Here is a 56301-nt window from a genome sequence, read left to right as displayed (position 1 = left end):
TGCAAAGCCAGGCCGAGGTCGATCTCAGCGCCTTCGAGGAACGCTGCCGCGCCTGGCCCTTGGTGCGCGAGTGTCACATGCTGAACGGCGAGGTGGATTTCATCCTGAAATGCGTCGCGCCCGACCTGTCGACCTTCCAGAGCTTTCTGACAGGCGACCTTTTGACCGCGCCGAACGTCGCCAGCGTCAAGACATCGCTGGTGATCCGCAACGCCAAGGACGATCCCGGCGTGCCCTTCGAGGTTCTGGAAGAACGGTTGAGCCGCACCGCCTGAGCGGATGCGGCCCCTTTTCCGAGAGGTCAGGCGGTTGTGCCGCCTCCCGGTCAGACACCGACGAGATTCTCGACCACGTCGCGCGTCGTGCGCGTCATGCTGACCTGCCCGAAATCGTCCAGCGCCGCGATGTTGGGAAACATGGTCATGTAAAGGGCCCGCATGTTCTGTCCCAGTGACTGGCCCGCCGTATTTCCGGGGTGATAGGTTTCCAGTTCGACGCCGCCGATGCGGATGGTCGTGTGGCGCTGCACCATCAGGTGGAACAACTGCACCGTACCCATCGGCGTCACCTCGAGGAAACGGTCGCCATCCGCGTAGTCCTTGACCGGTGCAAGCACGCTGTTCTGGCCCAGCAGATCCTCCAGCCGGGGGTGGCGTATCACCATGCGCGCGGCGGGGCCCAGCAGCAGGTCCATCGGCGGATGCCCCATGCCGAAGGCGTCGGTGGTGATCCGCGTCATGTGTGTCAGCGTGGTCGCCTCGTCCTCGTGGCCGGGGACATAGGTCGTGGATCCGATCCAGGTAACAGGTTCGGATCCGCTGGCAGTCATGATGTAGTCGCCGGGCACGAGGTCCTCGATGGCGACCGGGCCGCGCACCGTCTCGATCAGGGTGCCGCGCGCAAAGGCGGATGCGCATTCCTCGAAAAGCGGGGAGGCGGGGGCGACATGCTGCGTGAAGGAAACGGTAAGGTCGGGAAGCAGGGCGGCGACCTCGTATTTGCGCATGAGAGAGGCTGCGCGGCGAGGTCGCCCGTCCGGAGAGAACTCCCGTTCCGGGGACACCGGAATCGAGTGAGCCGGGTCGGCTGCCGGGGCAACGCCCGAAAGGCCGCGATGGAGGCGGGTCATGTGAACACCCTTTTCGGTTGGTCACATCCGTGTTGGCCCCCACCAACAACGACAGACGGAACTTAATCGTACGGAACTGACTGATGACGATAAGGCCGCAATGTCGCCGGTCTGTCAAAATTGGCGCGTTCATGGGCGGGTGGCGCGCGACAATGCGATGTCGGCGGTGAAATTGTCAGAGTGTCGGGGACATTGGCGCCACATTCCACCTGCCGCGAGGCGAATCGCAGCAGGTCGGATTTGTGGGGAAGGCGCCGCTGCGGGCACCTGGCGCCGGGTGCGAAATCGCCGGGAACGGACCCGTCAGGCGATTGCCGTAAAAGCCGATGTTTTCGACCCGGGGAGGCCGCTGCCGGGATGCGCGGTTCAGGCGCTCTTGGCGCTGGGCTGGCGCGGGGCCTGTGCCTGCTCACGGCGGGCGGTCATGGCCGCACGCGGGGCGCCGCGTTCGAACGGCAGGCGTGGTGCGCCCTTGCGGGCGGTTTCCGTGATCGATGCGATAAAGCGGCGCTGCGGTTTCATGACGGCTCCTCTGCTCTGCCTCTGGTCGTGCCTGTCGCTAGAATTTGCAGCGAATTGCGGCATCATTGGGACAATGGCGGGCCAATTGGCGGATTGTTTCCGGCTGGCGCCGGGGACCGTCGCTAGAGGCGGATGGCAGAGATCAGGCGGCCATAGTCCGCCTCGCCGGCGTGGGTGGCACGGCGGTAGGAGTAGAACCGCTCGGGGTCGGAATAGGTGCAGTGACGGGTCCATTCCGCCTCGACACCGGCCTCGCGCAGGCGGTGCATCCCGTAGGCGGGCAGGTCGAACATCATGCGGTCTCCCGCGCCACCGGCAAAGAACCGGCTGTTGCGCCCGTCTTCGATGATGAAATCCTCGAAGAACTCCGGCCCGACCTCGTAGGCGCGCTGGCTGATCGACGGGCCGATCACGGCGCGGATCCCCTCGCGCGCAGCGCCGAGGGCCAGCATCGCCTCGACGGTGGATTCCAAAACTCCGTCGCGTGCGCCGCGCCAGCCCGCATGGGCCGCGCCGATCACCCCTGCGCTGTGGTCGGCGAACAGCACGGGCTGGCAATCGGCCGTCAGCACCCCCAGCGCAACGCCGGGCGTCGCGGTGACCAGCGCGTCGGCCTTCTGGCCGGAGGCGTCCTGCGGATCGGTGACGGTGACGACATCCGCCGAGTGCACCTGGTGCACGGTCAGCAGGCGGTCGGGCGCGGTTTCCATCGCGCTGGCCACCCGAGACCGGTTGATGGCAACGATTTCCGCCTGGTCGGAGGACCCGGACCCGCAGTTCAGCCCCGAGAAGATTCCCGAGGAGGCACCGCCCCGGCGCGTGAAAAAGCCGTGGCGCAGCGGGGAGAGGCTGAGCGAAGTGATGATCTCGAGCGTCATGGCGTGGCGCGCAGCTCCAGTCCGGGCGGGGGCGGGGAACCCTGTGGCAGCAGGGCGATGGTCTTGAACAGTGATCCCATTTCCGCCGGATGCGTCAACCGGCGATGTGCGGCAACATGGCTGTCCAGCGCCTCCCCGCTGAGTCGCTGCGCCAGCGCCTGGGCCCGCGCGGTGATCCCGAGGCGTTCCAGAAAAACGCCCTGCGGGGTCAACAATGTATGGGTCGCGGGGGCGGCAGCGGAGGCCAGCGCCTCGAAATCGACATGGGTGGTCAGATCCGCCTCGCCGGGGGTCGCCAGCGGCGAGACGGCCTGGTGCCCCTTCAGGGCCTGCAGGGTGTCGCCGAGCGACCGCCAGTCGCCATAATCGACGATCAGCGCCATGCCACCGTGCCGGGCGATTCGGGCGCCTAGGGCGGCGGCGATGGCCTGCGCAGGGGCGCATGTCTCGACGATATCGCCGTCGCGCGTGTCCTCGATCCGATGGGCTAGGCCGGGCTGCGGGGATGGCGCGGCAAGGCCAAGCGCAAGTGCGCCGTCATCGTCCAGACCCACCACACGTTCCTGCCAAGCGTCGCCCGCACGCTGGAACTGGCGCACCGGCAGCGCGTCGAAAAACTCGTTGGCGACCAGGAAGATCGGCCCTTCGGGCAGCGCGTCGACGCTGTCATGCCAGCTTGCCTGCGGCAGTCGGCTGGCCTGTTCGGCGCGCAACTTGGGCGAGGTTTCCACGAGATGCAGGCGGGCCGCGTCGTGAAAGCCGGGCACGCGGGCTGTGGCGCGCAGGATGTCGGCCATCAGGGTGCCGCGTCCGGGGCCAAGCTCTGCCAGGACAAAGGTCGCCGGCGCCCCCTGGTCCATCCAGCTTTGCGCAAGGCACAGGCCGACCAGTTCGCCGAACATCTGGCTGATTTCCGGCGCGGTGGTGAAATCGCCCGCGGCGCCAAGCGGATCGCGCGTGCTGTAATAGCCGTGCTGCGGATGCATCAGGCAGGCGGCCATGTAATCGGCCAAGGTCATCGGCCCATTGGCCATGACCTGCCGGACAAGGATATCGCGCAGAGCAGTCAAGAGGCCGCGTCAGCCCTTGCCCGGCGCCCACGATGCAGGGCGAACCAGATCGTCAAGGCGCCGCCCAGGATCATCGGCAGGGTCAGCAGCTGCCCCATGGTCAGGCCGTAGCCGTCCACCTGCAGGGCAAGGCCCAGCGGATTGCCTTCGGACTGGAACTGCGCGTCGGGCTGGCGAAAGAACTCGACGATGAACCGCCCGATGCCATAGCCCATGAAGAAGGTGCCCGCGACCGCGCCGGGCCGTTTCAGCCAGCCGCGCGAGACCATCCAGATCAGGACGAGCAAGAGCACCAGTCCCTCGAGCGTCGCCTCGTACAACTGCGAGGGGTGGCGCGCGCAGAGTTCCCCCAATGGCTGACCGCAGTCCTGTGCCAGCTGGCCGGGAAAGATCACCGCCCAGGGCGCGTCCGAGGGACGGCCCCAGAGTTCGGCGTTGATGAAGTTCGCCAACCGGCCCAACAGCAGCCCCGGCGGGGTCGCCAGCGCCAGCAGGTCAGAGGCCGAGGCCAGCGGAACCTTGTTGCGCGCGCAGAAGATCCAGACCGCCAGCACCACGCCGATCAGCCCGCCGTGAAAGGCCATGCCGCCCTGCCAGATCATCAGGATTTCCGCCGGATGCGTCAGGTAATAACCCGGCATGTAGAACAGGACGAATCCCAGCCGCCCACCCAGGATGATGCCGAGGATCACCCAGGTCAGCAGGTCCTCGATCTGGCGCGGGGTCATGGGCGGCGTGTCATTGGCCCACAGGTGCGCGCGCCTGACCGCCCAGACGGCCAGCCGCCAGCCGATCAGGATGCCCGCGATATAGGCGAGCGCGTACCAGCGCAGGGCAAATTCGAACCCGAATAGCGCGATGGAAAAGACCTCTGACGAGAGGTCGGGAAAGGGAATGGCGGCCTGCATGCGTCCTGTTGCCTCTTGTCGCGCGGCGAAGTCAACCTTGAGGGTCCCGCCTTGTGGGACCATATAGGAACGGAATGCAACGCCGGAGTGACCCATGCAGACGCGAAACAAGGTTTTCGAGGATATCAGCCAGCTGATGACCAACGCCATGGGCGTGGCCCAGGGGGCGCGGGAAGAGGCGGAAACCGCCATGAAGTCGATGATCGACCGCTGGCTGGCGGATCGCGATTTCGTCACCCGCGAGGAATTCGACGCGGTCCGCGCCATGGCGCAGAAAGCGCGCGAGGAAAACGAGGCACTGAAGGCGCGTATCGAGGCGCTGGAAAAGGGCTGAGGCCCACACGCATCGGGCCGGATTGCGCGGAATTGAGATGAAACCTCTCAATTCCGGGCTGGCCCGGCGCAAGACTCTCATTCCTGCAAGCTTGTGCGGTTTCTGATCCCGGGGGTTTGACAGTCCGCCCCTCCTTGGCTTTCGTTCGCGCAAACGTGAGGAGGCGGGACATGTATCTGGGACTGGATATGGGAACCTCGGGGCTGCGGGCCCTGCTGGTCGATGGCAACGGCGCACCGGTGGGCAGCGCCGTGCGGGCCTATGAGCCGAAACATCCCCATCCCGGCTGGTCCGAGCAGGATCCGGCGGACTGGGTGGCGGCGGTGGATGGCGCTCTGGGCGAACTGAGCGCCGCACATCCGCAAGCCATGTCTGATGTTCGAGGCATGGGCGTGTCGGGCCACATGCATGGCGCCACGCTGCTGGATGACGGCGGCAGGGTGCTGCGCCCCTGTATCCTGTGGAACGACACCCGCAGCGCCGCCGAGGCGGCGGAGATGGACGCGGCCGAGGCCGTGCGCGACCTTTCCGGCAATATCGTCTTTCCGGGGTTCACCGCGCCGAAACTGCTTTGGGTGGCGCGCAATGAACCGGATGTCTTTGCCCGCACCGCCGCGGTGCTGCTGCCCGCCGCCTACATGAACTTTCACCTGACTGGCGAGCGTTTTGCCGACATGTCCGACAGCGCGGGGACGGCCTGGCTGGACGTGGGCGCGCGCGACTGGTCGGCGCGCCTGCTGGAGGTATCGGGGATGCGCCCCGACCAGATGCCGCGCCTTGTCGAGGGCTGCGCAGCAGGGGGCACCCTGCGCCCCGACCTGGCGGATCGCTGGGGCATGTCTGCGGACGTGATCGTGGTCGGCGGCGCGGGCGACAATGCGGCCTCGGCCTGTGGCGTCGGCGCGATGCGCGAGGGAACAGGGTTCGTTTCGCTGGGCACGTCGGGCGTGGTGCTGACCGGGCGCGACGGCTATGCGCCCTTGCCGGAAAGCGCGGTCCACACCTTCTGCCACGCGGTGCCGGGGCAATGGTACCAGATGGGGGTGATCCTGGCGGCGACGGACAGCCTGAACTGGCTGTCGCGGATCACTGGGGCCTCTCCTGCGGACCTGTCGGCGGAGCTGGGCGATACGCTCGACGGGCCAGGGGCGCTGCGCTTCATGCCTTACCTGTCCGGCGAAAGGACTCCGCACAATGACAGCCGCATCCGGGCCGGGTTCCTGAACATCGACGTGGGCACCAGCCGTCGCGACATGACGCGCGCCGTGATGGAGGGGGTTGCCTTTGCCCTGTGTGATTGCGCCGAGGCGCTCAAGGCCTCGGGAGCGCGGCTGGACAGCCTGCTGGCGATCGGCGGCGGGGCGCAGTCTCGCTATTGGGTCGAACTGATCGCGACGGTTCTCGATGTGCCGCTGGCCTTGCCCGACAAGGGCGATTTCGGCGCGGCACTGGGCGCGGCGCGACTGGCGATGGTGGGGGCCGGTGCCGGTACGGTGGAGGACATCATGGCCCCGCCGCCGGTGCGCGAGACCGTAGCGCCCAATGCGGCGCTGACGGGCGCCTACCGCGATGCCTATGCCGCCTGGCGCGAGATCTATCCGGCCGTGAAGGGGCTGACATAGGCACGGGATTTGTCGTCGGGCTGTGACACCATCCGGCAGGAGGGGCCGCATAGGACCAGCGATCTGGCCTCGATCCCGTGCCGGGCGTTGGAGGGGGAAGCCGCTCAGGCCGGCCCGCCGGCCTCGTCCACCTGGTGGATCCAGACCTCGAACCCGGTCAGGTCGTGGCGGCCGAAACTGTGGATCAGTGGCACGTCCGCCGCGTCGCGTCCGCGCGCGATAAGCACACGGCCAAAGCGGGTGTCGTTGTTGCGCGGATCGAACACCCACCATTGCCCGCCAAGGTAGACCTCCATCCAGGCGGCAAAATCCATCGGGCGGATCGGCGCGGACTGGCCGATGTCGCTGACATAGCCGGTGCAATAGCGCGTGGGGATGTTCAGCGCCCGGCACAGCGCCACAGCCAGATGGGTGAAATCGCGGCAGACGCCGACGCCCTCGTTCAGGGCCTCGGCGGCGGTGCGTGTCGGGCGCGAGTGTTCATAGCCGAAGCGGATGTGATTGTGCACGAAGTCGCAGACCGCTTGCACCCGTGGCCAGCCAAGGGGCGTCTCGCCGAACTGAGCCCATGCGAAATCCGACAGCACGTCGCTTTCGCAATACCGGCTGGGCAGCAGGAACCCCAGCGCCTCGACCGGCAGATGTTCCACGGCGTGTTGCTGCGCGTCATGCCCCACGGGATCGGAGAAACCGGCATCGAACAACGTGCCGTCCGTTGTGACGGTCATCCGGCCCTCGGGTGCCACCAGCCGGTTGCACCAGTTGCCGAACCCGTCTCGGTAGGCCTCGACCGGGACGCCGGGATCGGTCAGCAGCAGGTCGGGCCGTTCAAGATCGCTCGCACGGGAATAATGGACGTTCAGCAGGCAGATCATCGGCGTGGGCGCGGCCAGTTCGACGGAAATCCGGCACCCCAAGTTGATACGCATGGTCCCTCGTCCGGTTGCGGCCCGGGCACTTGGCGCCCCGCCAGTGCCCCCTACCCAAGCATCAATGGCCACCGGACGATAGTCATAGCGTCTTGCCGGGATGCTGAAAAAGCGGGCTGTGCCGAAAAAACCGACACTTCCGGTGCCTCAGGCTGCCGCGCGGCGCGCTGGCGGATTTGCCTCGGCCCGGAGGGCTGCCGTCAGCATACGACGCGACGAGATGCGCGGCAGGTTCATTTCCGGGATCAGCCGGTCCGCGCCGAACCGCGTCAGGTAGTCGGCGTAATTGTCGAATCCGTGCCGTGACGCATAGTCGATAAAGCTTTCGGTCGGGGCACCATTGGCGAGCAGCACTTCATGGGCCTCGGTTTCGACATGGTAGACGGTAAAGGGAGAGGGCAAGTCGGAAAGCGGGATATGGGCGATCCCCGGTTGCCCCACCAGCGCACCGGCATTCACCAGCATCCCGTCCAGCACAAGTGCATGATCGGCGGTCACCATCAGGTCGGTCTCGGGCAGGGCCGCACCAAGGGCACCGGCGACGATGCGCACCGGTTCCAGCCCCTCGGGCAGGGCGCCGATGCGCGGGCGCAGGGACTGCTGGCCCAGCCAGAGCAGCGGCACGCTGCGCCCGTCGGCGGTCAGCAGGTGGTCGCCGGGAGCAAGGCTTTCGACCGGGCGGGGACCTTGCGGCGTGGCGATCTGCGTTCCGGCCAGGAAACAGGCGGCGCCGAGGGTGTTGGTGCTGAAGGGGGATGTCACAGAAAAATCCCCTGAGTTATCAACTAGAAAGCTGGGTTCTGGCGTGCGATCGAGAAGCGATTGATAGCTGATGTCGGTGCCAAAGACGGGGCCGTTCACCTTGCCAATTTTGTCGACCCAGTGCACTGTGGGATCGATGAGACCAATCAAAAAGACCGAAGCCGCACCGAAAAAAGCGTCGCTCGGGGACAGATCGAGACCAGAAATGGCGCTGTGCCCGACGGTGTAGAAGCCGCCCGCCGGTATTGTTGCTGTGCCAAGCCCAGGAGCAGTGGTACTTGTGCCGGTGATCAGGTTGAGTGACCAGCCGGTGAGATCGACCGCAGTGGCCCCGTTGTTGTGCAATTCGATCGCAATTTCGCCTGCGGAGGTGATTGCGACTTCGGAAATGATAATGGCCATATGTCCCTCGTTACCAACTCTCCCGGCGATCTGGTTTCGGGTGTAATCATGCCCTGGGTGCCGGAGATCGGGTTCAATAATACATAGATGTGGTTCAATTGAACATTAATACGTCGGGATACGCGGCGCTGGTGGTCAGGCTGGCCTGCGCACCGGGATCACCTGTTGTGCGATGCCAGCGAACAGCAGGTAGACAGAGGTCACGACCAGCCCCCAATGGGCCCAGCTTTGCGGGTCGAAATCGACCCAGGCGGCCCAGCCGGCAAAGATCGTCCAGGCCAGCGCGATGGGCAGCGAGAGCATCCGCCAGCGCGCGGTGCGCACCGGGTGGATGAATTTCAACGGCAGGAACATGGCCAGGGCCAGCGCAGCGACAAGCGCCAGGATCACCCAGAAATCCGGCTTGATGGCAAAGAGGACCAGCACCAGCATGTTCCAGCAGCCGGGAAAGCCCTGAAAGGAATTATCTTCTGTCTTCATCCGGTTGTCGGCGAAATACATGGCGCTGGAAAAGGTTATCAGGATGATCGCCACCCAGCCCGTCCACCCCGGCAGCAGCCCGGACTGGAACAGCGCGAAAGCAGGGATGAAGACATAGGTCAGGTAGTCGATGATCAGGTCCAGCAGCACGCCGTCGAACCGGGGGGCAAAGGTCTTGACGTCGTATTTCCGTGCCAGAGGTCCGTCCACGCCATCGACGGCAAAGGCCACCACCAGCCAGAGGAACATGAGCGACCAGTTTTCCTGTACGGCTGCCAGCATCGCCAGCATGGCAAAGACCGCCCCGGTGGCGGTCAGAAGGTGAACGCAGAGCGCACTGGTCTCGGGTTTCAATCGTGACGTCATGAAACCGTCATGGAGCAAATGCGCCCGGGTTGCAATTGTCCAGGCGCCGATGCCGGGCGCGGGCGCCGCTTGCATCATGCCGGGGCGGGGGACATATGCTAGAGATCCGAGACAGCCGGAGGATTTCATGCTCAGAGCTTTTGTTTGCCTTATTATGCTGGCGGTCCCGGCAGCGGCGCAGGACGTGCGCGTGCCGCAGAGCCCGGGTGAGATAAGCCTCAGTTTCGCGCCCCTCGTGAAAGAGGCAGCCCCGGCGGTGGTCAACATCTATGCCCGCCGCGTCGTCGAACAGCGCAGCCCCTTTGCCGGCGATCCCGTCTTTGGCGACTTCTTTCGCCAGTTCGAACAACGTCCCCGGGTGCAGAACTCGTTGGGCTCGGGCGTGATCCTCTCCGCCGATGGCATCGCGGTGACCAATTACCATGTCGTGGGCCAGGCGACGGACATTCGCGTTGTCCTGAACGACCGCCGCGAATTTGACGCCGAGATCCTTTTGGCGGACGAGGAATCCGACCTGGCCATCATGCGGCTGGCCGGGGCCGAGGACATGCCGCACCTGGATCTGCGTGACAGCGACACGGTCGAGGTGGGCGAATTGGTGCTGGCCATTGGCAACCCCTTCGGTATCGGGCAGACGGTGTCCTCGGGCATCGTGTCGGGGCTGGCGCGGTCGGGCACGGCGACGGGCAATGCGCGCGGCTATTTCATCCAGACCGATGCGCCGATCAACCCGGGCAATTCCGGCGGGGCGCTGATCGACGTGCGGGGCGAACTGATCGGCGTGAACACCTCGATCCTGACGCGTTCGGGCGGGTCGAACGGCATCGGCTTTGCCATCCCCTCGGGGCTGGTGGCGCAATTCGTGAAACAGGCACAGGAAGGCCATCGCCGGTTCCAGCGGCCCTGGGCGGGGATGGTCGGCCAGCCGGTGACGGCGGAACTGTCCGACAGCCTTGGCCTCGACCTGCCCGGGGGCGTGGTCATTGCCGAAATGCACGAGGACAGCCCCTTTGCCGCCGCTGGGCTGCAGGTGGGCGACGTTGTGTCCGAGGTCGACCGCGCGCCGGTGAACACGCCCGCCGAGATGCTGTTCCGCATGTCGATGCGCGGGATCGGCCGGTCGGCCGAGGTGATCTATGTGCGTCGCGGCGAGGAAAAGATTGCCACCGTGCCGATGATCGCCCCGCCCGACAGTCCACCGCGCGAGACCGTGGACCTGGGCGAGCGCACGGCCCTGCCGGGGCTGCAGGTTGCGCGGGTCAACCCGGCGGTGGTCGCGGAACTGGGGCTGCCGGTGGACTCCGAGGGCATCGTGGTGCTGGATCCGGGACCGTTTGGCGCCCAGGTCGGCCTGCAGACCGGGGACCGGATGCTGGGTGTGAATGGCCGCCGGATCGAGGCGCCGCGCGACGTGGACCGCCTGCTGCGCCGTCCCGGCCCGCTGGTCCAGATCGAGGTGTTGCGCGGAAACCGCCGTCTCCTCCTGCGCTTCCGGGCCTGAAAGCATGGCCGATCTCTTTGATACCGGTGCGGCAGAGTCCGCGTTGGCCGACAGTGCGCCGCGTCCCCTGGCCGACCGGCTGCGGCCCCGGCGCCTGGACGAGGTGATCGGCCAGCGCCAGGTGCTGGGCCCGGACGCGCCCCTGGGCGTGATGCTGGAGGCCGGCACTCTGGGGTCCATTGTTTTCTGGGGGCCGCCGGGGGTGGGCAAGACCACCATCGCGCGGCTGCTGGCGGACGCCACCGACCTGCATTTCGTCCAGATCAGCGCGATCTTTTCCGGCGTGCCGGAGCTGCGCAAGGTGTTCGAGGCGGCGAAACAGCGCCGCCGCACCGGGCAGGGCACGCTGCTTTTCGTCGACGAGATCCACCGTTTCAACAAGGCGCAGCAGGACAGTTTCCTGCCCCACATGGAGGACGGGACCATCCTGCTGGTGGGGGCGACCACGGAAAACCCCTCGTTCGAACTGAACGCCGCTTTGCTCAGCCGGGCGCAGGTGCTGGTCCTGGAGCGATTGGGGGACGAGGACCTGGAGGCCCTCGTAAAACGGGCAGAGGGCGAACTGGGCCGAGACCTGCCGCTTGACGCATCCGCCCGCGCCGCGCTGCTGGACATGGCCGATGGCGACGGCCGTGCGCTGTTGAACCTGGTCGAACAGGTTACGTCGTGGCGGCTGGCAAAACCGCTGGACACGGACGGGCTGAAGACCCGGCTGATGAAACGCGCCGCCGTCTACGACAAGTCCGGGGATGGCCACTACAACCTGATCTCCGCCCTGCACAAGTCGGTGCGTGGATCCGATCCCGACGCCGCGCTCTACTGGTATGCGCGCATGCTGGAGGCGGGCGAGGACCCGCGCTACCTGGCCCGCCGCATCACCCGCATGGCGGTCGAGGACATCGGCCTGGCCGACCCGCAGGCGCAGGCGGTCTGCCTGCAAAGCTGGGAAACCTACGAACGACTCGGCAGCCCCGAGGGGGAACTCGCGATCGCGCAGGCGCTGGTCTACCTCGCGCTGGCGCCGAAATCGAACGCGGCCTATGTCGCCTACAAGGCGGCGCGGGCATCGGCCAAGAAGACCGGCAGCCTGATGCCGCCCAAGCATATCCTGAACGCACCCACCGGGTTGATGAAGGATCAGGGCTATGGCGCGGGGTATGCCTATGACCACGATGCCGAGGACGGGTTTTCCGGGCAGGATTATTTCCCCGACAAGATGGAGCGCGCCAGCTTTTACGAGCCGGTGGAGCGGGGGTTCGAACGCGACCTGCGCAAGCGGGTGGATTATTTCGCGCGTCTAAGGGCGCAGCGAAAGGGCGACTAGGGCGGCGTTCACGGCATTGTGGTGGGTGGACGGGTGAAACACGCGACCGAACGGCCTAGGATCCCCCTCACGACTTTCCCGAACCGCCGTGCCGACGGCCAAGGAGGAGACGCCGCCATGACCGCACCTTTCTACAATCGCCGCGCCTTTCTGGTATCCGCAGGGCTGGCCGGGGCCGCGCTGGCCCAGTCGCCCGGGCAGGTGCTGGCCGCCGGACTGGCGCCGACCCGGTCGATGCGGGGCGGCAGCAACAACTATCGGCCCGGGGCGCCCTTGGTCGAAAACCTGGGTCGCGGGTTCTTTGTCCGGGGCAAGGTGCTGCGCGCGGGCGATGGTGCGCCGCTGGAAAACTTGCGAATCCAGATCTGGGCCGCCACCGTTCTGGGCGGAGAGCGCGAGCCGCGCAATCATGGCAGCGTGCTGACCCGTGCGGATGGCTCTTTCGAGCTGGAGATGGAGCAGATCGTGCCCAATTTCGGCCAACCACACGCGCACCTCGCCTATGACGATGGCCGCTTCAAGACCGTCTTCCTGCGCCCTGTGATGCCAAGCGCCAAGGACACCTCGGTCACGGCGGATTTCGTCCTGCAGCCCGCCTGAGGCATGTCGGGCAGGGATGAACCCATGCGCGCGCTGCTGATCTGGGGGGCTGTGCTGGCGCTGATGGCGGTGCCGGTGGCACTGGCCGCCACAAGCCCCCTGCTGTCCTATCGCGGGGCGGCCTATATTGTCGGCGGCTTTGCGGGCATCATCTGCCTTTCGTTGATGGTCTTGCAGCCGCTGCTGGCGGCGGGGTACTTGCCCGGGGCTGGTGGCCCGCGCGGGCGGCGATGGCACCGATGGCTGGGGGCGGCGTTGACCGCCGGCGTTGTGCTGCATGTGGCCGGGCTCTATGTGACCAGTCCGCCCGACACGATGGATGCGCTCTTGCTCGTTTCTCCGACGCCGTTTTCCGTCTACGGCGTAACGGCCATGTGGGTCGTGTTTCTGACCGCGTTGCTGGCCGGGCTGCGGCGGCGGATCGGGCTTGGGCCCCGCCTCTGGCAGCAGTTGCACGCGGTGCTGGCGCTGGTGATCGCCGTTTCGACGGTGATTCACGCGGTTCAGATCCAGGGCGCGATGGAACCGGTGACGAAATGGGCGCTGTGCCTGGCTGTGCTGGCCGCGACCGGGGCGGTCTTGCTGGACCTGCGCGTGTTGAAGCCGCTGCGCCGTTGGCGGCGGCGGGCCAGCCGGCCCGGCCGCGCTTGACATCCGCGCCCCTCGCGGCCATGTCCGCGCGCATGACGCCCCTTCTGCAAGTTGCGCTGGGCGGCGCCCTTGGCGCCTCGGCCCGATACATGACAGGCATCGCCACGGCGCGCCTGCTGGGCAAGGGATTCCCCTGGGGTACGCTGACCGTGAACATCGTCGGGTCCTTCCTGATGGGCGTGCTGGTGGTGGCCCTTCTGCACCTCAGCGCGAACCGCTATGCGCCCTTGCTGATGACCGGCGTGCTGGGCGGATTTACCACCTTCTCGGCGTTTTCGCTGGATGCGATTACACTTTATGAACGGGGGCAGGGCGCATTGGCGGCGGTCTATGTCGCGGGGTCCGTGATCCTGTCGCTGGCGGCGCTCCTTGCCGGTCTCACCCTTGCACGGAGTGCTGTTACATGAGCCGAGTTCAAACCGTGACCGTGGGGCCGGGCGATGGCGACCAGCGGCTTGACCGCTGGCTCAAGCGGCATTTTCCGCAACTGGCGCAGGGCCGCATCGAAAAGATGTGCCGCAAGGGCGAACTGCGCGTCGATGGCGGGCGGGTCAAGGCCTCGACCCGGCTGGAGGTTGGCCAGCAGGTCCGGATTCCGCCCTTGCCCGAACCCGGGCAGGTGGAAAGCGCGCCGAAACCCGCGGTTTCGGACCAGGATGCGCAAATGATCCGCGATTGCGTGATCTACAAGGACGACCACCTGATCGCGATCAACAAGCCGCCCGGGCTGGCCACGCAGGGCGGCAGCAAGCAGACCCGCCACGTCGATGGGCTGGCCGAGGCGCTGACCTTTGGCTACGATGAGAAATCCCGGCTGGTGCACCGGTTGGACAAGGACACCTCGGGCGTTCTTGTGCTTGCTCGCACGCGCGAGGCGGCCAAGGCGTTGACCGCCGCCATCCGGCACAAGCTGACGCGCAAGATCTACTGGGCGCTGGTGGCAGGCGTTCCGACGCCCTACCTGGGCGAGATACGGTATGGCCTGGTCAAGGCACCGGGGCACGGGCATCACGGCGAGGGGGAAAAGATGCTGTGCGTCCACCCGCGCGACATGGCGCATACAGAGGGTGCAAAACGTGCACACACATTGTATGCAACGCTTTACCGGGTGGCGGGACGCGCCTCCTGGGTTGCGCTGGAACCGATCACCGGCCGCACCCATCAGCTTCGGGCGCATATGGCCGAGATCGGGCATCCGATCATCGGCGATGGCAAATACGGCGGCTCGGGTCAGGAAAACCTGGGCGACGGCTGGGGCGCGCAACTGGGCGGGGTGATCTCGCGCAAACTGCATCTGCACGCACGTTCCATGCGGTTCGAACATCCCTTCACGGGCAAGCCGCTGAGCCTGACCGCCCCCTTGCCAGACCACATGGCGCAAAGCTGGGACACGCTTGGCTGGACCGAGGACATCGCCGCCGACGATCCCTTCGAGGAACTGCAATGAGCCTGAGCCTCGTGATTTTCGACGTCGACGGAACGCTGGTCGACAGCCAGGGCGATATTCTGGGCGCCATGAGCATCGCCTTTGCCAGCGAGGGCATCGAACGCCCCACGCGCGAGGCGATCCTTGCGATTGTCGGCCTCTCTCTGCCACAGGCTTTTTCGCACCTGGCGCCGGACCTGGGCCCGGTTCAGCGCACGCGGCTGGTGGAGGCCTACAAGGACGCTTATGCCGAGTTGCGGATGAAGGGCGGGCCAGAGGCCTCGCCGCTCTATCCCGGCATTCCCGCGCTGCTGGATCGGCTGTCGGCGCGTGACGATGTGCTGTTGGGCATTGCCACGGGCAAGTCGCGGCGCGGGCTGACCGCGCTGCTGGAAAGCCACGGGCTGACGCATCGCTTCGTCACCCGGCAATGCGCCGACGACAATCCGTCAAAGCCGCATCCCGCGATGCTGTTCAACGCCATGGACGAGGCGGGCGTAGATGCCGAGCGGGCAATGATGATCGGCGACACGAGCTATGACATGGAAATGGCGCAGGCCGCAGGCATTCCGCGCATCGGCGTGACATGGGGGTATCACCCGCCCGAGGCGCTGGCCGGGGCAGAGCACGTCGTGGAGGACGCCGCTGGGCTGACCCGCGCCATAGACACCGTCCTGGAGGGCATGACATGAGCGAATGGGCGCTCAAACGTTTCTGGCAGAACGCCGAGGTGGCACCGGCCGAGGGCGGCTTTGCCGTCATGCTGGACGGGCGCGGCGTCAAGACCCCCGCCAAGTCGGCGCTGGTCGTTCCGACAGAGGCCCTGGCGCGCGAGATTGCCGGAGAATGGGCCGCGCAAGAGGACAAGGTCGATCCGACCTCCATGCCTTTTACGCGCATGGCCAATTCGGCGCTGGACAAGGTAACGCCGCAGCATGCGGCCGTGGCCGACATGCTGGCCGCCTATGGCGACAGCGACCTGTTGTGCTATCGCGCCGATGATCCGGAGGGTCTGGCAGAGCGTCAGCGGCAGGGGTGGGACCCCTTGCTTGACTGGGTCGAGGCGACCTATGGCGCAAGGCTGGTTCCTGTCGCCGGGGTCATGCATCAACCGCAGGACCCGCAGGCGCTGGCAAGGTTGAGCGCAGAGGTGCACGGGCAATCGCCCTTTCATCTGGCCGCTTTTCATGACCTCGTGTCGATGTCCGGCTCGCTGGTGCTGGCCCTGGCGGTGGTCCGCGGCGCATGCGCCCCGGAAGAGGCCTGGGCCCTGTCGCGGATCGACGAGACCTGGCAGGAGGAGCAATGGGGCGTCGATGAAGAAGCCGCCGAAATTGCCCAAAGAAAACGCGGCGAGTTCATGCATGCGAGTGTTTTCCATTCGCTCGCAGATGGTTAGATAAGGGCGAAACGGGAGAAACCTTGCCTTTCCGGCTGGCATCCTTGCTTGACCTTTGGGCGGGAATCCGCCCAAATTGGCGCAGCGTCGAGGGGGGTCGGATCAAGGATCCCTCCGTTTTTTTGTCCGGCGCGGGCCGGACTGTGACAAGCGAGATCCGGGGTTAGAGAACGGCATGCTGAGGTTACTTCTATGCGCGACGGCCTTTCTGGCCTGTGCCGTCGGCGGCGCCTCGGCCGGCACGCTGGAGGACGTCAAGGACAGGGAAGTCCTGAACTGCGGTGTAAATTCCGGCCTGATCGGCTTTGCCTCGCGGGATTCGCGTGACGAATGGGCCGGTTTCGACGTGGACCTGTGCCGCGCCATCGCGGCTGCGGTGCTGGGCGATCCTTCGGCGGTGGAATTCGTGGAAACGACCAACCGCACGCGCTTTACCCTGCTGCTGGCCGGGGACCTAGACGTTTTGGCGCGCAATACGACCTGGAGCTTTGCGACCGATGTCGGCGTGAAGGTGGATTTTGCAGGGATCAACTATTACGACGGGCAGCGCTTCATGGTGCCCAAGACGCTGGGCGTCTCCTCTCCGACGGAATTGAACGGCAAGCGCGTCTGCGTGCAGCCCGACACCAAGACGGCGATGAACCTGGACGAGTATTTCGCCCGCAACAACATCACCTATGAGCCGGTCGCGGTCGAAAGCACAGCGCAGGCGCAGACCTTCTACCTGGAAGGCGAATGCGAGGTCTTTACCGGCGACGCCTCGGAACTGGCGGCGATCCGCGCCACGTTCAAGGCGCCCGGCGATCACCTGCTGCTGGACGACGTGATTTCCAAGGAACCGCTGGGGCCGGTGGTGCGCCACGGGGATGACGAATGGGCGGACGTTGTGCGCTGGGTGCTGAATGCGCTGATTTCGGCAGAGGAACTGGGCGTGACCTCGGTCAATATCGACGAGATGCGAGAGAGCACGGACAACCCGGAAATCGCGCGCCTGCTGGGCACCAACGGGCTGATGGGCGAGATGCTGGGCCTGGATGCGGATTGGGCCGTGCGGGCGATCAAGGCTGGCGGCAACTATGGCGAGATCTTTGCCCGCAACATCGGTGAGACGACGCCAATCGGCCTGTCACGCGGTTTGAACCTGCAATGGACCGATGGTGGATTGCTTTACAGCCCGCCGTTCCGCTGAATTCGCAAGAGTTCGGATTTCTGCAAAGAAGAAACCAGGGCACGCGCCTCAGTCGGTGAGGTCGCGCGGGACGACGAAGGCGGTTGCCTTTCCTGTGCCCGGATGCAGGCTGCGCCAGTCATCGATGTCGAAGCGGGCCACCAGCGTGGCGCAGGTCGGATAGGCGGCAAAGCGCGGGTGCATGGGCGCCTCGTGTAGCAGACGCTCGGCAAATTCGGCGATGCCCGGATTGTGACCCAGCATCATCACGCTGTCGCCCTGCGCGGATCGCAAGGTCTCAAGCATGGTTTCCGGGGCGGCGTGATACAGCGCCGGTTCGAAGCGGACAGGCGCGTTGATCTCCAGCAGCGCCAGCGTTTCGCGCGTGCGCGTCGCCGTCGAGCACAGGATGTCATCCGGAAGATATCCCTTTTCCCGCAACCAGCCGCCGATGGCAGGCGCGGCACGGCGGCCCCGCTTGTTCAGGGGGCGATCGTGATCGGGCAGGCCGTGGCTCCAGTCGGACTTGGCATGGCGGATCAGGATAAGGTGTTTCATGGCGCGTCTGCCCCCAGGAAAGCCCGCATGTGAAAGGCGGATTGGGCCGTCCTGCGCGAGAAGCCGTCAGAGACCGGGCAGGCGCGGCGGACGAGGCACCCCTCGGTTCGGCAGGTGGTGCCTTCGGGTGTCAGCATGTGGGCCTTGCAGCGCGCCACGTCATAGGGCTGACCGGGCCCGAGTGCACCCACGGGGCAGGCGGTTTCGCAAGGACGCGGACAGTGGTCGCAGGGCTGCGTGCCGGTTTGGGTCAGCGGCAGCCGCACGGGGAGGGCAATGGCGCCGCGGTAGCTGATGAAGAGCCCGGCAGCATCGTGTACCAGCATTCCGACCGGAGAGGTCCAGGCGCGGCCCGTTCCCAACGCCCAGGCCAGGAACGGCGCATAGGGTGGTCCGTCCGATGGAAAGATGGCCGTTCCGCCCCAGTCCTCGGCCAGCGCGGACAGCACCCGTTTCGACCAGCGGTCGAGCGGGTCGGGCGCGCCGTCGAGGTATTCGGGGGCAGCGGTGAAAAGCGGCCAGAAATGCGGCTCGTCCGGGCCGAGCAGCAGCAGGGTGGCGGTGCCCTCTGGGGCGCCATCGTCCGTATCGGGGTGCAGGGCACCGCGCAGGCGCAGCCCGGCACGGGCAGCGGCAAGGTCGGCGTCCTGCAGGTCCCTCGGGGTCATTTTGGCAAGGGCGGCCGATTGTCAGAGCGGATCATCGACCCGGAACCATGTTCGGTGAACAGTTCGAGCAGGCAGGCATTGGCCACGCGCCCGTCGATGATGACCACGGCGCGCACGCCTTCTTCGATGGCCTTGAGCGCGGTTTCCGTCTTGGGGATCATGCCGCCCGCGATCACGCCCTCGGAGGTCATTTTGCGCACGTCGTCCGGCGACAGTTCGGTCACGACCTCGCCATCCGGTCCCTTGACGCCCTGCACATCGGTCAGCAGCAGCAGGCGGTCCGCCTTGAGCGCGCCGGCGATTGCGCCGGCGGCGGTATCGCCGTTGACGTTGTATGTCTCTGTCACCTCGGTGCCGGTGGCGACCGGGGCCACGACCGGGATGATCCCGGCGGCAAAGAGGTCGCGCAGGACCTGGACGTTCATCTCGATCGGACGACCGACAAAGCCCAGTTCGGGATCGTCGGGTTCGCAGACCATCAGGTCGTCGTCCTTCCCCGAGAGGCCGACCGCGCGGCCTCCCTCGTCCATGATCGCCTGGACGATGCGCTTGTTCACGAGGCCGGTCAGCACCATTTCGACCACTTCGACGGTGGTCTGGTCGGTGACGCGCTTGCCGCGGACGAACTTGCTTTCGATGTTCAGCCGTTTCAGCATGTCGTTGATCATCGGGCCGCCGCCGTGAACGACAACAGGGTTCACGCCCACCTGCCGCATCAGCACGATGTCACGGGCGAAGGCGGCCATTTCAGCGTCGTCGCCCATCGCGTTGCCGCCGAATTTCACCACGACGACGGCGCCGGTGTAGCGCTGCATGTAGGGCAGGGCCTCGGAGAGGGTCCGGGCGGTGGCGATCCAGTCTCTGTTCATGTTCTGTCGTCTCATCTCGGGTCTTCCAGGCGGGCGCTGTGCGCAGAATGCCCCGCGCGGGACGGGATTTCCAGAGCACAGGCGAGGGCGAAGGTCAGCTGAGGCCAGCGATGATCGCGCGCAGCGTGGCGATGCCTTCGCCCTTTTCGCTGCTGGTCAGGACGATCTCGGGGTAGGCCGCCGGATGTTTGGACAGGCGTTCGCGCACCTGGGCCAGGATCCGGTCCTTTTCCTTGTCTTTGACCTTGTCGGCCTTGGTCAGCACCGCCTGGAAAGTCACGGCGGAGCGGTCAAGCAGGGTCATGATCTCGTCGTCGACGGGTTTGATCCCGTGGCGGAAATCGATCAGCACGAACGCGCGGCGCAGGCTGACCCGGCCCGAAAGATAGGATTTCAGCAGGGCCTGCCAGCGCGCGACCACGTCCACCGGGGCATTGGCAAACCCGTAGCCGGGCAGGTCGACGAGGTAGTGATCGGCACCCAGCGTGAAATAGTTGATTTCCTGCGTGCGGCCCGGCGTGTTCGAGGCGCGTGCCAGTCCCTTGCGCCCGGTCAGCGCATTGATCAGGCTGGATTTGCCCACGTTGGACCGGCCGGCAAAGCAGACCTCGGCCCGGTCGTCGGGCGGCAGGCCGTCCATGCCGACGACGCCCTTCAGGAAATCCACTTCGTGGCCTACGAAAAGCTTGCGCGCGGCCTCGCGCGCGGCGTCGTCCGGTTCCTCGGCGACGGGAAAGGCAAGTTGCATTACAGAACCTCCACGCGGTCGCCAAGCGCGATCCGTCCGCTGCGCACGACCTCGGCCCGGACCGAGAAATCGCGGTGATCCCAGTGATCCAGCGTGCCCAGCACGTCATGATCACGCCTTCCGGTGTCGGGATTGTTGTGGGTGGCAAGGCAGCGGTCGGTGCGTTCGCGCGGAACCAGCACCGCTTCGCCGATCTGCACCTCGCGGTCGATCCAGTCGAACTCTTCCCAGGGGGCGCCGCCATCGAACCACAGATTGCCACGCCAGCGGTGGATCGACAGGGCATGGCCCAGCCGCTGTTCCACGGCCCGGTGCGAGGACAGGTTGCACAGCGTGATCGAAGGGAAATCGCTGTCGGTGAACCCGCGCGCCCTGCCATGCACCACCCGGGCGGATTGGGCGCGGTTCTCCGGAATGAAACCGCCGGCCCAGTCGATCAGCTTGCCGCCTTCGTCGTCGGGCCGCAGGGTCAGGTCGTCCCGATCCGGGTGTGAAAGCGTGACCGTGGCCGTGGCCTCGTCCAGCCGGGCAGAGATGGCCCCCAGGGCGGGGGCCTTGCTGCCGATAGAAAAGTTTCGGCAGGACACCCATTCCGATCCGTCGGCGCCGGACTGGTCGTGCGCGACCGCCCAATGGCGATCCCAGGGAAGCGTCTGCCCGACGCTCAGCGTGACCGCGTCCAACTCTTCCCGGCCGTGGCTCTTGATCGGAAAGCGCCAGATCGCGGTCAGGGAACGGGTCATTTGCTGTCCTGCTCCTTGTCCTTCTTCTTCACGCTGGACTTGATGTTGCCCAGGATGTCGGGGGTATACCCGTGGCTGCGCATGATCATGTACTGCTGCATGAAGGTGATCACGTTGTTGGTGATCCAGTAGACAACCAGGCCGCTGGCGAAGCCGCCCAGCATGAACATGAAGACCCAAGGCATCCAGGCAAAGATCATCTGCTGCGTGGGATCGGCGGGCGCCGGGTTCAGTTTTTGCTGCAGCCACATCGAGATGCCCAACAGCAGCGGCAGGATGCCGATGAAGACCAGTGCCAGGATCGACTGCGGATCGGGCGCGCCCCAGGGCAGCAGGCCGAAGAGGTTGTAGATCGAGGTCGGGTCCGGTGCCGAGAGGTCGTTGAACGGGCCAAAGAAGTTGGCATGCCGCAGCTCGAGCGTGACGAAGATCACCTTGTAGAGCGAGAAGAAGATCGGGATCTGCAGAAGGATCGGCAGGCAGCCGGCGGCCGGGTTGACCTTTTCCTTCTTATAGAGCGCCATCATCTCTTTCTGGAGCTTCTCGCGGTCGTCGCCCGCGCGCTCCTTGAGCTTTTCCATCTCCGGCTGGAGTTCCTTCATCTTCGCCATCGAGGCGTAGGACTTGTACGCCAGCGGGAAAAGCACGGCCTTGAGCAGGATCGTCAGGCCGATGATCGCCAGGCCCATGTTGCCGATATGCAGGTTCAGCCAGTGCAGGACGGCAAACATCGGCTTGGTCAGGAAGAAGAACCAGCCCCAGTCGATCGAGTCGAGGAAACGGTCGATGCCGGCCTTCTGGTATTCGCGGATGGTTTCCCATTCCTTGGCACCGGCGAACAGCTTGCTGCTGACCTCCTGGTTGGCGCCGGGGGCAAGTTCGATGGTCGGGAGCACCGCCTCTGTCTGGTAGATGTCGCGGCGCGCGTCGTATTTCACCACCGATTTGAACGGCGTGCCCGCTTCGGGGATCAACGTCGCCATCCAGTAGTGATCGGTGAACCCGACCCAGCCGGTTTCCTGCACGCGCTCGACCGTGGCCTGCGTGCCCTCGGCCGGGACGACGTCAAGGTCGGGTATGTTCTTGTACTTGGTCTGCTCGAGGATGCCGTCAGACATCTGCAGCGCGCCTTCGAACAGCACGAAGAAATTCTTGAGGTCGTCCGGTTCGCCGTGGCGCGCCAGCACGCCGTAGGGGGCCAGGGACACGGTCTGGTCGCCGGTGTTTTCGACCGCCTGCGTGACCGAGAACATGAAATCCTCGTCGACAGAGATGGTCCGGCGGAAAATCAGCCCGGAAGGGCTTTCCCAGCGCAGGGTGACCGGGCTGTCCGGGGTGAGGGTCTCGCCGCTTTCGATCGTCCACGCGGTATTGGCCCCGGGGACATCCGACAGCGCCAGGCCGTTGCCCGGCGCCCAGCCGTACAGCGCGTAGTAGGGATTGCCGCTGCCGACCGGGTCAAGCAGCTGCACGATGGGAGATTCCTCCGACAGGTCGACGTGATAGTCCTTGAGCCGCAGGTCGTCGATGCGACCGCCGGTCAGAGAGATCGACCCTTCCAGGCGGGCGCTGTCCAGTGGCAGGCGCGGCGCCTCCGTCGTGTCGGCATTCGCCGCGGGCGCCTCTGCCGGGGTGCCACCGCCAAGAGGGTCCGCGGCGCGCGGCGCGGTTGCCACACCGTCGGGCGCGGGGGCGTCGGTCTCTGTGGCTACCGGGGCATTCGGATCCTCAGTCGCCTCCGGAGGGGGAAACAGCAGGAACCATACAAGGATCACGACCATGCTGAGCGCAGTCGCGAGAAGCAGGTTCTTGTTCTGATCGTCCATGAGGCCGGCCACCTATCCGTTGAAAGTCATCGCTGGGTTCAAACGTCCCGCAGTGCAAAGGTCAAGCGGAATCCAGCCGGACGGGGCGGTGTGGCACATGGGTGCCGAGACCGGGCAAGGGGGTGGCGCGTGATTTGGAACGGGCTTTGCGGGTCAGCCGGTGCTGCCGCCCAGTTTCCTGGCGTCGGCGATCCGGGCGTCGTGTTCCTGTGCCCAGTCGATCAGCTTGTCGACGGGCATCGGGCGCGCGATGCCGAAGCCCTGGACGTGATCGCAGCCCAACTGGGCCAGCAGCGCGTGTTCGCCCACGCTTTCGACGCCTTCTGCGAGGGTTTCCAGGCCCAGTCTGTCTGCCATGCCCAGGACCGCGGCCAGCATCCGGTGCTGGTCCTCGTCCCGGTCGACGCGGGTGACAAAGCTGCGGTCGATCTTGAGCCGGTGCACGCGAAACCGGCGCAGCGAGGTGATCGACGCATGGCCTGTGCCGAAATCGTCAAGGTCGATATGGCAGCCGATCTTGCCCAGTTCGACGATGTTGCGGGCCACTATCCCCTCCGGCGCGCCGGCGATCACGGTTTCCAATACCTCGATTCCCAGCCGTTCGGCGGTCAGCCCGAAGCGGTCCAACTCCCACTGGATGCGGTCGACAAGGCGGGGGTCGCGCAGTTCCGGGTCGGAAAAGTTCACGCTGACGCGCGGAATGTCGAGGCCGGCCTGATCCCAGCTGCGCAGGGCGGTCAGCGAGTGCTGCAGGATGACCTCTGACAGGTGTTCCATGCGTCCGGCGTCTTCCAGCACGCGCAAGAATTGCGCGGGGGGGACGATGCCGCGTTCGGGGTGGATCCAGCGTGCCAGCGCCTCGACCCCGCTGATCGCCCCGGTCGAGGTGCAGATCTGCGGTTGGAACCAGGGCTGGATCTGGCCGTTCGACAGGGCGCGGTCCACCTCGTTTCGCAGCGAGCGCTGCTCCATGTGGGCCCGGCGCATGTTCTCAGACCAGGCGCGGATTGCCGAAGGGCCATTGGCTCTCGCCTCTTCCAGCGCGACCTGCGCTGCTTCCAGCAGTTGCTTGCCGGTCGCGTCGTTGCTCAGCCGCAGGCTGCCGCAGAACCCGACGGACCCCGAGAGATACCGCATGGCATCGCCGACAGATGCCGGTTCCTCGACCGCGTTCTGCAACCGTCCCGCCAGTTGCAGCAGCGCCTCGAGATCCAGCCGCAGCGACGGGCCGAGGAAGATCACGAAGCGGGTTTCGCCAAGGCGCACGGCCTCGTCGTCGCGGCGCAGGGTCTTGCGCAGGCGGCCCAGGGTCAGTTCGCGCAAGGCATCGACCGTTTCCTCATCCGCTTGCTGTGCAACCTCGGTGAGGCCATCGACCTCGATCAGCAGGCAGGCCGTGGCCAGATTGCCCGCGCGCGCGTCATCCAGCGCCTGTTGCGCCAGTTGCGTGGCCGCGATGCTGTCGACGATGTCGGTCCGATCGGTCCCCGCCCGGTCATCGCCCCGGCCCGCGGGCACGCCGATCAGCAGAAAAATGGCCGGAGTGCCCAGGGCAACCGCCAGCAAGAGCGCCTCACCGCCCAACCAGAATGCGGCAAGTGCCGCCGCCGGCAGGAAAGCCAATGCCTGTGGTCCCTGCAGACCCCGCCGCATACCCGTGCGCAGGGTTGCCGGAAGCGCGCGAAATGACGCCAACATGCCCGTGTCCTTGTACCTCATGAGGCGAGACTAGGCGACGCTGGTAACTCGGTTCTTAACGCGGCTCCGGGTTTTTCAACGAATTGGGCGATTCCATGTCTCGCATGAGGCCGGCAAAGTCGAAAAGCGTCGGGTCCAGCATGTGCGAGGGGCGCACGTTCATCAGCGCCCGGAACATGACCTGACGCCTTCCGGGGGCGTTTTTCTCCCATGCATCAAGGATTTGCTTGACCTGCTGGCGCTGCAGGCCGTCCTGGCTGCCACAGAGGTCGCAGGGAATGATCGGATAGTTCATCGCCCGCGCGAATCGGTCGCAGTCCGCCTCTGCCACATGTGCCAACGGACGGTAAACGAACAGGTCGCGCTCTTCGTTGACAAGTTTCGGCGGCATGGTCGCCAAGCGCCCGCCGTGGAACAGGTTCATGAAGAAGGTTTCCAGGATGTCATCCCGGTGATGGCCCAGGACCACGGCCGAACAGCCCTCTTCGCGCGCGATCCGGTATAGATTGCCCCGCCGCAGGCGCGAACAGAGCGCGCAGTAGGTCCGGCCCTGGGGCACTTTGTCGACCACGATGGAATAGGTGTCCTGGTACTCGATCCGGTGGGGCACCTGCATTTTTTCCAGGAATTCCGGAAGGACGGTTGCCGGAAAGCCCGGCTGGCCCTGGTCGAGGTTGCACGCCAGGATTTCGACCGGCAGCAGCCCGCGCCACTTCAGCTCGTGCAGGACCGCAAGCAGCGTGTAGCTGTCCTTGCCGCCGGACAGGCAGACAAGCCATTTGGCCCCTTCCTCGATCATGCCGTATTGCTCTACGGCCCCGCGCACGTTCTGCACGATCCGCTTGCGGAGCTTCTTGAACTCGGTGGTCTTGGGCGCCCCGTGGAACAGGGGGTGAATGTCGTCGGCATCATCCAGCATGCGGCGGGGATACGTCCCCGCCGCGACTTGGGCAAGCGTTATCGCGGGCTGGGAACCGTCATCGGAATGAAGAGGGGCGCCGTCCGGCGTCTGTCCGCCCAAGACTTTGGCGGCAGGCCGACGTCCCGCCTGAGATGATCGGTCAGATCTTCTGCAAACTGTGGCGGAGGCCGCATTCTCGGGGGGCGGAACAGCGCGGCCAGGGCGGCGGCAAGTACCTTGACCGCGCCGTGTTGCGCGATGGTGGAGGCAATGTCGGTGCTCGGATGTGGAGCGACTGTTGGATTGATCATAAGTGATTCCCGGCGCGAAAACGGCCGGACTCCTGGTCTGGTTTGAAATGGACTGACGACGCACGGGGGAGCCCGGGCGTGAGAGTCAGCGATGGTTGGTTGGAATACGGCCCGTGTCAGGCGGGGCCGGAAGTGAAGCGGTCTTAGCCCTTGAGGGATCGGCGAAAGCCGTTGCCCCAGGTCGCTTCAAGCGAGGCCGCGCGGCGCGAGAAAGTCTGATCGTTCATGTCGGACCTCCCGGTGTTGATGCGTGGTCTCTGCGGGGTCGTTAGCCGAACCCGGTCGAAAAGGATACATGTTTATCGGAAAGTGCGGGCGCCTCGGGCAATAGTGCCCGTGGCTGTGGTCAATCGGGCACGTTGTCGATGCCGGAGCCGCCCCAGGGATGACAGCGGGCAATGCGTCGCGCGGCAAGCCAGCTGCCCTTGAAAGCGCCGTGCCTTTCCAGCGCTTCCAGAGCATAGACGGAGCAGGTGGGATGAAAGCGGCACCCGTGGCCGACCCAGGGGCTGAGCACGAGGCGATAGGCGCGCACGGGCAGGGCGACGATATGGGCGAGGGGGCTCATCTGCTGCCACCGTGCACCTTGCGCAGGGCATGGCGCAAGTCTGCCTGCAGGGCGGCAAAGTCACGCCAGGCGGTCTTTTCCGCGCGGCCGATCAAGACATAGTCCCAGCCGTCGCGGCCGTGCTCGGGCAGGATCAGGCGCGCGATTTCGCGAAGCCGACGCTTGGCCCGGTTGCGGGCAACGGCGTTGCCCACCTTCTTGGAGCAGGTGAAGCCGACGCGGATACCCTCTGCCTCACCCTTCGGACGTTGGCGGGCTTGCAGCAGGAAGCCCTCTGTCGGGGCGCGCCGGGCACGGGCCGCGCGCAAAAAATCGGCGCGCCGGGCCAGAACCGTCAACGGCAAAAAGGCCGCCTCGGATCGATCCGTGGCGGTTTTTTTTTTGTCGGCGTTCATCTCCCGCTCCGCTGTGGGCGGCGTGGGGATCAGGCGCTCAGGCTCTTGCGGCCGCGGGCGCGGCGCGCGTTCAGGATCTTGCGGCCGGCCTTGGTGGCCATGCGGGCGCGGAACCCGTGGCGACGCTTGCGGACGAGGTTCGACGGCTGGAAGGTGCGTTTCATCGCGGCTACTCCGGTTCAATGCCCCCGAGTCGAGTCGGGTGCAGGAAATTCGAAGCCCTGCCTATAGGGGGGCGGGCGGCCCCTGTCAAATGGGTGTCATGGTTTTTTTGCCCCGGCGCGGGCGCCTGCCATATGGGCAGCGGGGCGTTCGGCCAGCCGCAAAGGCAGCGAGGGGACGGCCATCGGTGCCCCGCAATTTTGCGTCCTTCCTGTTTCGACTGCAACACTTGCATGTGGCAAGGCCCGCGAAATGTTTCACTCTGGCCTTTCAGGCGTGAATTTCTCACGCTGGGGCACAAGCCGGATCAAGCGGGCGTGAGACGGCTGTTTTGCCGGAGGCTCCGGGGGCATCTATGCGGTGCCCCTGACGCAACCCAAAGGCTCCAGACGATGAGTGACATGACCGATACGCCCCAACCCGGCCTCCGACGCCACCTGCCCCTGCTGGCCATCCTAATCGTGGCAGTCATCGGATATTTCACGCTGGGCGACCTGCTGAGTTTCCAGACGCTGGCGGACAATCGCGAGGCACTGCTGGCATTCCGCGACGCGAATTACCTGCTGACGCTGGGCGTGTTCATGGCGGTCTACGTCGTCATCGTCGGGTTTTCGCTGCCGGGGGCCACCATTGCCACGCTCACCGGCGGGTTCCTCTTTGCGACCTTTCCCGGGGCGCTTTACAACGTGACCGCCGCCACGCTGGGCGCCACGGGGATTTTCCTCGCCGCCCGCTGGGGAGTGGGCGCGCGCCTGGGAGACAGGCTGGAACATTCGCAGGGCATGGTGAAAAAGATCAAGGAGGGCATCGACGAGAACCAGTGGTCGATGCTGTTCCTGATCCGGCTGGTCCCGGCGGTGCCTTTCTTCGTCGCGAACCTCGTTCCCGCCTTTCTCGAGGTCCCGGTGCACCGCTATGTCATCTCGACCTTCCTGGGCATCATTCCGGGCGCGGTGGTCTATACCTCTGTCGGCGCGGGCCTCGGTGAGGTGTTCGAACGTGGTGAGACGCCGGATCTGGGCATCATCTTTGCGCCGCATGTGATCGGGCCGATCCTTGGGTTGGCCGTGCTGTCGGCGCTGCCGATCGTGCTGAAGGCCGTGCGCGGCAAGAAGGGGCTGTGATCATGGAAAAGCTGAAGTGTGATCTGCTGATCCTCGGCGCCGGTTCCGGTGGCCTGTCGGTGGCTGCGGGGGCCAGCCAGATGGGTGCCGATGTGCTCCTGCTTGAAGGTCACAAGATGGGCGGGGATTGCCTGAATTACGGTTGCGTGCCGTCGAAGGCGCTGATCGCCAGCGCCAAGGTGGCGCACGGGATGGAACATGCCGCTGTCTACGGCGTCGCTGATGCCGTGCCGCAGGTCGATTATGCCGCTGCCAAGGAACACGTCGCCGACGTGATTTCCCAGATCGAACCCGTGGACAGCCAGGAACGGTTCGAGGGTTTTGGCGTGCGCGTGATCCGCGAATTCGGGCGTTTCGTGTCTGACCGTGAGGTCGAGGCGGGCGACTATCGTATTACCGCGAGGCGAATCGTGGTTGCCACCGGGTCCTCTCCGCTTGTGCCGCCGATCCCGGGGCTGGATGGCGTGCCCTACCTGACCAATGAAACGCTGTGGGAGCTGCGCGAGCGTCCGGAACATCTGTTGATCATCGGCGGTGGTCCCATCGGGATGGAGATGGCGCAGGCGCATCGGCGGCTGGGCAGTTCCGTGACGGTGATCGAAGGCGCCAAGGCGCTTGGCAAGGATGACCCGGAACTTGCCGGGATCGTTCTGCAGACCCTGCGGGCCGAAGGCGTCGAGATCGCCGAAGAGGCCTTGGCGCAAGAGGTGCGCGGCACGGCGGGTGCCATCGAGGTGGAGGTCAAGGACGGGCGCGTCTTCCGCGGCTCTCACCTGCTGGTGGCTGTGGGGCGAAAACCGAATATCGACAGTCTGGGCCTGGAGGCCGCGGGAATCGAAACCACCAAGACGGGCATCAAGGTGGACGCCAGCCTGAAGACGACCAATTCCCGGGTTTATGCCATCGGTGACGTGGCCGGTGGAATGCAATTCACCCATGTGGCCGGCTATCACGCCGGGATCGTCATCCGTTCTGCCCTTTTTGGGCTGCCGGCAAAGGCAAAGACGGATCACATTCCTTGGGCCACCTACACCCAGCCCGAGCTGGCGCAGGTGGGCCTGACAGAGGAGGCGGCGCGTAGGGCATATGGCGACCGGATGGAAGTGGCGCGGTTCGACTACCATCATAACGACCGGGCCATTGCCGAACGCAGAACGCGCGGTGTCATCAAGGTCATGGTGGTCAGAGGCCGGCCCGTGGGCGTGTCGATCGTGGGGCACCAGGCCGGGGAACTGATCAATCTTTGGTCTCTGGTGATCGCCAACGGGCTCAAGATGAGCGCGGTCTCGAACATGGTTTCGCCCTATCCGACCATCGGGGAGATTAACAAACGCGCCGCGGGGGCCTATTTCTCTCCCAGGCTGTTCGAAAACGAGACGGTCAAGAAGGTGGTGCGGCTGGTCCAGCGCTGGCTGCCCTGAACACGGTAGGACATGGTCAACTCGCTTTCCGGACGTTTCCTGATCCTCACCATCATCTTCGTGATGGTGGCCGAGGTGTTGATCTTTGTCCCGTCGGTGGCGCGCTTCCGCGAGGACTACCTGCTGGCTCGGCTGGAACGGGCACAGATCGCCTCGTTGGCCTTGTTGGCCGACGAAATGATCGAGCCGGAGCTGGAGAAGGAACTGCTGGACAACGCGGGCGTCTTCAACGTGGTGCTGCGGCGAGACGAGATCCGTCAGTTGATGCTGTCCTCTCCGATACCGGGCGAGGTGACCCAGACCTTCGACCTGCGCGATGCGACGGCATGGGTGCTGATGCGCGATGCCATCCTTTGTCTGGTCGACCCCGAAATGCAGGTGATCCGGGTGATCGGTGATCCGCTGCGCGATGGAGGAGAGCTGATCGAGGTCACGATGGACAGCGCCCCCCTGCGATCCGCGATGATCGACTACGGCCTGCGCATCCTGCTGCTCTCGGCGGCGATCTCGATCATCACCGCCGGGCTGCTGTTCCTGGCGGTGCGATCCTTGCTGGTCAAGCCGATCAAGGGCGTGGTCGGTCATATCGGTGCCTATGCCGAGGCGCCCGAGGACGCGCGGCGGATCATCACGCCCTCCGCCACGGTGCGAGAGCTGCGCGAGGCAGAGGAGTCGCTGCAATCCCTTCAGACGCAGCTGACCCAGGCCCTGCGTCAGAAGGATCGGCTGGCGCAACTGGGCGGTGCGGTGGCCCGGGTCAGCCATGACCTGCGCAACATCCTGACCAGCGCGCAGCTGTTCACCGACCGGATCGAAATGTCCGAGGATCCGGCGGTCAAGCGCATGGCGCCCAAGCTGGTCAATTCGATCACCCGTGCAGTTTCGCTTTGCGAGAGCACGCTGGCCTTTGGCCGTGCCGAGGAGCCAGCGCCGGTGATGACCCTGTTCAACCTGGCGGAGTTGACCAACGAGGTGCTCGAGGCCGAGAGGCTGGCCATCGGCGAGGCCGACGTCTCGCTGAGCGAGGATATCCCGGCCGGATTGATGGTGCGCGGCGATCCGGAACAGATCTACCGGGCCCTGTCGAACATGGTCCGCAATGCGCGGCAGGCCATCGTGGCGACCTCGCAGTCGGGAGAGATCAACATTGCCGCGCGGATCGAGGATGCGGATTGGGTCATCACTGTGACCGACACCGGTCCCGGCCTGCCGCCCAAGGCACGCGATCACCTGTTCCAGCCGTTCCAGGGCGGTGTGCGCAAGGGCGGCTCGGGGCTGGGCCTGGCAATCGTGGCCGAACTGGTCCGTGGGCATGGCGGCAACCTGAGGCTGGCGCGCACGGACGAAACCGGCACCTGCTTCGAGATCCGTCTGCCGATGGGAGATGTGGGCTGACGACCACTGGTCGCGGTGTCCGGCGGGGTTTGTGGAATTTCTTTGGCCTGATCGAAAAAATCCGCGGATTGCCCCTTGCATCGTGCAAGGGTGGGCGGTAAACGCAGCCCTCACGGACCGATAGCTCAGCTGGATAGAGTACTTGACTACGAATCAAGGGGTCGGGGGTTCGAATCCTCCTCGGTCCGCCACTTCTCCCTGAAAGCACAGGGAAAGTGGCGGAGGGCAGAACTGCCCGTCACGTTGTCCTCAAATCTATATGCTCTCGAAATGAGCGCAGTCTCAGGCGCATCTTGCGTGGTGTTCGCATCGGAATGACCGTCAGGCCGTCACGTTTGCCCGTCGATTTTCGAATGCTGTCGGCATCATAGCCTTTGCCAGCCACTTAAAACCCGGATTGGGCGTGTTACCAATCGTGACGAGGTCAATGCCAAGGTGCTTCGATGTCCAGCCCGGCTGCGGTGGCTGGTGCGTGGGCTGCCAAGGCGAATCGCTCGATGAACGCTTTCGTTCCGCCCGACATCAGGTCTCGTACCAAGCTGATCCCCATCGCGGAAATCGGGCTGAAACGCGCCTGACACGACGGTGAAGTCCTTTTTGTCGATACGGCCTAAACCGAGGCTCGGTGGACCTCGATGCCGGCAGGGGCGAAATTGCTTTCTGTTTGCACATCCGTGACGACATGCGCGATGCGGTCGATGTCGCAGATCGATACCCGGCTTTCCGCTCCGATCTTGCGGGCGTCACACAGCATGATGCAGGTGTTGGAGCGGTCTATCATCTTTCGCGCAACTTCGGCTTCATGCAGTTCGTAATCGGTCGCGCCGCGCTCGATGCTCAGCCCAACGGGCCCGACAACCGAATAGTCGGTCAGGAAGCGATCGATTTCCGACAGGGTCAGTTCCCCGAATGTCGCCGGGACTTCGCCATGCGGGCTGCCACCCAAGAGCAAAGTGTCGATGCCTCCGACGGGGGCCAGGATCTGGGCGATTTCGATGCAGTTGGTTATGACGCGCAGGTCAGAGCGCTGAGTCAACGCAAGGGCAAATGCGCGGGTTGTCGTGCCCGCGTCGACGAAGAGTGATGCGCCTGCCGGAATCAGCTCTGCAGCCCGGCGCCCTATGGCCTGTTTCACTTCCGGTCTTTCTACCAGGCGGTCGCGAAAGGCGGCCTCGGGGCGTGCGTCCTGGGCCACGGGCACTGCGCCGCCATGCACGCGGCGAAGGCTCCCCCTCTTTTCAAGGTCCAGAAGGTCGCGCCGTATCGTTTCGCGGGAAACGTTGAAGCGATCGGCCAATGCGTTGGTCTGAACCTTTCCGTCCCGCAGCAGGTCCGAAAGAATCGCAGATTGTCGCTCATGCGACCACATGGATGTGTGTGTTTGCTTGGAAATCATGTCCGGCGTTCCCTTTGCCCGCCTGTATTTGGTCAGTGTATCGGCCATTCTTCCGCCAAAAGTCCACGGAAAACCGCATGCGTTGTGGATGTGTGTTGTGGTTTTGTGTGTGGTTAGCATCGATATCGCGCTCATACGTCGCCTAAATGCCAAAAAATAGCGCATTTAGTGGTTTTGCATGTGTTTGTGAGGAAATGTGTGGATTTTTTGGTTCCAATGGTTGCATTGTGAAGGGGATCCGTCGTGACGGGTCGCTCAGGAACCATGAAGAGGGGCTTATGCTCGACCTAGCCGACGCACTTTCATTCGCTCAGACGACCGCAGACGCCGCGGGCAAGCTGGCCCTCAGTCACTTCCGCAACGAGCTTAGCGTCGAACACAAGGCTGACGACAGCCCGGTCACCATCGCGGACCGGATGATCGAGACCTACCTGCGTGAGCGCATTACGGAACGCTTTCCCGATCACGGCATCTACGGTGAAGAGCACGGGACCGAAGGTCTCGACCGCCGCTTTGTCTGGGTCGTTGATCCCATCGATGGCACCAAGAGCTTTGTCACGGGGCATCCGCTGTTCGGTGGTCTGATTGCCCTGTTGGACGAGGGAAAGCCGCGCCTGGGCCAGATCGACATGCCGGCAACCGGTGAGCGCTGGTGTGGTATCGACGGGTACGACAGCACCCTGAACGGCGTGGCCATCCGCACCAGTGGTTGCACCGACCTCGCGCGCGCCTATGCCTATACCACCGATCCCATGCTGTTTGCCGGGCCTCGGGCGCCGATCTTCTCCATGCTCCGGGATCGCGTGCGCCTGCTGCGGTTCGGCGGAGATTGCTACAACTACGCACTCTTGGCCTCGGGCTATTGCGACCTCGTCCTGGAATGCGGGTTGGAACCCTACGACTACTTGCCGGTCGTTCAGATCGTGCAGGGGGCGGGCGGATGCATCACCGATTGGCAGGGGCAAGCCCTGCATGCCGGATCGACCGGCGATGTCGTGGCCTCTGCCACGCCCGAACTTCACGCGCAGATCCTCGCAGAATTGGCCCGCCTCCGCCTGGCAGAGCCAGCCTGACCCCCGCTCATTGGGGGACTTTGAAAATTCATAACGCAAGACCCAACAGGAGAGAAAAAATGGACAGAAGAACCTTCATGCGGACAGCTGCGGCAGGCCTGGGGGCCGGCGCGGTGCAGCTAAACACCAATCTTCTTGTCAGCCCCGCGATGGCGCAGGCGAGCCGGCCGTTGGTGTTCCTTTCGGCCGAGAACATCACCGGCAACTGGGACCCGATGGCGCATACAACGTTGTCCCAGTTCAATATCGAAGGCTTCGTGATGGGTTTTCTGACCCGCGCGCCGATGATGCCGGACAACCCCGACGAGGTGGTCTATGAACTCGCGACCGAACTGAACCTGCTGGACGCGACCCACCTGGAAATCAAGCTGCGCGAGGGCGTGACCTTCCACGACGGAGAGCCGTTCAGTGCCAAGGACGTCAAGGCCACCTTCGAATACGGGGCCCAGCCGGCGCGCGCGCGCCAAGTTTACCCGGGATTCGCCGACACTTTCGAAGTGACCACGCCAGACGACTACACAGTGATCGTCGACACCACCAAGGGCGGTTACGGCGCGGCGATGTTCATCTTCCTCGCGTCCTATTTGCCGATCATGTCCGCAAAGGACATCGCACAGGGCCCGAATGGTGTTCTGAACCAGCGCCTGAACGGCACCGGGCCGTTCAAGTTCGTCGAGCAACGTGGCAATGACACCGTCATGGAGGCTTTCCCGGATTACTTCCGCGGTGCGCCTCAGATCCCGGGCGTGACTTTCTCTTATGTCGGGGATGCAACGACACGGATGTTGTCCCTGATGAACGGACAGGCCGACGTGATCGAACGCCTTGAACCCGAACAGGTGGAAACGCTGGCCAAGGAGGAAGGCATCGTTTTGAACCGGGCGGTGTCGGTCGAGAACAAGTATCTCTGGTTCCGCTGCTCCAAGCCGCCGTTCGACAACCCACTGGTGCGCAAGGCTGCGGCCCATGCCATCGACCGCTCTCTGATCCTCGAGGTCATGGGCACCGCGGGTGAGCCGTCTTCGAACTTCGTTTCGCCGATCAAGTTCGGTTACACCGATCTTGAGAACTATCCCGAATATGATCCCGAAGAGTGTCAGCGCCTGCTGGCAGAGGCGGGTTTTCCGGGCGGCGAAGGTCTGCCAGAGCTTGAATACATCACCTCGACCGGCTTCTACCCCAAGACCAAGGAATACGGTGAACTGATCACCGTGCTGCTTCAGGAGCAGGGGTTCCCGGTCAAGCTGAACGTGATGGAAACGGCGGCGTGGAACGAGCGGCTGTACGACCGTCCGGGCGGTGGCCCCGGCCACATGATCGACTGCGGCTGGACGTCTGCATCGCCCGAGCCCGACCTTGTCCTGCGGACCCACTTCCACTCCACGTCCAAGCGGATCTGCGGCATCGAGGATCCAGAGATCGACGCGGCGCTGGATGCGGAACGTGACGCTCCGAGCCTCGAAGCCCGCCGTGAGAGCTTGCAGACCAACCTGATGCCCATGCTGGCGGACAAGGTTCCGGCCTACAGCCTGTTCACCTCCGTCCTGATGCACGGCGTGCGGGCCGACGTGCAGGACTTGTTCATCTATCCCGACGGTACGGCCGACGCGTCGAAAACCACGCTGAGCTGACCCTGAAGAGGGGGCCTCTTGGCCCCCTCGACCTTCCACTCCTGCCCTCTGGAGAAGCCCATGTTCCTAGCTCGATTTCTCGCAAGGCGACTCGCCCAGGGGGCGCTGATCGTCTTCCTGGTATCGGCCCTGATCTTCACCTTGCTCAGGGTCGTGCCCGGCGACCCCGTCCGGTTGATGGCCGGTGGTATGGCGCCCGAGGCGCTGATCGAGGAAATCGCCTCTGACATGGGGCTGCGTGATCCGATCTACATACAATTCGGTCGCTACATCGGCGGTATTCTGCAGGGCGATCTTGGGCAAAGCTTCGTGCGTCCCGCCAATGGTGCGGCGGTGGGCGGTGCCAGCTTCGACGACAGTACGCGTAGCGAAAGGGCCGAGGTCTGGACCCTGATCGCCGAAACGGCACCGATGACGCTGCAACTGGCGGTACTGGCGATGGCTTTCGCCCTGTTGATCGCCTTGCCCATTGGAATTTGGGGCGGTCTCAGACCCGGAGGATGGCCGGATCGCTTTGCCCTGTACATATCGTCGGTCTTCGTCAGCCTCCCGAATTTCTGGCTAGGTATCGTGCTGGCGCTGCTGCTGTCGGTGAAGCTGAAACTGGTGCCGGCCATCGGTTATGAAGGGTTCGCCTATACGATCCTGCCCGCCTTCGTGCTGGCGATCGAAATCGCGCCATTCATCATCCGCACCCTGACCGTCTCCGTCGCCGGCGTCATGAGCCAGAGCTTCATCGACATTGCGGCGGTGCGCGGCTTGACGCGCAACCAGATCATTTTTCGACACGCGCTGAAGAATTCATCGGTGCCGCTCCTGAACCTGCTTGGCGTGCAGTTTTCCATGTTGCTGGGCGGCGTTCTCGTTATCGAATTCATCTTCGATTATCCCGGACTCGGCCTGTTGACCATCAACGCCGTGATGCAGCGCGACTTTCCCCTGATCCAGGGCATCGCCATCGTCACCGCCGCTGCCTTCGTCCTTATCAACATCATCGTCGATCTTGCCGCGACGACCATCGACCCGAGGCTGGAATACTGATGAGTGCCATAGACATCTCTCCCGACCTGCCGTCCAAGGCCCGTGCCAAGACGATCTCTGCGCGCATCTGGTCCGAGGCATTTGCTTCTACCGAGTTCCGCATCGGCCTGATCGTGTTCACCTTGCTGGTCGCGGCCGCTTCTCTCTATCCTTGGCTGTCTGACGTCGATCCGACAAAGATGAACATCCGTGCAAAACTGTCCCCGCCCATTCTGATGGGCGAGGGCTGGAGTTGGTCTCATCCGTTGGGTACCGACCAGCTGGGGCGGGACATGCTGGCCAGGACGCTCGTCGGCCTGCGCTACTCGCTGCTGATCGGGATCTCGACCACGATCTTGATGGTGGCGGTTGGCGCGATGATCGGCCTGTTCGCCGGATATTTCGGCGGGCGCGTCGATACGGTCTTGATGCGCCTCACGGATGCACAGCTTTCGATCCCGATGATCATTCTCGCCATCACGATCCTTGGTGTATCCCGACCGACGATCCCCTCCATTATCCTCGTCCTGGGACTTGCGGGCTGGCCGGTCTATGCGCGGGTCATGCGGTCGACCGTCATGGCCGAGCGCAAAAAGGAATTCGTCCGCGGTGCCATGGTTCTGGGCGCAACGGACTGGCGGATCATGTTTACCCTGCTTTTGCCGCTGGTGCTGCCCCCGCTGGTCTTCGTCGCCGTTCTCGACATCGCACGCATGATGATTTTCGAATCCGTGCTGGGGTTTCTGGGGCTCGGGGTGCAGCCGCCGACACCCACCTTCGGCAACATCATCGCAGATGGGCGCAAATACCTGATGAACGCGTGGTGGATTGCCACGATGCCGGGTGTCTTTCTGGTCCTCACGCTGACCTCGGTCAACCTGATGGGGGCGGCCCTCGAACGCGCCCGCAACAAGATCTACGCAGGAGCCTGACATGTCGCTTGATATGGTACAGACCAAGACGTTGCTGTCGGTCCGCAATCTCACCGTCACCCTCACCGGCGAAGGCCGTGACGTCCTGAAGGATGTCTCTTTCGACCTTGCGCCACGGCAGATCCTGTCGGTCATCGGCGAAAGCGGTTCAGGCAAGACGGTGCTGGCGCGCGCCCTGGCCAGCTGGCTGTCAGAACCTTTGGCGGTCACTGGCGGCGAGATCCTGATCGAGGGGCGTGATCTGCTGAAGGATCCGGCCTATGCGCGCACCCTGGCCGGTCGCGAGATCGCATATGTAGGTGGCAACCCGGCCGGTGCGCTTGACCCGACGATGACCGTTGGCGCGCAACTGGTCGAGAAACTGCGCGCCGTCCGCCCGGAGATCAGTGCCGCCGACGCCCGGGAAAAAGCCATTCGCTTGCTGGAGGCGGTCAAGATCCCCGCCGCGGAACGCCGGTTTCACGAATATCCCTTCCAGTATTCCGGCGGCATGATGCAACGCGCCATGATCGTCGATGCGCTGATGTCCGATCCCGCGCTTCTGATTGCAGACAACATCACCCAACCGCTTGATGTTACGGTGGCGGCCCAGATCCTCAAACTGATGCGCGAACTCAACGAGGATTTCTCGACCGCAGTGCTGTTCATCTGTTCTTCGTTGCCGGTGGCCTGCGATGCAGCGGACGAGGTGATGGTCCTGCATGACGGTCGCGTCGTGGAGCGCCAGGCGCCAGATGCGCTGATCGACACGCCTCAGCACGGCTACACCCACAAGCTGATCGAGGAATTGCCGACCCTCTGGGCCGAGGGACGCGATCAGGCCCAACCGCAGGATCGCGACCGGCGCGCCATCATGTCCGTGCGCGGCGTTGCCAAGCACTACGAAACGCGCAGCGCTTCGGGCAAGGCCCTGGTCCAGGCCGTCCGCAACGTGGAATTCGATGTCTTCCCCGGTGACAACTTTGGCATCGTTGGGGAATCAGGCTGCGGGAAATCCTCGTTGATGCGGCTTTTGACCGGATTGGAGCGGCCGGACGCCGGGTCGATCTTTTTCGAGGACGAGAACGTCGGAGAGGCAAGCCCCAAACGTTTGCGTGCGCTGCGGCGCAAGTTTCAGCTGGTCTTGCAGGACCCCTACGGCTCGTTGCCTCCGCAAAGCGCCATCGGTGCGATCCTCGAAGAGCCGCTGAAGATCCACGCCATCGGCAATCGCGCCGAACGCCGTGATCGCGCCCGCGCGGCCATGTCCGAGGTCGGTCTGCCCACGGATCTCTATGACAGCCTGCCCACGGGTTTATCGGCGGGTCAGCGTCAGCGTCTCAACGTCGCGCGTGCCATGGTCCTCGAGCCGCGGCTGCTGATCATGGACGAGACGCTGTCCGCGCTGGATCAGACCGAACAGGGCAAATTGCTGAACCTGTTCGAACGGCTGCAGGCACAGCACGGATTCACCTACATCTTCATCAGCCATGACCTGACGATGGTGCGGCAGGTCTGTTCGCGCATTGCCGTCATGTACCTGGGTGAAACCGTCGAGGTTGCCCCGAACGAGCGCCTGTTCTTCGATCCGGGCCATCCCTATAGCCGCGCGCTCTTGTCTGCCGCACCGACGCTGGAAGAGCGGCGTTACCGCCCGGAGGACTGCCTTATGGAGGGCGAGCCACCATCGCCTATCGACCTGCCGCCGGGATGTGCCTTTGCAGGGCGCTGTCCCCAGGCCTTCGACCGCTGCCTGACCGAAAACCCGCGCCTGAGAAGCCGCGGCGGGCAGGCGCTGGCAGCCTGCCACCTCAACGACCCAGGAGAGTCCTGATGCCGGACACCATCGACCTTTGCCACATCGACGCGGATCTTCTGCACGCCTTGATGGCGCAGGTTTCCACCTTTGGCGATACCGGTGACGGCGGCGTCGACCGCCCGGTGCTGACCGACGCTCACCGCGATGCCCGGAACTGGTTTCGGTCGGAACTGGAGGCGCGGGGGTACACTGTTCTTGTCGACAACATAGGCAACCTGTTCGGTCGGATCGACCTTGCCGGGCCGGATGCGCCCCTTGTCATGGTGGGGTCGCACCTTGACAGCCAACCCAAGGGTGGCCGTTTCGACGGTGCCTATGGGGTGGTCGCGGCCCTTGCCGCCATCGAAACCCTGCGAGCCGACATGGCCGAGCGGGGCGAGGCGCCCCGCTGCAATTACGTGGTCGCGGACTGGATGAACGAGGAAGGCGCCCGCTTTCAGCCGTCTCTGCTGGGGTCTTCGGTCTTTGCCGGCAGCGTGACCCGCGATTTTGCTCTGTCGCGCGTCGATCGCGATGGCAAGTCGGTCGAACAAGAGCTGATCCGTACCGGATTCATGGGCGACAGCCGGTCCCCGCAGCCCGACATTTACCTCGAAATCCATATCGAGGGCGACGACAAGATGGAGACCTCGGGCGCGCGCATCGCCCCCTTTGTCCGGCATTGGGGGGCGCTCAAGGTCCGCATCGAAGTGACCGGAGAGCAGAACCACACTGGCCCAACCCCGATGGAGGACCGCCGCGATGCACTGCTGGGCGCGGCACATATCATCACCAAGGTACGCGCGCTGAGCGAAGACGCGCAGGACACGCTCTATACCTCGGTCGGACGATTGGATGTCTCTCCGAATTCGCCGAACATCGTTCCTGGCAAGGCCGTTCTCTTCTGTGAATTGCGTGCGCCAGAGGCAGAGGTTCTGGAATGGGCCGAGGCCGAGTTGCGCGATTCCTTGCCGGGGCTGGCGTCCAGTGCCTCGGTCGAGGCGCGCATCGTGGCGGTCGACCGACGCCCCGCCGGGAAATTCGATGAGCGCCTCGTTTTGCTATGCGAAGCCGCGGCGCGGGACTTTGACCTGCCTTTGATGCAACTGGATACCACGGCGGGCCATGACGCGGTGGCCCTGAACGCGATCCTGCCGTCGCTGGTGTTCGCCGTGCCGTCCGTCGGCGGCGTCATTCACCGCAACGACGAATACACGACCCCCGAAGATCTCGCTGCAGGGGGCGACGTGCTTTTGGAAATGCTTCGCCGGATCGACGCGGCTGGCGGGAATCTGGACCAGACAGGAGGTGCCGCATGACTGCGCCCAGCACAGGAACCGTCACTGACGCCATGATGGCCGACACGCTTCTGGCCGCCGGGCTGGACCCGGAGGCGGCGCAGGCCGGCCCCGCCGCCCTGGCCTCGCCCAGCTACCAGGCGCTGGAAAGTCGCTCTGCCATCGTCGGCGGGACATTCGTCAAACGGATGCATCCGGAAGTGATGCCATTCTTCGATCCCGAAACAGCCATCGCCGGAGCCAAGCTTTCGGTGGCGGGGCCCAGCGTACTGTGGTCCGATCCCGCGACCTGCGCCCTTGCCATGGACGCGGCGCCCTCCGGTTTTTTCACGGCCCGCCAGCATCATCTGCAAGATGCCGAGACCCTGAGCGCCGTGATGCACGCGCTCAAGGCGCAACATGAAGGGCCGGCTCTGCCCGGGCGTTTCGATCCCTTCGCCCAGATCGACCGGGTGATCGAAGCGCATGGCGCGAATGGCATTCCCTTGCCGGACGACATCCTCTACCTGCGCCGCCTGATAGCGCAGGCCGAAGCCCTGGCCGAAAGCGCGCCCCTTGCGCCCTGCCGCAACGATGGCAGCGCATCGAATATCCTGCTCGGCCCCGGCAACGAGGTGCTGCTGGTCGATTTCGACCGGGCCGGCATGAATGATCCTCTATACGACCTGGGGGCGCTGATGGCCGAAGTGACGGATCTTGAATCCGACATGGTTGCAGCCTTCACCGCCTATCACGGGAGCTTTGATCCGATGCTTTTTGCCCGCGCGCGGCTGTGGTCGCATGTGGACGACCTGTTGCACGCGCTCTGGGCGCGGTTGATGGCGCACACGTCGGAACGCAGCTCGGTGGAATGGCTGAAATACGGGGAATGGCGCCTGCTACGCCTGCGCGTGATGCTGCGCCATCCTGCATTCGAGGAGAAACTGCGCATCACGGAGGTGGCCGCATGATGATGAAACCCCTTGGCTCTGCCGTGCACGAGATGGAAGAGACCATCGAGCGGATCATTCGCGATGCCCCGTTGTTCGGTGGCGGCAAAGGCATCACCTACGGGCCCGTGTCGGGCGGTATCTCCAACGAGAACTGGCGCGTGCAAAGCGAGGACGGTGGCGATTGGTTCGTCAAGGTTCCCGGAAACGGCACCGAGATGTTCATCGACCGCGAGGCGGCAATGGATGCATCGCGCAAGGCCGCAGCGGCGGGCCTCGGACCGCGCGTGCATGACGACCTGGCCCACCGCGGGGTCGAGATCAACGACTTCCTGCCAGACCGTCGCGCCTCGACGAACTCTGACTTTCTCGATCTTGGCAATTGTCGCGCGGCCATCGGCGCCTATCGAACCATGCACGGACTGCCCGAGTTGGGACTGACCAAGACGATCTTCGACATGATCGACGAACATGCCGGGCAGATCGCGACGTTGGGTGGCCGGAAGTACCGCGAAGACAGCTGGCTGATGCTCAACACGCAGCTGGCCAAAGAGGCTATCGAGGCCTCGGGTTATGATATGGTGCCATCCTTCAACGACCCGATGCCGGGCAATTTCATGATCGCCGAGGACGGGTCGATCATGTTGATCGACTACGAATACTGCTCGATGAACGACCGTTGCTACGATCTGGGCATCTGGTTCGGCGAGATGTTCTTTACCCCGGACCGCGAATTGGAACTGATCGAGGAATACTTTGGCGAAGTCCGCCCCGAAATCGTGTCCCGGATCACCGTTCACAAGGCGCTTGCCGATGTGAAATGGGCCCTGTGGTCCATGGTGCAGCTCAAGATCTCTCGACTGGAATTCGATTTCCACAAATACGGCATGTGGAAGAAGATGCGTGCCCGGTCGATCATGGAAGACCCGGATTGGGCGCTGCATCTGGCGAGGCTCTGATGGGCACCTACTCCGGCATCGTTCAAGGTGAGCGTTTCACTTTTGATGGCCTCGCGCGTCTGCTTGCAGTCGCGACACCGGAAAAGTCCGGGGACCAGCTTGCCGGGATTGCGGCCTCCTCGGCAAGGGAGCGCGTTGCGGCGCGGCGAGCCTTGGCGGATCTGCCACTGCGCACCTTCCTGCAAGAAGCGGTCGTTCCCTACGAGAGCGACGACGTCACGCGGCTGATCATCGACACGCATGACGAACGGGCCTTTGCCCCCTTCGCGGCGATGTGTGTCGGCGATCTGCGTGACTGGTTGCTGGGCGAGCAGGCGAACACCGCCAGCCTGCGCGCGGCAGCACCGGGCCTGACGTCCGAGATGGTCGCCGCCGTCAGCAAGCTGATGCGCAACCAGGATCTGATCCGTGTTGCCCGCAAATGCGAGGTCGAGACAGCGTTTCGGAACTCATTGGGCCGAAAGGGGCAGTTGTCGACTCGGCTGCAGCCAAATCACCCGGCGGATGATCCGCGTGGTATCGCGGTGGCGATCCTTGACGGGCTGCTCTTTGGTGCCGGCGACGCGGTGATCGGCATCAATCCCGCCACGGACAATCTTGAAAACGGTTACAGCCTTATGTGCGTTCTTGACGACATCCGTGGCTCCTTGGGCATTCCGACGCAGACCTGCGTCCTGACCCATGTCACCAACGCGCTGGCCCTGCTGGAGCGCAATGCCCCTATAGACCTTATATTTCAGTCGATTGCGGGAACGCAGGATGCGAACGACGGGTTCGGCGTCTCTCTGGAAATTCTTCAAGAAGCATGGGAGGCAGGGCTGTCCGCGGGCCGTGGTACGGTCGGTCAAAACGTGATGTATTTCGAGACGGGGCAGGGCGCGGCCTTGTCCGCTGATGCCCATCATGGTGTGGATCAACAAACCTTGGAGGCCCGCGCCTATGCGGTTGCCCGCGCCTATGACCCCTTGTTGGTCAACACCGTGGTCGGGTTCATCGGTCCCGAGTACCTGTATGATGGCCGCCAGATCATCCGCGCCGGATTGGAGGACCATTTCTGCGGCAAGCTGCTGGGCCTGCCGATGGGGGTCGATGTCTGCTACACCAACCACGTTCAGGCCGATCAGGACGACATGGACGTACTCGCCACTTTGCTGACCAGCGCGGGCGTGAACTTCCTGATCACCGTGCCCGGCGCCGATGATCCGATGCTTGGATACCAGAGTCTCGGATTTGAAGACCTGGCCTATCTGCGAGAGACGACGGGACTGCGCGCCGCGCCGGAATTCGAAACGTGGCTGGAAGCTATGCGCCGCGGCGGCGGGTTGCTGGCGGGACAGTCAGCGGTTCTCGAAGACATCGGGTTGGTGGCATGATCGTCTCGCCCGCAGGTTTGATGGGGCTGACGCCGGCGCGTGTGCGGCTGGACGCCGCCGGGACCCCACTTCCCCTGTCGCGTCTGCTTGCCTTTCAAGAGGACCATGCCAGCGCGCGGGACGCGATCTTCGAGCCGTTGGATTGGGCCGGGATCGAAACGGCGGTCGGCCCTCTGCATCACATACGTTCCCAGGCGCGCAATCGTCAGGAATATCTTCGGCGACCGGACCTTGGACGAAAGTTGCATCCCGAGGTCACGATTGCACCGTCGGCGCCCGATCTGGCCATTGTGCTTGCGGATGGGTTGTCGCCGCCGGCCCTGGCCTTGCAGGCCCCGGATCTGGTGCGCGCCCTGCGCAACAGCTGTCCAGAAGCGCGCCAAGCGCCTGTCTTTGCGGCCTCTGAGGCGCGCGTCGCGCTGGGCGATGCAGTGGGCCATGCGGCGCATGCCAAGATGGTATTGATCCTGATCGGAGAGCGCCCCGGTTTGACCGTATCCAACAGCATGGGGGCCTACCTGACCTATGCTCCCAGACCGGGTATCCGGGACAGCGCACGCAACTGCGTCTCGAACATCCACGACAAGGGCGGTCTGAGCGCGCAGGAGGCCGCCGCACGTCTTGCCTGGCTCATCGAAATGGCGCAGGCGACGGGGCAGACCGGAGTCGGCCTCAAGGATGCAAGCCCCGGCATTGGCGCCGAAATCCAAGGACCCTGATCGCCGGCCGCCATCGTCTCTTTTGACTGTATGCCACGTTAAACTCGCCGGTGGCCTGGGGAGTATCATCCACATCAGAGCAAAGGGCTTTGGGGGTTCTGAAACGAATTTGATCCGGTCAACTGGCCAACTGCAAGGTCTGGCGGTTTCGCGGTCCGCCGCTTTCCCATTCCAAGCCATATCTGACTTCACCCTGTTTAGGGTACACAGTGCTGTCGCACTTTGGCGTCAGCTTCGCCGTTGTCCGGAATACGCGTTTGAACTGGCGAGTCCGCGGTTTCGCGTCGTTTTGGTAGACGTCTGATGGTTAACACCTTTCTGACCTCGTCGCAGGTAAAGACTGGCAGGGCCAGCATGCATTCCGCCGCACAATCCTTGCCCAATCTTGTCCCGGGGGACGGTTATGTCGCCGTCGAAGGAGAGGGCGGCGGCGCACAGGTCTATCCCTTCACCTTCTTTCCCGACCAGTTCAGGTCCCTTTCCGCAGACTTGCACCTGATCGGATGGATTGTGCCGGGCCCGTTCGAAGAGATGAACGGCAACAACCTGACCGAGGATATCTTCACCCTGCTTTAGGGGTGGTTCCGGGCGCGCCGAGATGCGATGCCTGCGGGTGAAGGACTATTCAGACGGGGGGCGGCGAGAGGAGACGCCGGCCCGCCCGATTTTTCAGGAGGAGGCCCAAGTGTCGGCACAAGGCGAGCAGATAGCTGCCCTGCCAATGCGTAGGGACGCCAAGGACCAGGTCAAGGTCCTGATGGTGACATCGCGCGATACCGGGCGCTGGGTCATGCCCAAGGGCTGGCAGATGGATGGCAAGAAACCCTGGCGAGCCGCAGAGATAGAGGCGCTGGAAGAGGCGGGCGCCAAGGGCCATATCGGGACCGAGATGATCGGCACCTACAGCTATGGCAAGGTCATGGACGATGGCAGTGTCGTGCCCTGCACGGTCGAAGTCTACCCGATGTTCGTGGAAAAGCTGCTGCGTGACTGGAAAGAGCGCAAGGAACGCAAGCGCAAGTGGTTCACTCCCAAGGCAGCGGCTCAACGCGTCGACGAAGCGGAACTGGCCGAATTGTTGCTGCGACTTCAGAAGAAACCGCACAAGGAGCCGTCCATCCGCAAGCTGATCGACCGCATGGATTGAGTAAGGCGGGCGGAACGCGGCGGTTCGCATTCCGCCCGGGCAAGGCGGCGTCAGTCCACCGGCAGGCCGCTGGGCACCGTGTCTGGCCGACCCATCGGGCGTTTTTCTGCGGTTTCGCCGGTCAGTGCGTTCAGGAATGCCTCCAGCGCATCGATATCCGCCTCGACCATCTCGACCGGCGAAAGATCCAGGTAGGCGACCTGTTGTGCCGTCTCCAGCGCGTCGCCGACAAGGGGGAAGTCATGATCGTTCAACCAGGCAACGTCCGGCAGGCGAGCCATGCCCGGGGTCCATTCGCTGCGGGCGGTCAGCGGGTCGCACATGTGGCGGATCATGGCGCGCAGGGTGGGATAGGCGCCGTTGTGCCCATAGGGCGCGGTCAGCGCCACGTTACGCAGCGAAGGCGTGCGGAACTTGTAGGCGTCCTCCGGATTGCGGGTGGTCTCCATCCGTCCCAGATCGTGCGGAATGGTATCCTCGCCAAAGGGCCGGCCCGGGCCGAACTGGGGAACGCCCACGGCGTAGAAGTTCTGATCGGTAAAGCGCGGCCCGTTATGGCAGCCGGAGCAGCCCGCGTCGCCGAAAAAGAGTTGCCTGCCGCGCTCCGCCTCGGGCGAAAGTGGCGTGCCCTCGGTCAGCCACTTGTCGTAGGGGCTGTCATAGCTTTGCCATTCGGTGCCGATGAAGGCGGCGATGGCATTCACGATCTCGACGATGGTGATGTCGTCGGGATCGTGCACATCGGGATATGTTGCCTCGAAAAGGCGCTGGTATTCCGGCACTTCGCGCACACGGTCGGCCAGCATCGCCCAGCCCAGGTCGATGCGCTCTGCAAAGGCGGCACTGACCGGGTTCTCGTCCGGGTGCCCAGCCATTTCGGTCACGGAACTGACCGGGAAAAGCGCCTGCGCCGCCAGCAGCGAGTTCAGCCCGGCGGGCGTGTATTCCTTGGCGGGTGTCTTGAAGGCGACATAGCCAGCGCCGATCCGTTCGACCCGGCCGTCATGGAACATCTCGCGCACGTCGCGGTGTCCGAGATTCCAAAGCGCGGGCGCGTTGCGGGGCACCCGTTCCGCGATCCGGTGGGCGCCCTCGCCCGGGGTCCGGTCGGGGCCCAGACCGGACCCGCCTTCTCCGATGCCCAGGCTGACGCCGTCGGCACCGTGCAGGCTGTGGTGGTGGCAGGTCGCGCAGCTGATGTTCTGATTGCCTGACAGGATCTTGTCATAGAACAGCAGGCGGCCAAGCTGGGCCTCTTGGGTGTCAAAATCGAGGAAGTCCTGCGCCAGGATCGCATCAGCGCGCGTATGCGTGGGCACCAAGGCTGTCAGGGAAATCAGCAGGGCAGGGGCCAAAAGGCGCGGAAATGGGTAAGGAAATCTGAGGATCATGACGAACCTGTCTTTTTGAAATGCCGTGTGCTTTGCGGATAACAAAACTGTGATCAATCGGCATACGCTTGGCAAGCTTTGGGAAAGACTGGAATTTTCAGAGCGCGTTTTCGCTTTTTGAAACAAGGGGTTTCCGTTGCGGAAATCGCTCCCGATCCGGGATGCTGGTCCAGATCTGCCTGCCAGTGCGTTTCTGACGGCGAATTTTGGGATCAGTCGGTGGTAAAGCTGCCGTAGCGTCCGCCCTGGAACAACAGCGGTGGGCCCTCGCGGGAACTGACACGCTCTACATGGCCCAGCAGGATAGAGTGGTCGCCGCCGTCGTGCGCCGCCGCCTGGCGGCATTCGAAACGTGCAAGGCAGCCCTCGATCAGGGGGACACCCGATGCGCTCAGGCGCCAGTCGAAGGCGTCAAAGGCATCGCCGTCCCGGGCGAAGGCGCGGCAGAGTTCAAACTGGTCCGCGCCCATGACGTGTATCGCGAACCGATCCGCGGCCATGAAGAACGGGTAGCGCGACGAGGATTTCGCCGGCGCCCAGAGCACCAGTGGCGGATCGAGGGAGACCGAGGAAAAGCTGTTGGCGGTGATGCCAAGAGGTCCGGTTGTCGTGGCGCAGGTGATCACCGTCACCCCGGTGCCGAAACGGCCCAGGGCTTCGCGGAAGGCGCGGCCATCATTCTCTGCCGGGTCGAAGTCTTGCGTCATCAGGCTCGTATCGCATCCGGGTCCGCATGGGTCGAGGCGGAGGGCCGGGCATCCTTTCCTTGCTGGCCGGGGGCACCTTCCTAGATGCGCGCCGCACGGTCCACACGTTTCCGCTCAGGAAAGTGGGGAGGACAGAAGCGAACGCGCCGGGTTGGTGACCGCCGCATTTTTGTCACAACTCATGCCAGATATGGCGCATGGCGCCGCAATTTCCCCCTCATGTCGCGTAAATCGGGAAATTCTCTGTAGCGAAGGCAATAAGGTTAGGTTATTTCACAAAGAGAAATAACAAGTTCGCCACACGAAAAAAACAGGCGAACACTGAGGTAGAGCAGTGTGATCATGAACGCGATTAAATTCGTGACCCGTACCCGTGCGGGCATTCTGGAACGTGGCGAAGTCAATGGCGACGACAAGGGTTTCCTGATCGACGCATCTGACGGCCAGGAAGTTTCCCTGAACATCAGCCAATCCGACGTGCGAGGCTACGACCGGGCCGCGAATGACCTGCTGATAACCTTGGCCGATGGCCGTGTGGTCGTGCTCGAAAATTACTTTGACGGCGGCGACGCGGCTGGCAAGCTGTATCTCAGTGCCTACGGGACGTTGAACGAGGTTACCTTTGTCGAGGCCGAGGGCGGGGCGCTGTTCGCCCAGTACGGCCCGACCGAGGAATGGGGCAAGTGGAGCCCCACAGACGCGCTCATCTTCATCGACGAGCCGACCGTAGTCGCAGAGGCACCCGTTCCCGTGAACGAGGGAAACGAAGTCAGCATGCTGGCTGCGGGCCTGATCGGCATGGGTGGGCTGGGTGCTGCGGGCCTGGGCGCGGCCGCGCTGGGCGGTGCCGCGCTGCTGGGCGGCGGAGACAGCGGCAGCGGAGGAGGCGGCGGTGGCGGTCTCGTTTGGACCGCTCCAACCGTGGATGACCCTGACGCGAATTATGCCATCGACGGCGGTGACACGCCGAGCCTCACGATCACGGGTACCGCCAATCCCGGGTCGATCATCGAGATCACCATCGGCGGCATCACCGTCTCCGGCGAGGCGGATGACAACGGTATCTGGAAGATCGTCTTCGATGGCGAAAACTTCCCGCCCGACGGCAGCTATGCGGACATCCCGGTCAAGGTGACTGATCCCGACGGGACCGTGACACTTCTCGACGGTCCTTCCTTCGTGATCGACACCACGCCGCCGCCGGTCGACGTGGCCGACGGCACCGTCTCTACCGGCGATCTTGTCAACGACGATGACCATCAGGACGGTGTCACCGTGGCGGGTGAGGGCGAGCCGGGCGCGACCATCACCATCACCGTGGACGGCACCACGCAGACCACGGTTGTCGACGAGAACGGCAACTGGTTCTTCGATTTCTCCTCTGCGGTCTTCCCGCCGGGCACCTACGGCAAGGACATCACCCTTGTCGCCACCGATGACTTCGGCAACAGCACGACGGTCTACGACGTGGTGCAGGTGGACACGGAGAAAACCATCAGACTGACCAACCTGCCGCTGACCGGCGACAACGTGATTTCCGGAGGAGAGGCCGCCGCAGGCGTGACCTTTACCGGCATGACCGACGCGGGCTCGACCGTCACCGTGACCGTCGACGGCGTGACCCACAGCGCAACCGCCGATGCAGATGGCGTCTGGAACGTGACATTCGCCGAGGGTGACCTGGCCACGGGCACCTATGCCGCCACGGCGCAGATCGTCTCGACCGATCCGGCGGGCAACATCGCTACGACGAGCCATGATTTCGACGTGGACACCGAGACCGCCGTAACGGTGAACACCTCGACCATCGCGGTGGACGGCATCGTGAACAGCACCGAACACGCGGGCATGATCGCTTTTACCGGCACGGGTGAGCCGGGCGCGACGGTCACGCTGGAACTGTACGGCGAAACCGCCTCGGCTGTCGTCGGCGCCGATGGATCCTGGTCTATGCCTTTCCTGGCCAGTGTCCTGCCGACGAATGTGGGCCAGGCCGGCAGTATCGCGGTCGTCGCGACCGTCACCCTGACCGATCCGGCCGGCAACATGGCCTTTGCCTCTGGCGGGTTCGAGATCGACGTGACCAACCACGTTCAGGTCTACACGGCCTCCGTCGAGGGCGAAGGCGTGGTGAACGCCGCCGAGCGCAGCGATGGCGTGACCCTGACCGGCACGGCCGAACCGGGCAGTACCGTCATGGTGACGCTGGGCACGGTGACACATCAGGCCACGGTCAACGCCGATGGCAGCTGGACCGCCGATTTCGCCGCGGCCGAGATCCCGGCGGGCGAGCGCACGTTGGACGTCACTGCGACATCGACCGATCCGGCGGGCAATACCGCCACCGCGAACGGCAGCATCGACGTCGACACATTGGTGCGCAACTTTGCCATCACCTCCACCCCGGGCGGGCCGGATGCGGTCATCAATGCCGACGAGGCGGCGCAGGGTCTTGTCCTGACGGGCACGACGGAACCGGGCGGCAGCGTGCACATCACGCTGAACGGCCACACCGTTCAGGCCACCGTGGACGCGGGCGGCAACTGGACCGCCAGCTTTGACCCCGCGCAGCTGCCCAGCGGCGAACAGACAGTCACGCTGACCGCGGTTTCGATCGACCCGGCTGGCAATACAGAGACCATCACGCGGCCCGTCATCATCGACACCGATGCAGGCATGCTGACCATCAGCTCCGACCCGGTCGAGGGGGACGATGTGATCAATCTGGTCGAAGCTTCGGACGGGGTGACGATCAAGGGCACCTCGGACCCGGGACAAGTGGTGAACGTGACGTTGAACGGCGTGACACACGCGGTTCTGACCGATCCCTCGGGCAACTGGTCGCTGGACTTCGCGCCCGGAGAGATCGCACCGGGCACCTATACCGCCGATGTTTCCGCCACCATCACCGACAGCGCAGGCAACACCCTGACCCGTACCGACAGCGTGCTGGTGGACACCGAGGTGCTGAATTTTGCCGCCTCCGGTACGCCGGTCGAGGGTGACAATGTCATCAACGCCGACGAGGCCAGCGATGGATTTGTCCTGACAGGCACAACCGAACCGGGCAGCACGGTCTCCGTCACCTTCGAGGGGGTAGCCCGCGTTGCCACGGTAGACGCCTCCGGCAACTGGAGCGTCGGATTCCAGGCCGGGGACATCCCCGCCGGGGAAAAGGCCACTTCTGCGGTGATCGATACCATGGATGCTGCGGGCAACACCGCCACGACCTCTGTGAACTTCGACATCGATACAGAGGTCAACCTGCTGGCCATGTCCTCGGACCCGGTCACGCCTGACGGCGTCATCAACGCGGCAGAGGCGCGGCAGGGTGTGACCCTCACCGGTGTCGTCGAGCAGGGATCGAGCGTCACGGTCACCGTGGGCGGCATGGCTCACGTGGCCACGGTCGACGCCTCGGGCAACTGGTCGGTGGACATTCCGTCCTCGGCCATTCCCACCGGCACGCTTTCGGCCTCGGTCCTGGTCGAGGCCGTGGATGCGGCGGGCAACACGCGCGCCATCACCGAAACGCTGAGCGTGGACACCGATGCACCCGACACGCTGAACTGGATCGGCTACGGCCGTGACGGATCCGGCGTGGACCTGATCCGGACCGAGATCACCGAAGACGATGTCTTCCTCGGCCAGTTGAGCGATCCGTCGGGAACGCCAGATGTGACCGCCGTTTCCATCGACACCAGCACCGATGTCGAGGCGATCGGCCAGACCTACATCGACCTCGACGGCTCGGTGGCGGACGGCACGCACCTGGTGCTGGCCTCGACCGATGCGGCGAGCAATACCTCCGGGTCCTACCTCGTCACCGATGACCCGCTGACCAACACGGTGCTGATGTCCGACGATATCGCAGAGGCCTTGTCCGACTTCCAGATCGACACCATCGACCTGCACTTCGCCGAGGACAGCAACCTCACCATCACAGAGGCACAGATCAAGGCGCTGTCGGAAAACAGCGACACGGTTACCATCCGTGGCGGGTCGGACGACAGCGTGACGATCACCGGCGCCACCGCCGAGGGCAACGACGGCAATGGGTTCAACGTCTTCAGCCTTGGCGACGCGACCCTGCTGATCGAGGACGACATCACCCAGATCCACGGCGTCACGTGACCCGATCAAATCCATCCGCAGCCCGGCACAGAACCGGGCCGCGGAGCCCGCTTGACAACCATACTCGCGCCTAGACGGGGACACATATGAGGATAGGCAGGCACGGCCTGGGCCTGATCGTGCTGGCGTTCGCGCTCTCGGGCTGCACGACGGACATGGGGGTGGTGTCCCGTTTCGCTGGTGGATCCAAGCCGTCAGCGGATACAGATACAACCCTTGTGCGTGCGGCCGCCGCGCGGCGCCCTGATCCTGCCCAAACTGCCCCTGTCATTCATGCCCTTTCGCTGCGTGACACCGTGGTCGAACCGGGCACGCCCTATGCCACCGTTGCAAATGCGGTCCTCGCCTCGGACAACCGGGTGGCGGCTGCCGAACTGCATGTGGCGCAGCTGCGGGCCGAGGCGGCAAAATACAACTGGCTGCCCGCCATTGGGCCGCGCATCTCGTTGAACTCTCTGGGCGATTTTGTGGCCGACCTGGTCATCAATCAGGTACTTTTTGACAATGGCCGCAAGAAGGCCGAGCGCGAACTTGCCAAGGCGCATGTCGAACTGGTCGCCGTCAAGCTGGTCGAGGATGGCAACGACCGCGTGAACGATGCGCTCAAACTCTACATCCGGGCCGAGGAAAACCGCGAACTGGCCACGCATCTGGAATTGGCGTTCAGGGACATGACCCATTTCGAGTGGATCATGAACGAAAGGGTGCGGGGTGGTGTCTCGGACATCTCCGACCTCAATGTCCTGCGACAGAAACTGGCCAGCATCCGCGCCCGTCGGAGCGAGGCGCTGGAAACCGCGCGCACCGCGCTGGAAGAACTCGACGCGATGGCGGGCCGCCCCCTGACAGAGGTGCGGGGTCTTGGGGGGCTTGGCGATGCCTCGGGCGGGGCCGCGCTGGGCGTGCTCAGGGCGCAGGTCGAACGTGATATCGCTTTGGCCGAGGCAAAGATCGCCCGCGCCAGCCACCTGCCGAGCCTCGTTGCCGGCGGCTCGGTCGGCGATAGCGGACGGCTGGGCAGTCTCGACATCGGGTCGGATTCGCTGTTTTCGCTGGGCACGGTCTCTGACCTGCGGGCCATCGAGGCCAGCAAGGAGGCTGCCGAGCGACGGATCGGCGAGGCCCGTGAAACCGCGGACCGTGCCATTCGCAGCCAGTCCAGCCAATTGGCGGCCTACACCCGCCAGGCCAAGGAGGCCGAGTTGCTGACCCGGCAGGCCAAGCAGAACCTCGACCTGTTCCAGAGCCAGTACGACGGCGGTCAGAGGCAGGTCATGGACGTGGTCGGAGTCTATGAAACCTATGCCGCCGCGCTGGAGACGGCCATTCAACTGAAATACAAGGCCGCGCGCGCCGAACTTGAACTGGCCCGCCTGCGCGGCGCCCTGGCCGAAGGGGCGCAGATGTGAGCAAGGGCATGTTCGAGATGGCGGGAAAGGCTGGTCAGGCCATGTTGTGCGCCGTGCCCGCCGGGGCCGCCGCCAATGCCGCCCGCCGTGCCCCACGCCATACCGACCGTGCCCGCGCCCGGGCCACGCTGATCCGCGTTCTGGCCGGGCGGCTGGGGGTCGAGGCCAAGCTTTCGGACATTCTCGAGGCCCTGTCACCGCGCGCCGGGTCTGACGACAGCTATGATGCCGGGGCGCTGCTGGCGGGCCTGCAGGCCGCCGGGTTGATCACCCATGCAGAAGCGCCGGACAGCCTTGTTCCGGGGCTGTGGCCCGCGCTGGCGCTGATGACGAATGGCCAGGCGGTGCTGGTCCTCTCGCAAGAGGGGCACAGCCTGACCATCTACGATGAAACCGCCGCATCGTGCCGCTCGGAGGTTCCGCTGGGCGAATTCGACTCGGTCTTTGCCGGGCAGATTCTGCAGGCCGAGGCGCCGGTGCAGACCCTGTCAGAGGCCCACGCCGCAACGGACCGGCAGGTGCATTGGTTCTGGGGCCAGTTCTCGCGCTTTCGCAGGCATTTCGCCGAGGTCGCGCTGGGGTCCTTCGTGGCGAATATCCTGGCCGTGTCGGTCGCGCTGTTCTCTTTGCAGGTCTATGACCGGGTGATCCCGCACCAGTCCGAGGCGACGCTCTGGGTGCTGGCCGCCGGTGCGGTGATCGCACTTCTGCTGGAGGCCTTGCTCAAGGTGTCGCGCTCGCAACTCCTCGACAGCGCGGGGCGACAGATCGAGATGGGCGTTCAGGGTCTGCTGATGAACCGCCTGCTGGGGATGCGGTCGGACCTGCCGGGGCGCTCGCCTTCGCAGCTTTTTGCCGCCGTGCGCGAATTCGGTTCCGTGCGCGAATTCTTTACCGCTTCGACCGTGGGGGCGCTGGCGGACATCCCCTTCATCTTCGTCTTTCTGTTGCTGGTCTGGTCGATCGCGGGCGGTGTCGTCTGGGTCCTGATTGCGGGCGGCCTGTTGATGGTCATCCCGGGGTTCTTCCTCCAGAAACGCATGATCCGCCTGACGCAGGAAATGCAGGGTGCCAGCGCCCGCCAATCGCGTCTGTTGCAAGAGGCGGTTGTCGAACTGGACACGATCAAGACCCAGCTCGCCGAGGATCGCTTTGCCCGCGTCTGGCAAGAGTTGACCGCCGTGCAGGCGCTGAAATCCTCGGATCAGCGCCGTCTGGCCGCCAGGCTGACCTTCTGGAGCCAGGGGGTGCAACAGGCCACCTATGTCGGAGCGGTCATCACTGGCACCTACCTGGTCTTTGCCGGAGAATTCACCGTTGGCTCGATCATCGCGGTGGGCATCCTGTCGTCGCGGACGCTGGCGCCCCTGACGCAGCTTGCGGGCATCCTGGCACGCTGGGGCAACGTCAAGTCGGCGCTTGACGGGCTGGACGGGATCGCCAATGTGACCCAGGACCGCGCCGAGGTGCGCCATTACCTGCGCCGCGAACGCCTGCAAGGTCAGTACGAACTGCGTGAGGCCAGTTATCGCTACGATCCCGAAGGCGCTGCGGTACTGGACCTGGACAAGCTGACGATCCAGCCGGGTCAGACCATCGCGGTACTGGGCGCCAACGGGTCCGGCAAATCGACACTGCTCAAGATGTTGTCCGGCCTTTACGCGCCCGCCAGCGGCAAGATCCTGATCGACGGCGCGGAAATGGCCCAGATCGAGCCGCGCGACCTGCGCCGCGCCATTGGATACCTCGGCCAGGAGGTGCGGCTGTTCCACGGCACGCTGCGCGACAACCTCAATCTCAGCATGCTGGAACGCGACGACGACCGCCTGCTCGAGGCGCTGGATTTTGCCGGGCTGGGGCAGTTCGTGAAATCGCACCCCAAGGGGCTGGACCTCGACATTCGTGACGGCGGCGAGGGCCTGTCGGTGGGGCAGCGCCAATCCATTGGCTGGGCGCGGCTTTGGCTGCAGGATCCGGATGTCTGCCTGTTGGACGAACCCACCGCCGCACTGGACCAGACACTGGAAAAGACGCTGATCTCTCGGCTGGAAAGCTGGCTGGAGGGACGCACGGCGGTGATCGCGACACACCGCGTGCCGATCCTCAGCCTTGCCTCGCGCACGCTGATCCTGGCCAACGGCCGCATGGCGATCGACGGGCCGCGCGACCAGGTGCTGGATCACCTGCGCACCGCCCAGACGGGGAACGCGTAAATGGCAACCACGGCAACCCGTCTTTCCGCGCAGCTGTCGAAAGACCTCAAGGGGCCGTCCCTGACCATCTGGCTCTGCGCCGGGTCGGTCTGGGCCTTTATCCTCTGGGCCAGTTTTGCCTGGCTGGACGAAATCGTCCGCGGCGATGGCGAGATCATCTCGTCCTCGCGCCCGCAGATCATCCAGAACCTCGAAGGCGGCATTTTGTCCGAACTGATGGTCAAGGAAGGCGACGAGGTGTTGCGAGGCGACGTGCTGGCGCGGTTGCACGGGACGCAGTTCCGGTCCTCGGTCGATGACCTGCAGGAGCAGATCACCGCGCTGGAAATCCGCCGGTTGCGGCTGGAAGCGGAACTGCAGGGCGCCTCGGTGGTCGAGGTGCCGCGTGACCTGGCGCAACGGTCGCCACAGATGGTGGCCTCGGAACAGGCGCTGCTGGCGGCGCGGCAATCGGACTATTTCAAGCGCCGGCAAGGTGCGGACAGGGTGCTGGCACAGGCGACCTCGGAGCTGAAGCTGATGGAGGACCTTCTGGACAAGAAGGTCGTCGCCCTGATCGAGGTGACGCGCGCCCGCAAGGCGCACGCTGATGCACAAAAGGCCTTTGACGAGATCGTCACCCAAACCGAACTGGTCCGGGCCGAGGAATACTCGGAAACGCTCAAGGAACTGGCGACTCTGCAGCAGAACCTCAAGGCCTCGCAGGACCAGCTGAACCGCACGGTGCTGACCTCGCCCATGCATGGTGTCGTGAACAAGCTGTCGGTCACGACCATCGGCGGTGTCGTGCGCCCGGGCGAGGAAATCATGCAGATCATTCCCCTGGACGAAGAGCTATTCGTCGAGGCCAAGGTGCGCCCACAGGACATCGCGGGCATTCGGCCGGGGCAGGAGGCAACCATCAAGCTAACCGCCTACGACTACACGATCTACGGCACACTGAAGGGCCGCGTCTCGGTGATCTCTGCCGATACCGTCAAGGATGAGCGCCGGCCCGAGTCGGAACCTCATTACAAGGTCACGGTGCGTGTCGACATGTCGGGGCTGGCCGACCGTCAGGTGGCGATGGAAATCCGCCCCGGCATGCAGGCACAGGCCGAATTGCACACGGGCCAGAAAACCGTCCTCCAGTATCTGCTGAAACCGCTCTACAAATCGCGCGAGGCCTTCCGCGAACCGTGATCCGATTGGGCCGCCTGCGGCGGCGCTTTGCCTCTCGCCCGCCGCCTTCGGCTTGAGGCTCGGTGTATTTTGAGTATTTTTGCAGAGAAGAAGACAGGGGCGCTGGCGGCTTTCTTCTCTGCAAAAGTACTCCGGGGGTGCGGGGGCTGGCCC

Annotated in this window: 54 protein-coding genes and 1 tRNA gene (1 of these 55 only partly in view); 33 read left to right on the top strand and 22 right to left on the bottom strand. The window is 64.5% G+C overall.

What is annotated here, in order from left to right:
* On the top strand, positions 1–275 hold the 3' portion of the coding sequence (locus RBB42_RS17755) for an Lrp/AsnC family transcriptional regulator (protein WP_305968035.1). It extends 226 nt beyond the left edge of the window; only the last 275 of its 501 coding nucleotides appear in the window; its start codon lies beyond the left edge, outside the window; it ends in the stop codon at positions 273–275.
* Between the two features lie 50 nt (positions 276–325).
* Here the strand turns inward: RBB42_RS17755 and RBB42_RS17750 are convergent, their stop codons facing one another.
* From RBB42_RS17750 to lgt, 5 genes are all read right to left on the bottom strand, one after another.
* Positions 326–1006 carry a Hint domain-containing protein gene (locus RBB42_RS17750; protein ID WP_306043737.1) on the bottom strand — a complete coding sequence of 227 codons (681 nt, stop codon included), beginning with the start codon at positions 1004–1006 and terminating at the stop codon, positions 326–328.
* Between the two features lie 489 nt (positions 1007–1495).
* Positions 1496–1651 carry a hypothetical protein gene (locus tag RBB42_RS17745; RefSeq protein ID WP_305968037.1) on the bottom strand — a complete coding sequence of 52 codons (156 nt, stop codon included), beginning with the start codon at positions 1649–1651 and terminating at the stop codon, positions 1496–1498.
* A 122-nt stretch (positions 1652–1773) separates the two neighbouring features.
* Entirely contained in the window at positions 1774–2529 is a 756-nt protein-coding gene (gene pgeF / locus RBB42_RS17740) for a peptidoglycan editing factor PgeF (RefSeq protein WP_305968038.1), read from the bottom strand.
* On the bottom strand, positions 2526–3599 hold the full coding sequence (locus RBB42_RS17735; protein WP_305968039.1) for a class I SAM-dependent methyltransferase: 1074 nt from the start codon (positions 3597–3599) through the stop codon (positions 2526–2528). Before RBB42_RS17735 ends, pgeF begins: the two co-directional genes overlap by 4 nt.
* Positions 3596–4507 (bottom strand): prolipoprotein diacylglyceryl transferase, encoded by a 912-nt coding sequence (lgt, locus tag RBB42_RS17730; protein ID WP_305968040.1) that lies wholly within the window; start codon positions 4505–4507, stop codon positions 3596–3598. Before lgt ends, RBB42_RS17735 begins: the two co-directional genes overlap by 4 nt.
* A gap of 94 nt (positions 4508–4601) precedes the next feature.
* Here lgt and RBB42_RS17725 point away from each other — a divergent pair, with 94 nt between their 5' ends.
* Both RBB42_RS17725 and xylB read left to right on the top strand, forming a co-directional pair.
* Positions 4602–4841, top strand: a complete 240-nt coding sequence (locus RBB42_RS17725) for an accessory factor UbiK family protein (RefSeq protein WP_043140914.1) — start codon at positions 4602–4604, stop codon at positions 4839–4841.
* A gap of 170 nt (positions 4842–5011) precedes the next feature.
* Entirely contained in the window at positions 5012–6463 is a 1452-nt protein-coding gene (xylB, locus tag RBB42_RS17720) for a xylulokinase (RefSeq protein WP_305968041.1), read from the top strand.
* A 104-nt stretch (positions 6464–6567) separates the two neighbouring features.
* Here xylB and RBB42_RS17715 read toward each other — a convergent pair whose 3' ends face one another.
* The 3 genes from RBB42_RS17715 to RBB42_RS17705 form a co-directional block, all read right to left on the bottom strand.
* Entirely contained in the window at positions 6568–7392 is an 825-nt protein-coding gene (locus tag RBB42_RS17715) for a transglutaminase-like domain-containing protein (RefSeq protein WP_305968042.1), read from the bottom strand.
* Between the two features lie 147 nt (positions 7393–7539).
* Positions 7540–8556, bottom strand: coding sequence for a Hint domain-containing protein (locus RBB42_RS17710; protein ID WP_305968043.1), 1017 nt, complete (start codon positions 8554–8556; stop codon positions 7540–7542).
* A 135-nt stretch (positions 8557–8691) separates the two neighbouring features.
* The gene (locus RBB42_RS17705; protein ID WP_305968044.1) at positions 8692–9402 is read right to left on the bottom strand and encodes a CDP-alcohol phosphatidyltransferase family protein; all 711 of its coding nucleotides are present in this window, start codon (positions 9400–9402) and stop codon (positions 8692–8694) included.
* Between the two features lie 127 nt (positions 9403–9529).
* Between RBB42_RS17705 and RBB42_RS17700 the strand changes: the two genes are divergently transcribed.
* From RBB42_RS17700 to RBB42_RS17660, 9 genes are all read left to right on the top strand, one after another.
* Entirely contained in the window at positions 9530–10903 is a 1374-nt protein-coding gene (locus RBB42_RS17700) for a trypsin-like peptidase domain-containing protein (RefSeq protein ID WP_305968045.1), read from the top strand.
* A gap of 4 nt (positions 10904–10907) precedes the next feature.
* A complete protein-coding gene (locus tag RBB42_RS17695) occupies positions 10908–12227 on the top strand; it encodes a replication-associated recombination protein A (protein WP_305968046.1) in 1320 nt (439 codons plus the stop codon).
* 117 nt (positions 12228–12344) lie between these two features.
* Positions 12345–12827: a peptidase associated/transthyretin-like domain-containing protein gene (locus RBB42_RS17690; RefSeq protein WP_305968047.1), complete on the top strand. Its 483-nt coding sequence runs from the start codon at positions 12345–12347 to the stop codon at positions 12825–12827.
* Between the two features lie 24 nt (positions 12828–12851).
* A complete protein-coding gene (locus RBB42_RS17685; protein ID WP_305968048.1) occupies positions 12852–13478 on the top strand; it encodes a ferric reductase-like transmembrane domain-containing protein in 627 nt (208 codons plus the stop codon).
* A gap of 32 nt (positions 13479–13510) precedes the next feature.
* A complete protein-coding gene (crcB, locus tag RBB42_RS17680) occupies positions 13511–13885 on the top strand; it encodes a fluoride efflux transporter CrcB (RefSeq protein ID WP_305968049.1) in 375 nt (124 codons plus the stop codon).
* The gene (locus RBB42_RS17675; protein ID WP_305968050.1) at positions 13882–14925 is read left to right on the top strand and encodes an RluA family pseudouridine synthase; all 1044 of its coding nucleotides are present in this window, start codon (positions 13882–13884) and stop codon (positions 14923–14925) included. Before crcB ends, RBB42_RS17675 begins: the two co-directional genes overlap by 4 nt.
* The gene (locus tag RBB42_RS17670; protein ID WP_305968051.1) at positions 14922–15596 is read left to right on the top strand and encodes an HAD-IA family hydrolase; all 675 of its coding nucleotides are present in this window, start codon (positions 14922–14924) and stop codon (positions 15594–15596) included. Before RBB42_RS17675 ends, RBB42_RS17670 begins: the two co-directional genes overlap by 4 nt.
* On the top strand, positions 15593–16303 hold the full coding sequence (locus tag RBB42_RS17665) for an ATP12 family chaperone protein (protein WP_305968052.1): 711 nt from the start codon (positions 15593–15595) through the stop codon (positions 16301–16303). The genes RBB42_RS17670 and RBB42_RS17665 overlap by 4 nt, the downstream gene beginning before the upstream one ends.
* 175 nt (positions 16304–16478) lie before the next feature.
* Positions 16479–17492, top strand: a complete 1014-nt coding sequence (locus tag RBB42_RS17660) for an amino acid ABC transporter substrate-binding protein (RefSeq protein ID WP_305968053.1) — start codon at positions 16479–16481, stop codon at positions 17490–17492.
* 48 nt (positions 17493–17540) lie between these two features.
* Here the strand turns inward: RBB42_RS17660 and RBB42_RS17655 are convergent, their stop codons facing one another.
* The 11 genes from RBB42_RS17655 to rpmH form a co-directional block, all read right to left on the bottom strand.
* Complete coding sequence (locus RBB42_RS17655) at positions 17541–18029, bottom strand: SixA phosphatase family protein (protein ID WP_305968054.1); 489 nt, start codon at positions 18027–18029, stop codon at positions 17541–17543.
* Positions 18026–18697, bottom strand: coding sequence for a ferredoxin (locus RBB42_RS17650; protein ID WP_305968055.1), 672 nt, complete (start codon positions 18695–18697; stop codon positions 18026–18028). Before RBB42_RS17650 ends, RBB42_RS17655 begins: the two co-directional genes overlap by 4 nt.
* Positions 18694–19581, bottom strand: a complete 888-nt coding sequence (argB, locus tag RBB42_RS17645; RefSeq protein WP_305968056.1) for an acetylglutamate kinase — start codon at positions 19579–19581, stop codon at positions 18694–18696. The genes RBB42_RS17650 and argB overlap by 4 nt, the downstream gene beginning before the upstream one ends.
* Positions 19582–19660: 79 nt before the next feature.
* Positions 19661–20314: a ribosome biogenesis GTP-binding protein YihA/YsxC gene (yihA, locus tag RBB42_RS17640; RefSeq protein ID WP_305968057.1), complete on the bottom strand. Its 654-nt coding sequence runs from the start codon at positions 20312–20314 to the stop codon at positions 19661–19663.
* Positions 20314–21057: an MOSC domain-containing protein gene (locus RBB42_RS17635; RefSeq protein ID WP_305968058.1), complete on the bottom strand. Its 744-nt coding sequence runs from the start codon at positions 21055–21057 to the stop codon at positions 20314–20316. Before RBB42_RS17635 ends, yihA begins: the two co-directional genes overlap by 1 nt.
* Complete coding sequence (gene yidC, locus RBB42_RS17630; RefSeq protein ID WP_305968059.1) at positions 21054–22883, bottom strand: membrane protein insertase YidC; 1830 nt, start codon at positions 22881–22883, stop codon at positions 21054–21056. The genes RBB42_RS17635 and yidC overlap by 4 nt, the downstream gene beginning before the upstream one ends.
* A 153-nt stretch (positions 22884–23036) precedes the next feature.
* Positions 23037–24581, bottom strand: a complete 1545-nt coding sequence (locus RBB42_RS17625) for a putative bifunctional diguanylate cyclase/phosphodiesterase (RefSeq protein ID WP_305968060.1) — start codon at positions 24579–24581, stop codon at positions 23037–23039.
* 55 nt (positions 24582–24636) lie between these two features.
* Positions 24637–25500: a tRNA 2-thiocytidine(32) synthetase TtcA gene (gene ttcA, locus RBB42_RS17620; RefSeq protein WP_305968061.1), complete on the bottom strand. Its 864-nt coding sequence runs from the start codon at positions 25498–25500 to the stop codon at positions 24637–24639.
* A 639-nt stretch (positions 25501–26139) separates the two neighbouring features.
* Positions 26140–26361, bottom strand: coding sequence for a membrane protein insertion efficiency factor YidD (gene yidD, locus RBB42_RS17615; RefSeq protein ID WP_305968062.1), 222 nt, complete (start codon positions 26359–26361; stop codon positions 26140–26142).
* Positions 26358–26756 (bottom strand): ribonuclease P protein component, encoded by a 399-nt coding sequence (gene rnpA / locus RBB42_RS17610; RefSeq protein WP_305968063.1) that lies wholly within the window; start codon positions 26754–26756, stop codon positions 26358–26360. Before rnpA ends, yidD begins: the two co-directional genes overlap by 4 nt.
* A gap of 29 nt (positions 26757–26785) precedes the next feature.
* The gene (gene rpmH / locus RBB42_RS17605; protein WP_012177012.1) at positions 26786–26920 is read right to left on the bottom strand and encodes a 50S ribosomal protein L34; all 135 of its coding nucleotides are present in this window, start codon (positions 26918–26920) and stop codon (positions 26786–26788) included.
* 390 nt (positions 26921–27310) lie between these two features.
* Here rpmH and RBB42_RS17600 point away from each other — a divergent pair, with 390 nt between their 5' ends.
* The 5 genes from RBB42_RS17600 (at position 27311) to RBB42_RS17580 (ending at position 31436) form a co-directional block, all read left to right on the top strand.
* A complete protein-coding gene (locus tag RBB42_RS17600) occupies positions 27311–28042 on the top strand; it encodes a TVP38/TMEM64 family protein (protein ID WP_305968064.1) in 732 nt (243 codons plus the stop codon).
* A gap of 2 nt (positions 28043–28044) precedes the next feature.
* Positions 28045–29463 carry a dihydrolipoyl dehydrogenase family protein gene (locus tag RBB42_RS17595; protein WP_305968065.1) on the top strand — a complete coding sequence of 473 codons (1419 nt, stop codon included), beginning with the start codon at positions 28045–28047 and terminating at the stop codon, positions 29461–29463.
* A 12-nt stretch (positions 29464–29475) separates the two neighbouring features.
* Positions 29476–30858, top strand: coding sequence for a sensor histidine kinase (locus RBB42_RS17590; protein ID WP_305968066.1), 1383 nt, complete (start codon positions 29476–29478; stop codon positions 30856–30858).
* Between the two features lie 114 nt (positions 30859–30972).
* Positions 30973–31049 (top strand) — tRNA-Arg (locus RBB42_RS17585).
* 252 nt (positions 31050–31301) lie between these two features.
* Positions 31302–31436, top strand: coding sequence for a hypothetical protein (locus RBB42_RS17580; protein WP_305968067.1), 135 nt, complete (start codon positions 31302–31304; stop codon positions 31434–31436).
* Positions 31437–31468: 32 nt separating this feature from the next.
* On the opposite strand, the gene RBB42_RS17575 is transcribed toward RBB42_RS17580, so the two are convergent.
* Positions 31469–32419 carry a DeoR/GlpR family DNA-binding transcription regulator gene (locus tag RBB42_RS17575; protein WP_305968068.1) on the bottom strand — a complete coding sequence of 317 codons (951 nt, stop codon included), beginning with the start codon at positions 32417–32419 and terminating at the stop codon, positions 31469–31471.
* Positions 32420–32532: 113 nt separating this feature from the next.
* On the opposite strand from RBB42_RS17575, the gene hisN reads away from it, so the two are divergent.
* The 12 genes from hisN (at position 32533) to RBB42_RS17515 (ending at position 45112) form a co-directional block, all read left to right on the top strand.
* Positions 32533–33327, top strand: coding sequence for a histidinol-phosphatase (gene hisN, locus RBB42_RS17570; RefSeq protein WP_305968069.1), 795 nt, complete (start codon positions 32533–32535; stop codon positions 33325–33327).
* A 59-nt stretch (positions 33328–33386) separates the two neighbouring features.
* Positions 33387–34958 carry an ABC transporter substrate-binding protein gene (locus tag RBB42_RS17565; RefSeq protein ID WP_305968070.1) on the top strand — a complete coding sequence of 524 codons (1572 nt, stop codon included), beginning with the start codon at positions 33387–33389 and terminating at the stop codon, positions 34956–34958.
* A gap of 60 nt (positions 34959–35018) precedes the next feature.
* The gene (locus RBB42_RS17560; protein ID WP_305968071.1) at positions 35019–35999 is read left to right on the top strand and encodes an ABC transporter permease; all 981 of its coding nucleotides are present in this window, start codon (positions 35019–35021) and stop codon (positions 35997–35999) included.
* The gene (locus RBB42_RS17555; RefSeq protein ID WP_305968072.1) at positions 35999–36910 is read left to right on the top strand and encodes an ABC transporter permease; all 912 of its coding nucleotides are present in this window, start codon (positions 35999–36001) and stop codon (positions 36908–36910) included. Before RBB42_RS17560 ends, RBB42_RS17555 begins: the two co-directional genes overlap by 1 nt.
* A gap of 1 nt (position 36911) precedes the next feature.
* Positions 36912–38723, top strand: coding sequence for an ABC transporter ATP-binding protein (locus tag RBB42_RS17550; protein ID WP_305968073.1), 1812 nt, complete (start codon positions 36912–36914; stop codon positions 38721–38723).
* The gene (locus RBB42_RS17545; protein WP_305968074.1) at positions 38723–40006 is read left to right on the top strand and encodes a Zn-dependent hydrolase; all 1284 of its coding nucleotides are present in this window, start codon (positions 38723–38725) and stop codon (positions 40004–40006) included. Before RBB42_RS17550 ends, RBB42_RS17545 begins: the two co-directional genes overlap by 1 nt.
* Positions 40003–40935 (top strand): phosphotransferase family protein, encoded by a 933-nt coding sequence (locus RBB42_RS17540; protein ID WP_305968075.1) that lies wholly within the window; start codon positions 40003–40005, stop codon positions 40933–40935. Before RBB42_RS17545 ends, RBB42_RS17540 begins: the two co-directional genes overlap by 4 nt.
* Positions 40932–41873 (top strand): phosphotransferase, encoded by a 942-nt coding sequence (locus tag RBB42_RS17535; RefSeq protein ID WP_305968076.1) that lies wholly within the window; start codon positions 40932–40934, stop codon positions 41871–41873. Before RBB42_RS17540 ends, RBB42_RS17535 begins: the two co-directional genes overlap by 4 nt.
* Entirely contained in the window at positions 41846–43246 is a 1401-nt protein-coding gene (gene eutB, locus RBB42_RS17530) for an ethanolamine ammonia-lyase subunit EutB (protein WP_371931722.1), read from the top strand. Before RBB42_RS17535 ends, eutB begins: the two co-directional genes overlap by 28 nt.
* Entirely contained in the window at positions 43243–43965 is a 723-nt protein-coding gene (gene eutC / locus RBB42_RS17525; RefSeq protein ID WP_305968077.1) for an ethanolamine ammonia-lyase subunit EutC, read from the top strand. Before eutB ends, eutC begins: the two co-directional genes overlap by 4 nt.
* Before the next feature lie 354 nt (positions 43966–44319).
* A complete protein-coding gene (locus RBB42_RS17520) occupies positions 44320–44541 on the top strand; it encodes a hypothetical protein (RefSeq protein ID WP_306043736.1) in 222 nt (73 codons plus the stop codon).
* 145 nt (positions 44542–44686) lie between these two features.
* Positions 44687–45112 (top strand): NUDIX hydrolase, encoded by a 426-nt coding sequence (locus RBB42_RS17515; protein WP_305968079.1) that lies wholly within the window; start codon positions 44687–44689, stop codon positions 45110–45112.
* Positions 45113–45162: 50 nt separating this feature from the next.
* On the opposite strand, the gene RBB42_RS17510 is transcribed toward RBB42_RS17515, so the two are convergent.
* Positions 45163–46503 carry a cytochrome-c peroxidase gene (locus RBB42_RS17510; RefSeq protein WP_305968080.1) on the bottom strand — a complete coding sequence of 447 codons (1341 nt, stop codon included), beginning with the start codon at positions 46501–46503 and terminating at the stop codon, positions 45163–45165.
* A gap of 212 nt (positions 46504–46715) precedes the next feature.
* Positions 46716–47210, bottom strand: a complete 495-nt coding sequence (locus RBB42_RS17505; protein WP_305968081.1) for a flavin reductase family protein — start codon at positions 47208–47210, stop codon at positions 46716–46718.
* A 342-nt stretch (positions 47211–47552) separates the two neighbouring features.
* Here RBB42_RS17505 and RBB42_RS17500 point away from each other — a divergent pair, with 342 nt between their 5' ends.
* From RBB42_RS17500 to RBB42_RS17485, 4 genes are all read left to right on the top strand, one after another.
* On the top strand, positions 47553–51344 hold the full coding sequence (locus tag RBB42_RS17500; protein WP_305968082.1) for an Ig-like domain-containing protein: 3792 nt from the start codon (positions 47553–47555) through the stop codon (positions 51342–51344).
* A gap of 86 nt (positions 51345–51430) precedes the next feature.
* Positions 51431–52753, top strand: coding sequence for a TolC family protein (locus RBB42_RS17495; RefSeq protein WP_305968083.1), 1323 nt, complete (start codon positions 51431–51433; stop codon positions 52751–52753).
* Between the two features lie 17 nt (positions 52754–52770).
* Positions 52771–54966 (top strand): ATP-binding cassette domain-containing protein, encoded by a 2196-nt coding sequence (locus tag RBB42_RS17490; RefSeq protein ID WP_305968090.1) that lies wholly within the window; start codon positions 52771–52773, stop codon positions 54964–54966.
* Complete coding sequence (locus RBB42_RS17485; RefSeq protein WP_305968084.1) at positions 54967–56148, top strand: HlyD family type I secretion periplasmic adaptor subunit; 1182 nt, start codon at positions 54967–54969, stop codon at positions 56146–56148. It begins immediately after the preceding gene.
* The last annotated feature ends 153 nt before the right edge of the window (positions 56149–56301 follow it).

The sequence above is a fragment of the Mameliella sp. MMSF_3455 genome (assembly GCF_030733205.1).
In the GTDB taxonomy this organism is placed as follows: Bacteria; Pseudomonadota; Alphaproteobacteria; order Rhodobacterales; family Rhodobacteraceae; genus Antarctobacter.
Note: the sequence above shows the minus strand (reverse complement) of the source record. Positions and strands in the feature narration are given on the sequence as shown.

Bases quoted from the DNA above. Each gene is read 5' to 3' on its own strand.
- RBB42_RS17750 (WP_306043737.1), bottom strand. From the start codon at position 1,006: ATGCGCAAATACGAGGTCGCCGCCCTGCTTCCCGACCTTACCGTTTCC.
- RBB42_RS17745 (WP_305968037.1), bottom strand. From the start codon at position 1,651: ATGAAACCGCAGCGCCGCTTTATCGCATCGATCACGGAAACCGCCCGC.
- pgeF (WP_305968038.1), bottom strand. From the start codon at position 2,529: ATGACGCTCGAGATCATCACTTCGCTCAGCCTCTCCCCGCTGCGCCAC.
- lgt (WP_305968040.1), bottom strand. From the start codon at position 4,507: ATGCAGGCCGCCATTCCCTTTCCCGACCTCTCGTCAGAGGTCTTTTCC.
- RBB42_RS17725 (WP_043140914.1), top strand. From the start codon at position 4,602: ATGCAGACGCGAAACAAGGTTTTCGAGGATATCAGCCAGCTGATGACC.
- xylB (WP_305968041.1), top strand. From the start codon at position 5,012: ATGTATCTGGGACTGGATATGGGAACCTCGGGGCTGCGGGCCCTGCTG.
- RBB42_RS17715 (WP_305968042.1), bottom strand. From the start codon at position 7,392: ATGCGTATCAACTTGGGGTGCCGGATTTCCGTCGAACTGGCCGCGCCC.
- RBB42_RS17710 (WP_305968043.1), bottom strand. From the start codon at position 8,556: ATGGCCATTATCATTTCCGAAGTCGCAATCACCTCCGCAGGCGAAATT.
- RBB42_RS17705 (WP_305968044.1), bottom strand. From the start codon at position 9,402: ATGACGTCACGATTGAAACCCGAGACCAGTGCGCTCTGCGTTCACCTT.
- RBB42_RS17700 (WP_305968045.1), top strand. From the start codon at position 9,530: ATGCTCAGAGCTTTTGTTTGCCTTATTATGCTGGCGGTCCCGGCAGCG.
- RBB42_RS17695 (WP_305968046.1), top strand. From the start codon at position 10,908: ATGGCCGATCTCTTTGATACCGGTGCGGCAGAGTCCGCGTTGGCCGAC.
- RBB42_RS17690 (WP_305968047.1), top strand. From the start codon at position 12,345: ATGACCGCACCTTTCTACAATCGCCGCGCCTTTCTGGTATCCGCAGGG.
- RBB42_RS17685 (WP_305968048.1), top strand. From the start codon at position 12,852: ATGCGCGCGCTGCTGATCTGGGGGGCTGTGCTGGCGCTGATGGCGGTG.
- crcB (WP_305968049.1), top strand. From the start codon at position 13,511: ATGACGCCCCTTCTGCAAGTTGCGCTGGGCGGCGCCCTTGGCGCCTCG.
- RBB42_RS17675 (WP_305968050.1), top strand. From the start codon at position 13,882: ATGAGCCGAGTTCAAACCGTGACCGTGGGGCCGGGCGATGGCGACCAG.
- RBB42_RS17670 (WP_305968051.1), top strand. From the start codon at position 14,922: ATGAGCCTGAGCCTCGTGATTTTCGACGTCGACGGAACGCTGGTCGAC.
- RBB42_RS17665 (WP_305968052.1), top strand. From the start codon at position 15,593: ATGAGCGAATGGGCGCTCAAACGTTTCTGGCAGAACGCCGAGGTGGCA.
- RBB42_RS17660 (WP_305968053.1), top strand. From the start codon at position 16,479: ATGCTGAGGTTACTTCTATGCGCGACGGCCTTTCTGGCCTGTGCCGTC.
- RBB42_RS17655 (WP_305968054.1), bottom strand. From the start codon at position 18,029: ATGAAACACCTTATCCTGATCCGCCATGCCAAGTCCGACTGGAGCCAC.
- RBB42_RS17650 (WP_305968055.1), bottom strand. From the start codon at position 18,697: ATGACCCCGAGGGACCTGCAGGACGCCGACCTTGCCGCTGCCCGTGCC.
- argB (WP_305968056.1), bottom strand. From the start codon at position 19,581: ATGAGACGACAGAACATGAACAGAGACTGGATCGCCACCGCCCGGACC.
- yihA (WP_305968057.1), bottom strand. From the start codon at position 20,314: ATGCAACTTGCCTTTCCCGTCGCCGAGGAACCGGACGACGCCGCGCGC.
- RBB42_RS17635 (WP_305968058.1), bottom strand. From the start codon at position 21,057: ATGACCCGTTCCCTGACCGCGATCTGGCGCTTTCCGATCAAGAGCCAC.
- yidC (WP_305968059.1), bottom strand. From the start codon at position 22,883: ATGGACGATCAGAACAAGAACCTGCTTCTCGCGACTGCGCTCAGCATG.
- RBB42_RS17625 (WP_305968060.1), bottom strand. From the start codon at position 24,581: ATGTTGGCGTCATTTCGCGCGCTTCCGGCAACCCTGCGCACGGGTATG.
- ttcA (WP_305968061.1), bottom strand. From the start codon at position 25,500: ATGCTGGATGATGCCGACGACATTCACCCCCTGTTCCACGGGGCGCCC.
- yidD (WP_305968062.1), bottom strand. From the start codon at position 26,361: ATGAGCCCCCTCGCCCATATCGTCGCCCTGCCCGTGCGCGCCTATCGC.
- rnpA (WP_305968063.1), bottom strand. From the start codon at position 26,756: ATGAACGCCGACAAAAAAAAAACCGCCACGGATCGATCCGAGGCGGCC.
- rpmH (WP_012177012.1), bottom strand. From the start codon at position 26,920: ATGAAACGCACCTTCCAGCCGTCGAACCTCGTCCGCAAGCGTCGCCAC.
- RBB42_RS17600 (WP_305968064.1), top strand. From the start codon at position 27,311: ATGAGTGACATGACCGATACGCCCCAACCCGGCCTCCGACGCCACCTG.
- RBB42_RS17595 (WP_305968065.1), top strand. From the start codon at position 28,045: ATGGAAAAGCTGAAGTGTGATCTGCTGATCCTCGGCGCCGGTTCCGGT.
- RBB42_RS17590 (WP_305968066.1), top strand. From the start codon at position 29,476: ATGGTCAACTCGCTTTCCGGACGTTTCCTGATCCTCACCATCATCTTC.
- RBB42_RS17580 (WP_305968067.1), top strand. From the start codon at position 31,302: ATGTCCAGCCCGGCTGCGGTGGCTGGTGCGTGGGCTGCCAAGGCGAAT.
- RBB42_RS17575 (WP_305968068.1), bottom strand. From the start codon at position 32,419: ATGCGCTATTTTTTGGCATTTAGGCGACGTATGAGCGCGATATCGATG.
- hisN (WP_305968069.1), top strand. From the start codon at position 32,533: ATGCTCGACCTAGCCGACGCACTTTCATTCGCTCAGACGACCGCAGAC.
- RBB42_RS17565 (WP_305968070.1), top strand. From the start codon at position 33,387: ATGGACAGAAGAACCTTCATGCGGACAGCTGCGGCAGGCCTGGGGGCC.
- RBB42_RS17560 (WP_305968071.1), top strand. From the start codon at position 35,019: ATGTTCCTAGCTCGATTTCTCGCAAGGCGACTCGCCCAGGGGGCGCTG.
- RBB42_RS17555 (WP_305968072.1), top strand. From the start codon at position 35,999: ATGAGTGCCATAGACATCTCTCCCGACCTGCCGTCCAAGGCCCGTGCC.
- RBB42_RS17550 (WP_305968073.1), top strand. From the start codon at position 36,912: ATGTCGCTTGATATGGTACAGACCAAGACGTTGCTGTCGGTCCGCAAT.
- RBB42_RS17545 (WP_305968074.1), top strand. From the start codon at position 38,723: ATGCCGGACACCATCGACCTTTGCCACATCGACGCGGATCTTCTGCAC.
- RBB42_RS17540 (WP_305968075.1), top strand. From the start codon at position 40,003: ATGACTGCGCCCAGCACAGGAACCGTCACTGACGCCATGATGGCCGAC.
- RBB42_RS17535 (WP_305968076.1), top strand. From the start codon at position 40,932: ATGATGATGAAACCCCTTGGCTCTGCCGTGCACGAGATGGAAGAGACC.
- eutC (WP_305968077.1), top strand. From the start codon at position 43,243: ATGATCGTCTCGCCCGCAGGTTTGATGGGGCTGACGCCGGCGCGTGTG.
- RBB42_RS17520 (WP_306043736.1), top strand. From the start codon at position 44,320: ATGCATTCCGCCGCACAATCCTTGCCCAATCTTGTCCCGGGGGACGGT.
- RBB42_RS17515 (WP_305968079.1), top strand. From the start codon at position 44,687: ATGCGTAGGGACGCCAAGGACCAGGTCAAGGTCCTGATGGTGACATCG.
- RBB42_RS17510 (WP_305968080.1), bottom strand. From the start codon at position 46,503: ATGATCCTCAGATTTCCTTACCCATTTCCGCGCCTTTTGGCCCCTGCC.
- RBB42_RS17505 (WP_305968081.1), bottom strand. From the start codon at position 47,210: ATGACGCAAGACTTCGACCCGGCAGAGAATGATGGCCGCGCCTTCCGC.
- RBB42_RS17500 (WP_305968082.1), top strand. From the start codon at position 47,553: ATGAACGCGATTAAATTCGTGACCCGTACCCGTGCGGGCATTCTGGAA.
- RBB42_RS17495 (WP_305968083.1), top strand. From the start codon at position 51,431: ATGAGGATAGGCAGGCACGGCCTGGGCCTGATCGTGCTGGCGTTCGCG.
- RBB42_RS17490 (WP_305968090.1), top strand. From the start codon at position 52,771: ATGGCGGGAAAGGCTGGTCAGGCCATGTTGTGCGCCGTGCCCGCCGGG.
- RBB42_RS17485 (WP_305968084.1), top strand. From the start codon at position 54,967: ATGGCAACCACGGCAACCCGTCTTTCCGCGCAGCTGTCGAAAGACCTC.